The sequence below is a fragment of the Pseudomonas sp. 43mfcvi1.1 genome (assembly GCF_900115935.1).
Classification (GTDB): Bacteria; Pseudomonadota; Gammaproteobacteria; order Pseudomonadales; family Pseudomonadaceae; genus Aquipseudomonas; species Aquipseudomonas bijieensis.
Genome location: NZ_UETT01000002.1, coordinates 460,873 through 518,543, shown reverse-complemented (window position 1 = coordinate 518,543; position 57,671 = coordinate 460,873). Strand labels below are relative to the sequence as shown.

Sequence of the window (57,671 nt, the reverse complement as noted above, 5' to 3'; positions counted from 1 at the left end):
CCGTCGGCCCAGGCACCATCGGCGCCCTGCTGGTGATGGGCGTGAGCCAACCGCACTGGGACGACAAACTCATGGCCATCATCAGCATCGCCCTGGCCAGCTTCACCGTCGGCGTGGTGCTTTACCTGTCCAGCCGCATCGAGCGGATCCTGGGCGACCAGGGCTTGCAGATCGTCAGCCGCCTGATGGGGCTGTTTGTCTGTGCGCTGGCCGCGCAGATCATCTTTACCGGGGTCAAAGGCTATCTGGTGCCGTAATCAACCCACCTCATTGGTTTCCACCGCAGACGACACACTCAGCGCCTTGAGCGTGATACCGCTCTCGGCGTCCTGCAAGGCGTCCAATCGCTCTATCAGGGTCGAAACGGCATAATGTCGATTCCCGCCAAAACTGAGCAGGACTTCCCCACGCATGTTGATATCTGTCGCATACACCTCACGAACAATCACACTGTGCCCACTGTCCGGATCAATGATCACCAGGTGTTCCTGGACACGACTGAACAACAACTGATCAGGCTCATCCAGGCTCCAGAGCAATTTGCCGGGGATTGTCACCGCACGGCCCAGGGCATGCCGGCAGTCGAGGATGACCGACTTGACCCGCAACCAGGCCGCTTTTGACAGCCGGTAACTCACCGCACCTTGCCCCATGCGCAAAATCAGGGTCGTGACATCGTCGGGCATCAGCGCCAGCAGATCATCGATCTTCATGTCCTGGCCCTCGACGACCAGCACCTCGCCTTCGCGCTGGACATAACTGAGTGGCCCCACATGCCCCGCCTCCGGCAGGGTCAACAGCTTTCCATTCTCGCTTTCATGAAGTAATACCTGGGTCTGGCGCTGGGTTCCCAATAGCTCGAAAGACTGCGCAATCGCGGCCCTGGGAACTCGGATCATACGTCCGGTCTTGGCGACGAACCACGTCAGGCTACCGGGCTCCTCCACCGACAGCAGTGCGCCGTGAGACGACTGGGCCGCCAATTGCCTGAGCCCCTCTTGCTCCCGGCCATCTTGAGCGACCAGCCATTGATGAGTGACACCAGTAATCGAGGCCGGCTCCTGGTCTCGTAACGCGACCACCACCCCCTCGAATGTCACGCCACGCAACCCGGCCCCTTCAACCGCCAGCTCGACAAACTGCCAGGGCGCCCATTCACGCTGCGCGCTGGGTAGCGCATCGATCTGCAGCAAGCGTGAACCCTGACCAAAAGCCGCCTCCAGTTTCTGTGGGTCGATAAAGGCCTGGCGATAGACTTCACCCCTCGAAACATCGAATAACCACGCCGCCTCGCCATCCGGGGTAGCGCCGAGCAGGCGTACTTCCTTTGCAGGGCCCAGCTCAGCCAGTAACAGCCTGTTGCCGACGTACCAGGCACATAATTTGGCGTCGTCGTTGAAGTTGCTCAAACCGATAAGGGCAAATTGCTCGCTCGCCGATCTCCGGGCCAACGACTCCAATGCCAGCCACCAATGCCCCCGATCCTTGAACCATGTCTCGTTCACGCCGCCCAGCTTGAGGTCGCCCTGGCTCGTCAGGTTTAAGAACCGGCCATCGGATGTCAGCACCACGTAGCCACTCTCGGCAGCGATCACATTCTCCAGTTTGTCGGATTGCAACCACCGGTTGGACCACTGCCCTTTGCCCGCGACCAAAGTTCGCTGCCTGCGGCACAGCTCCTTTGCAAGCCGGTCATACACAACAAACCTATCGCTGTCGTCCGCCAGCGTGAGCAGCGTCAGGTCCGTCATGTTCTTGATCGAGTCGGCCCAGCCACGGGGACGGCCGCGTCTCGACGAAGGACGAATGATCAAGCCGTCCCTGTGGCGAACCCAGGCCATGTCCCGCAACTGCGGCTCGCTCTTCCAGCAGACCGAAACGAAGGGAGCCGGTTGCCAATTGACGGTGACAAAGGTGTCCTCGGTGCGAACAGACGGGACAAAGGGGTAATCGCTGCCCAGCACCTGGGACCAGTCGGCCAGTGTCTCGCTGGCGCTGAAAATGGATTCCAGCGCCGGGTCCAGATCGCGCGTGACCGAACTGAGCAGCAGTTGCCCTTCATGGATCACGTACACCAGCACATCGTCGGTCTGATCCTCGCGAGTGATGCGCTGCACGACATGAATCACCCCTTGCGCATCCGCCTCGACACGCTGGATGGTGGCGGTCGCATTCCTTGTGCTGCGCAACCAGTAACGATGGCTCAGCAACCCGGTGACCGCGTCGGCTTGCCAGATGATCAGGTCCTGTGGGTCATAGAAATAGCAGGCACCACCTGCCACCGCGCCCAGCACCGCGTCATCGACGCCTGGTAGTTCATTACGAATGAACAGGAAACGGTCATCCTTGGCGTCATACCAGGCCGTGATGTAGCGGGGCTCTTCCGGCTTCTCGAACGGCACCAGGTAACGATGAACCGGCGTATACGGCATCACCAGGCGGTGCTGCCTGGCAAGGCTCTTGAAGTGCTCCTGCAATGCCTGTCGATCCATGCCCGCAGGCACATCCTGCTCGACAACCACAAGCTTGCCCGCCTCCACCTTGAACACTTGATTCTGGCTGATCCGCAGCAGCACGTCGTGACGCCCCGATCCAGTGAGCGCCACCTGAACGTCGCCGATGAACAGTCTCGCGTAACGCTCGAGCCGGATATCACTCTCCTGGGCCCAAGGGGCGTCCAACACCCAACTCGAGTTCAACGGGCGCGCCGTATCCAGGGTCAGGCTCACGCCGGGGTGGAGCACCAATGCACAGCGCTTGCCGGCGCCCTGGATCTCATAGGTGATTTTTCCGTGCCAATCCGGTGGCAACACGGGCACCACCAGCGAGCGATCGATGCCATCGAGCAACACCTTGATCACCGTCGGCCGGTAATCCGGGACCAGGCGATAAAGGATGTAGTCACTGGGGAACGAGTAGAAAGAAAACAGAAACAGCCATCCTCCCTGCGCGGTCTTTTTCTCCAGGCGCCGTGCCGTGTCGAACCCGATGTCATGGCGCAGCCCGGCGAAGGGCAATGCCTTGTACTCGTAGCGGTAACAGGTTTGCGGCGTACAGGGCAGGACGATGGCTGCACCTGCCGGTGGCGTGAATCGGGCTCGACCCGGCAGATTCAGCTGGCGACGGATATCGATCGCCCGGTCGTAATCGTCATCAAAGGTAGGCACCCCGAAATGATCGCGCAGCGGATACAGCTTGGGGCTGTCCAGCATCAGCTCGGCGCGGGTCAGGTCCAGTGTATGAACGATCAGCGATGAACGCGGCAACCATGCGCCACCGCGGGCATCAGCCCGATAAGGCTGGAGATGGGCGGTTGCCACCTCATCGAAAAACAGCCCGACCTGCTTGGCTTCTTCGGCAATGGTGGCGAAGCCCTGGGCCAGCGCCGCCACCCCCACCGCCAACCCGCCCAGCATCACCGCAGCGCCGCCCAGCAATGCTCCAGCGGTGGTAGCGCCGGCAGCGTAGGCGCTCACCGACAACATCAGGCTGGCCGAGTCGAACGCCAGTTGGGTACCGAACTGAGCGCGTTCGACGTCGTTTTGTGCAGTCGACAACTGGTAGATGTCGAACCCGACATTCGCCAGTTGCAGCAATCCCCCGGTCGCTTCGCTCACGCTGCTTCCCACTGCGGTCTTGACCACGGGCGCGACGGTTTGGGCAATCAGTTTCTCCTGGGCCAATGCCTGTCGAACCAGGCCGACCAGGCCAGCGATATCGGCCACGTTGCCATGCACCAATTGCGCATAATTGACATAGGCATGCAACCGGACCGCCAGGCTAAGGGGCCGACCAGGCCCTTCTCGGCCCCGCAAGGCGTTCATCAGCGCTTGTATGGCGAAGCCGGCGTTCAGGGTGTGGACGCTGCCCACCTCGGTCGGATCGCTCGCTACGGAGGGTCTATTGGCCAAGGCTGAAAAACGTTCCGAGAGGTAGTTTTTTATCCGCAAGAGTCGAGGGTCGTCCGTGATGGCCCGTACCAACTGTTCCGGGTTCCCAGGATCGATCAGGCTTATCCGGTACGACCCGTTCGTCATGACCTCCAGGGTTTCGAACAAAGGCACAAGGTGAGGGGCCAGCTGATTTTTCTGCTGGAGGCCGCTGGTCACGTGCTCGATCTGCTGGCCCCACCAGTGACCATCCAGCGCCAGCAGGCAGTTGCCCAGCCGCGGATTGCTCTGCAGCGACTGCCCACGAGCGTTGATCAACCGCTGCCTGACAGGACGTTGCAATTGGCCGGGCAACGCTCCGGGTTGCAGCAGTTTCGCGACCTGGACGGCACCCGCCAATGTCACCTGTGACACCCGCGCGCCGTCCAGTTCGATCAGGTCGAACGTCGGGCGAACCGCATCGCCATACGCCGCGTAATGACTGGCCATCTTCTGCTGGAGGAAGAACTGCTCCAATGCCTGCCTGAACCGAGTCGAATCCTCGAATTCGAATACCCCAAAATTCGGATCGTAGAAGTGGTAAGTACCGCGCTCGCCCTCCCAGGTCTTGGCTACCAGCATGGCGTGATTATCGGAGTTGAGCATCAGTGTGCTGGTGGCTGTCCTGGCTTGCAGAATGTCCACGACTGCATTCAGGTCCGAGCGTGCCAGTGCACTGCCGACATCGCCGATCTGCACCTCGCGCAACGACTCCACGCACTGCAAGAAGGTCGCCGAATCGCTGGCCTCTGGCTCGATAACTCCCAAGTAAAAGCGCTCGCGCAGGGTATTGACCGCCGCCTTGCCCTCCGACAAGGCAGCCGCCATTGCCAGGGCCAGGGGATAACAACGTCCGCCGACCCTATCGCCCTCACCCTGGAGCAGTAAATCCTGGGGCACCAGCTTGATCGTGTCGGCTCCGAAATCGTCCAGGACGGTACCGAGGTGCTCCACGATCCGGACACGGTATTCCAATTTCGCCACCTGCCGGATGCGAGCCACCTGCCGACCCCATTGGCGCAGTGTCAAAGGCTGTTCCAGCGCGGCTTTCTTCAGCCCCAAGGCAGTTTCGTCATGCCCTGGCGGATCATCGGTAGCACTGGCGAGCCCGGCCAGGAAGGCTGGGGCCTTATGTTGATACAACGCCTGTTCGATCGTCGCGTAACGGCCAGCGGTGCCATGGGCGGCAAGGTTGTTGGCGAGGTTATCCAACTGCGGGCGAACCGCGTCGAAGCTGCGATTATCCAAGGTCTTCGCCCCCGTCAAGGCGCCCAGCAGCAAGCGTTGCAGGGGGCTCAATTGCGCGGCTTCGAAACGCCCTTCGGCGAGTTGCTTCAAGAGCTCGGCGATGGGCAACTGCCGCGTCTTCGCGTCACCCAACGAAGCAGGCGGCAACACGTCGACGCCTTGGGCGAGAATCACCTGACGCTCATCAAAGCCCAGCGGTATGGCCTTGTCGAAAGTCACCACGCCGTCATGGCTCCGACTCATGCTCTGCTTGAACGGCTCACCCAGCTCATCGGCCAGGTGCTGCAACAGGTCGGTGGACAGTACATACCGCCCCTCGATCACCGGCCAGCCGTCATCGAATTGGAGAGTGCGGTACTTGAGCAGCTCAGCCAGCTCACCCGCATAACGAACCTTGAACTGGCCCGTTTGCCAACGTTCAATCTCATCGCTGAGCCACTGCCGGGTGTCACTCTGATTCTCTTTCCAGGAGTGATCCAGTTCCTCCTCGGTGGCGCCATTGACGGTGCCGACGGCAGCAATGGCAGCCTCCTCCCGCCACTGCTCAGCGGTTTGAGGCGTAAAGTGCGTGTTCAGGTATTGCGCCATGCCCTCACGCATGGCGCCAGGCCCGGTCAGATAAATCGTCCCTTCGCTCTGGGGACGGATGCCGTCGCTGTAGTAAGTGGCGGCCGCCTCGACCAGAAAAGCCGCGCCCATTTCCGCTTCCGGCGGCAGCTCATGGAACGCACCGAAAACCTGCGTCGCAGCCTGCCGCGCCAGACCACTCATGGCCTCGACATCGGTGAGGGCCACGTTTTGTTCATCCGCCAGGCGAGCGGTGGCATCGACAATTGCATAATTGCGCCTGAAGCGCTCGAGCACGGCGTTGAGCATCGCCGCCCCTGGGTGGGCCATCAGGAAGGCGTTGCTCAACGAATTTCGTACGGTCACGGCTCGCAGCTCGTACGGACGAGCCAGGCGCTGCGCCGGCGGGCAGAAAACGCGGTTCAACTCGGGTCGGCTTTTGGCGAAACGCTCGAGTGCATCGCGATGCTCGGCCGGGATCGCACTGGAATAATCCGTGTACTGGCCGCGCAATGCCTGACGGCCCGGCATCCATTCGGGATTTCGATCGAGCAGCAACTGCAACACGCCCAGGCGTGCGTCGGTCTTGAACCCGCGAATGTCCACCTCGCCCAGCTTGTCCAACAACGGCGGCAGGTGATCGATATCGACGTAGCTGCCACCCTCGCTGAGCAAGGCTTCGACCCGCACGATATCGGAGCCGCCCGCCAACATGCCGCGCAGGCTGATCTCGCGTTCGTAGATATCCCGCAAATGCAAGGGTGCCTCACCAATGGCAACATCGCGCAGTATCAGGTCGCTGTCAGCCACGGCCATGAGACTGAGGCGGTTATCGTTCACCAAGGCCTTCAGCCGTGCCTTATCTTGCCCATAGGCCCGAACCAGCAAATCGATTCTCGCGTCGTCGGCGCTGCCGCCGCTTTCCACCACCTTCTTGATATGGGCGTACATCTGTTGTTTGAGAACAATGGCGCGCTCTTCATAACGGTCGCCCAACGCCAACGCATCGCTACTGGCCTGTGCGCCATTGAGCATGGCATCGGCCTTGGCGGCTTCGACAATGATTCGGTTGGTTTCATGGGCCAGCAGCGCGTCGCTGTCGTACCAGAGGCTGAGACGATAGCCCTCTGCGCCCATTACTTTTTTCCAGACATTGATGTAGTCACGCTGAATGGCCCCGACGCCGCCGCCGAGCCAGACAAAATGCAGGTTCTTCGGCACCTCGGTGGCGGGCAGTTTCAACTGTTCGAAACTGTAGTGCAGACGCGTTTCAAACCCTTCTATCTTGTTATACGTTTGCGCCAGGTCCGCAGCCCTGGCGTCCTCTGAGTTCAACGGCCCTGTCGCACGACGAGACCGGCTACTTCCCCGCAAAGCGCCTACCGCTTGTTTGAGCAACCCCAACGGTTCCAACATGCGCGGCGAATCCAGCAAGGTGATACAACCGAAGTAATACCGAAGCACCGCATCATATTGTTCGGAGCCCTTGTGGGAAATTAATGCCTGTTCGAGATCCTTGAGTTTTAACAACCCCACAAAATCGACGTAGTTATCCGCCGATGAAAACTTGGATTCACTCATAAACAACACTTCCATTTATTGTATAGAGATAAGAAAAACTTCACGCATCCATGCGCGAACAGGCCATTGGGAGCCTGCGGCCTAACCAAATGATGAGCATCAACTCAGGCAACAATTATTCCCAATGGGCTGGATAAAAACATAACGGTCATTGACGCGCGGCTCAACTAACAAGGAATTCAATAAGTTTCCAACCAGCAGGAGTTCAAACTTTTTTCTTCACCGCTTAATAAGCGCAGCGCTGAAAAGTTTTTATATAAGCAATCATTGAACAGACTTGCCCATGTAGAAGCCAGGGCATCACGAGCTCAGGTGAAGGTGGCCCGAACGGGCCACCGGGTTTGATCAAAGAGGTTTGTTGCCATACCAGCGCGGTGTGTACACCCAGTCGCCACCCTGGGCGCGTGGGAACACGCACGTGGTGGAGGAGCCGATCAGCACCATGGTGCGCATGTCCACTTGATCCGGGGTCAATGCCCCCAGCGTGGTGACACGCAACGTCTGCCCCGGACGACCGATATCGCGCCCCAGCACCACTGGCGTTTGCGCCGTGCGATGTTGCCCGACGATCTCCAGCGCCCGGCCCAACTGCCATGGCCGGGAGCGGGAGATCGGGTTGTAGAAGGCCAGGGCCAGGTCGGCCTCAGCCGCAAGAGCCAGGCGCTTTTCGATGATCGACCAGGGCTTGAGGTTGTCCGACAGCGACATCACACAGAAGTCATGCCCCAATGGCGCACCGGCCTGGGCAGCGGTCGCCAGGGACGCCGAGACACCCGGCAGGATCTGCAGGTCGACGTTGTGCCAATGGGCATCCGTCGACTCATGCAACGCTTCCAACACGGCGGCAGCCATGGCGAACACGCCCGGATCGCCAGACGACACCACCACCACGGAGCGGCCCTCGGCCGCCAGTTCGAAGGCATGTCGGGCCCGCTGCATCTCTTCGCGGTTGTCGGTGCAGTGTTGCACCTGATCGGCCCGAAAGGGCCCGGCCATGCGCACGTAGGTTTCATAACCGAGTACATCGGTGGCACGGTCGAGCTCGGCGCGCACCGCCGGCACCATCAACTCGGCGGCGCCCGGGCCAAGGCCGATCACCGCCAGGCGCCCGCGCGCACGACCAATCTGCTGCGGATCGAGGGGTTGCGCGGTCACGGCGATGGCATGGCTGCCCATGACCTGTAGCGACGCCGGTTGACCGAGGGCATCGCTCAACCACGTTTCGAGGTTGCCATTGGCCGCGGCAAAACGCAGCGGCACCCCCAACGCTGAAGCCGTTTCGTGCAGCTCGGCACGGGCCATGTCACTGTCCGCCGCCAACAGGCACGCCAGCGACTGCGGCGCGAGGCTGGCCTGCTCCAGTATCGCGCCGATGTCCGCCGACGCCCCTGCACTCAACGCCACCAGCACATTGCGCGGATAAATACGCAGTTCATCCGCCGTCGGTTTACCCGCAGCACTGTCGATACGAATCGCCAGCCGTGCCTGTTCATCCTCGGGCAACTGCGCCTGATCCAGCCATGGCGCGGCGCCTTCGATGCGCACCGATTCACCGGCCAGCAGATCGGAGACGAAACGCTTGCCTTGCTCCAGGTCGCCGAGGTTATAGCCACTCGGCGGATTGAGCAGGCAAGTGCCAAAACGCAGTTCACCGCTGGTGGTGATCGCCGGCGCGACTTGCAGCGCTGCGGCGATTTCCCGGGCCATGACATTGACCCCGCCCAGGCCGCCCAACAGCGGGACCACGGCGCTGCCATCCTCGGCCACGGCCAGCACCGGCGGCTCGACGCCTTTTTCCAGCAGCAGCGGCGCCAGGGTGCGGATGACGATACCCGCCGCGCACAGGGCGATGATCGGTGTGTCTTGCTGATAGAGCTCGCGCAACGTGGTGCCGAACTCGAGGTATTGACGATCCACCCCCTCGACCCGCCCAGCCAGGCCGTGGATCAACGCCTCGGGGTAGCGCTGTTGAATCCGTCGGGCGGTTGCCAGGCTGCCGGGGCCGAGGATGACGATGGCCGGCGTCTTGGCGGCCATCAACCCTGCCACCGTTCGCCCGGCACGATGATCAGCGAGAAGTACGGCGACGACATCGGCTCGACTTCATCCAACGGCACGATCTTCTGGTTGGCCATGGTCGCCCGTTCGACGTACAGCGCCCGCCCATCCAGGCCCAGCTCCTGAAGCACTTGGCGAACCTTGGGGAAATTGCGCCCCAGCTTCATGATCACCGCCGCGTCGGCATCGGCCAGGCGTCGCTTGAGCTCGTCATGGGGCAAGACGCCGGAGAGCACCGACAGGCTCTGGTTGCGATAGACCAGCGGCGCACCGAGCACCGAGGCCCCGCCGAGCATCGAGCACACGCCGGGAATGACCTGGGCCTCATAGCGCTCGGCCAGGCGATCGTGCAGGTACATGTAGGAGCCGTAGAAGAACGGATCGCCCTCGCAGATCACCGCTACGTCGCGCCCGGCATCCAGGTGCACGGCCAACTGCTCGGCGGCGGTGTCGTAGAAATCGGCGATCACCTGTTCATAGGACAGCGGCGCCGGCAGCGCTTCTGTGGTAACCGGGTAGACCAGCGGCAGCAACGTCTGCGCGTCCTGCAAATGCGCCTCGATGATGCCGAAGGCATTGCCCTTCTTGCCCTTGGCGACGAAGTACGCCACCACGGGCGATTCGCGCAGCAGGCGCAGGGCCTTGACGGTAATCAGTTCCGGGTCACCAGGGCCCACGCCGAGGCCGATCAGACGTCCAGGCTGCTGCATCATTCGATCTCCGTAGCGAGGGCGTTGACGGCGGCGGCGGCCATGGCACTGCCGCCGAGGCGGCCTTGCATGATCACGAACGGCACACCACGGCTGTTGGCCGCCAGCATCGCCTTGGACTCGGCGGCGCCGACGAAGCCCACCGGGAAACCGAGGATCAAGGCCGGTTTCGGTGCGCCGGCATCGAGCATTTCCAACAGGTAGAACAGCGCGGTCGGCGCGTTGCCGATGACCACGACGCTGCCCTCCAGGTGCGGACGCCACAACTCCAGCGCTGCCGCCGAACGGGTGTTGCCCAGTTCCACGGCCAACGCCGGCACGCGCTCGTCGCGCAAGGTGCAGATCACCGGGTTGTTGGCCGGCAGCCGAGCGCGGGTCACGCCTTCGGACACCATCCGTGCATCGCACAGGATCGGCGCACCGGCGGCCAACGCCTGGCGCCCGGCCGTGCCCGCGCCCTCGGAAAACTGCAGGCCGTCGATGGCCTCGACCATGCCGCAGGCGTGGATTACTCGCACCGCGAGTTTCTCCAGGTCGGCCGGAATGCGCGCCAGGTTGGCTTCGGCGCGGATGATCGCGAAGGAGTTGCGATAGATCTCCTGACCGTCGCGGATGTAATCAAGCATCAAGGGGGCTCCGGGGGCGAGCGTCGAGCCAGTGGCCGAGCGCTTCAATAGTCAGATTGTGTGCCTGCAACGCGCCGAAACCCGGCAGCGTGGCATCGCGAAAATACAGGTCGTAACGACCGGGAGCGACGGCCAGCAAGGTGGCCGGCGCGACATGGGCCGCCGCGCAGGAGCGCGGGCAGCCCGATAGATGAGCCTTCAAGGCATGACCCTGGCCTTGCAGCCGCTCGGCCAGTTGGCGGGCGTCGGCCTTGGTGTCGGCCAGGGCCTTGGCGCAGCCACTGGAACCGGTGCAGGCGATGAGTTGCGCCAGGGGCTGCTCGACCGAGCACAACAGGCCCAACCCCTCGAGCCCCGCCAGCACTTCGTCGGCATCCGCGCGGCGCACATTGGGCAGCAACAGGCTTTGCCAGGGGGTGAAGCGCAGGCTGCCGTCGCCCTTCTCCCGCGCCAACTGCGCCGCACCGCGCAGCATGGCGGTGTCGAGCCGACCAAGGGGCGCAGCGGCACCGACGTAGACGCGGTCATCGTGCTGGGGATGGATACCGATATGCAGTCCGTCGATGGACACGTCCCGCTGCCAATCGAGACAAGGTTGCAGGGGCACACGACGGGCCAACCGGGCCATGAACTCATCCATGGGGATTTCAGCCAGCAGGTGGCGCATGCGGATCTGGTCCGGGCGGGCCAGCTCGAGAAACAACTCCAGCACCGCCACCACCAGCGCATGCCCCTGGGCCAGGGGCACCCTGCCCGCCGGTTTATCCAACGGAACGCCGGCCAAGCCGAAGGCCAGCCAAGGCTCGCCATCGCGAACAAGGGCCGACAGCCATAGGTCGTGGTGATGTTCGAGCATCGCCAACGCTTCTCCACCGTCCAGTTGCACGGCGAACTTGGCCGACAACTCATGGAAGCGTTCCTGGGTTTGCAGGGTGACGAGAGTCTGCTCGGCCAACGGGCGGGTGTCGAACAGCATCTGTCGGTCGATCCCGGCCGAGGGGCTGAGCATCAGGTTGCGTACGTCATCGCCGGCCGGTTTGCGAGGGCCAAGCCCGGCGGCCAGCAATGGCTCGATCAGCGCACCGTGCTCAAGGCCGATCCCACGGATTTGCAGGTTGGCCCGGTTGGTCGCCTCGATCACGCCCCCGGCAAACCGCTCGGCCACCGACGCCACGGCTTCGGCCTGACTGGCCTGAATGGAACCGCCATCGAGCTTGATCCGGCAGATCCCGCCGTCCAGCGCCTGGACGACACGCAGCAACCCCGGGCAACCGGAAGGGCGTACGACGTTGGAGGATGGACATTCGTTCAAGGGCAGACCGAGATAAGGCACGCCATGACGGCGAAGGAGCGCCATTATGCCTGCTTTGCCGGGGGTCATGAAAAGCTTGCTGGTCGGATTGACGTGAGATTGCTCAAGAACACGGGCGGCCTGTTCCAATGAGGTTGTCTGTTGCTCGCGATAGCGGTCTGTCTGAAAAGCTGATGCTGAATGGACCGACGCCATCGCGAGCAGGCTCGCTCCCACAGTTTTGGTCTGGTGGTGCACAAACTCTGTGGTTCACCCAAAATCCCCTGTGGGAGCGAGCCTGCTCGCGATAGCGGTCTGCCTGAAAAGGTGATGTCGGATGGACCGCCGCCTTCGCGAGCAAGCCCGCTCCCACAGGTTTGGTCAGGTTGTGCGCAAATCCTGTGTTCACCACAAATCCACTGTGGGAGCGGGCTTGCTCGCGAAAGCGGTCTAGCAGCCACAATGATGTTGCGCCAGGCGCCTGATCCGCCGGGGCGCGGTATGATGGCGGCCCGGTTCGCGGCGGCAACGTCCTGTCGATCAACCCCATTCATTCGAGGAACAGAGATGACCCCCTGGCTGACCGTAGTGGGCATCGGTGAAGACGGCTTCAAGGGCCTGGGCCGAACGGCTCGCCATGCCTTGCTGCGGGCGTCGCACATTGTCGGTAGCGATCGGCAACTGGCGCTGCTGCCACTGTGTATCAGCGGCGAACGGGAGCTGTGGCCGAGCCCGTTTTCCCTGGAACCGCTGCTCGCTCGGAAGGGTGAGCCGGTGTGCGTGCTGGCCAGCGGCGATCCGATGTTCTACGGCGTGGGCGCCAGCCTGGCGAAACAGGTGCCGAGTGAGCAAATGCTGGTCATCCCCGCGCCCTCATCCTGCTCGCTGGCCGCGGCGCGCATGGGCTGGCCGTTGCAGGACGTGGTCACGCTGTCGTTGGTGGCGCGTCCCCTGGCGGCGCTCAATGGGTATTTATCCACAGGCCTCAGGCTGTTGCTGCTGAGCAATGACCGCCACAGCCCTACCGCCGTGGCGACGTTACTGCGGGAGCGGGGATTCGGTCCAAGTACCATGACCGTGCTGGAACATTTGGGCGGGGCGGCAGAACGACGGATCGACGGTCGCGCCGCGCAATGGTCCGACGACACCGTCGCCGACCTGAACCTGATCGCCATCGAATGCCGGGCCGAACCGTCGACACCGCGCCTGTCACGCCTGGCCGGTTTGCCAGACACCGCGTTCGAACATGACGGCCAGTTGACCAAACGCGACGTGCGCGCCATCACCCTGGCCCGCCTCGCCCCGACGCCCGGCGAACTGCTCTGGGATGTCGGCGCCGGCAGCGGCTCCATCGGCATCGAATGGATGCGCACCCACCCCAGTTGCCGAGCCCTGGCCATCGAGGCCGACGAAGGCCGCCAAGCCTTGATCGAACGCAACCGCGACAGCCTCGGCGTGCCCGGCCTGCAACTGATTCGCGGGAAAGCCCCGCAGGCTTTGGAAAGACTGGAGCGCCCGGACGCGGTATTCATCGGCGGCGGCGTCACCCGCGCGGGCGTGCTCGACGCTTGCTGGGCCCAACTCAAGCCCGGCGGTCGGCTTGTCGCCAACGCCGTGACATTGCAAAGCGAAACAACCCTCATGCACTGGCGCGAACGTCACGGCGGCGAACTGACCCGCATCCACATCGCCCAGGCCCAGCCATTGGGCGAATTCGACACCTGGCGCCAGGCCTTGCCGATCACCTTGCTCGACCTGGTCAAACCCCTCGATGCGTGACGAAACCGCCGAACAACCCGCCCCCCTGCGCAGCGGCCTGACCACCGGCAGTTGCGCCACGGCCACCAGCCTGGCGGCCGCTCGATTGCTGCTGCGCGGCACCGAAGCCGACGCCGTGGAAATCGTACTGCCCAAGGGCAAGCAAGTGCAGATGCGCCTGGAGTTCTGTCGACTGACCGAACAGGGTGCCGAGGCCGGGACGATCAAGGACGCGGGCGATGACCCGGACGTGACCCACGGCGCCCTGCTGTTTTCCCAGGTGCGCTTGATCGCCGAGCCCGGCGTGCGCTTCGTCGCCGGTCGCGGCGTGGGAACAGTGACGCGACCGGGGTTGGTGCTGGAAGTCGGTGAGCCGGCGATCAACCCAGTGCCGCGCAAAATGATCAACGACCACCTCGGCCGTCTGGCCGAGGAAAGCGGTTACGCCGGCGGCTTCGAAGTCACGGTCAATGTCGAGGGCGGCGAAGCCCTGGCGCTGAAAACCATGAACCCACGCCTGGGGATTCTCGGCGGCCTGTCGATCCTCGGCACCAGTGGCATCGTCCGGCCGTTCTCCTGCGCGGCCTACATTGCCTCGATCCACCAGGGCATCGACGTGGCGAAAACCAACGGCTACCTGCACATCGCTGCCTGCACCGGCAATGCCAGCGAAGACACCATGCGCCGGGTCTACAACCTGCCGGAAATCGCCCTGATCGAAATGGGCGACTTCGTCGGCGCCGTGCTCAAACATGTGCGCAAGGTACCCGTGGAAAAACTCAGCCTCTGCGGCGGCTTCGGCAAAATCAGCAAACTCGCCGCCGGCCACATGGACCTGCACAGCCGTCACTCCAGCATCGACCTGCCACAACTGGCCGAATGGGCCGCCGCCATCGGTGCCGATGAGGCGTTGCAGCAAGGCATTCGCCAGGCCAACACCAGCCAGCAAGCCCTGGCAATGGCCAGCGCCGCCGGCATCGCCCTCGGCGACGCGGTGTGTGAGCATGCGCTGGCCTTCGCCCGCAGTGTGGTGCCGACCCAGGTCCAGGTCGAAGTCTTCGCCATCGACCGCCAGGGCGGGATCGTCGGCCACGCCGGAGTCTTTAAATGAAACGTATCCTGCTGCTCGGTGGCGTCACCGAAGCCCTGGCCATCGCCCGCACGCTCGGACCCCAGCACATCTACAGCCTGGCCGGCATCGGTCGCATCCCCACCGACCTGACCTGCCAGGTACGCGTCGGCGGCTACGGCGGTGCCGAAGGACTGGCGCAATTCATCCGCGCCGAAGGCATCGACCTGCTGCTGGACGCGACCCACCCCTACGCCGCCCAGATCAGCCACAACGCCGCCCAGGCAGCCAGCGTCTGCGCCATCCCCTGCTGGGCCCTGCGCCGCCCGGCCTGGCAGCCCCAGGCCGGGGACGACTGGCGCGAAGTGGCCGATTGGGCCGACCTGATCCAGGCCCTGCAACCGTTCCACCGGCCCCTGTTCACCCTCGGTCGTGAGCCATTGCAACACCTGCACGAAATTCCGCCCGGGCAATTCTGGACCCTGCGCGCCTTGGATGTTTACCCGGGGAATGAGCGCTGTGAAGTCATCGGGGCGCGGGGGCCGTTTCACATCGAGGATGAGCGTGAGCTGTTTGCGCGGCGGCAGATCGATGTGCTGGTCAGTAAGAACAGCGGGAGTACGGCCACCGAACCAAAGCTTGAGGTGGCGCGGGAGCTGGGGGTGCCGGTGTTGGTGTTGAAGCGGCCGGTGTTGCCGGGGGTAGATCGGGAGTTTGGAGTGGTCGATAAGGTGCTGGACGCTTTATTCGTACCTGACGGGTTCTGAATTCAGCACGCCAACGCGACATTTCCGACGAACTTTCAAGACGGAGCCGGCTGTTTCGTCCAAGACGTTCAACTCTATAGTTCCAATCCTTAATACCCGCCGCAGCACTTGACTGCCATTAAGCATGAACGAGCCGTCTCGCGCCGAGGAAAGTGCTGCTTGCCAATGTGTATCCCAAGGAATACGATCCGAATGATCGAATTTGAACACTCCCGAGTATTTTCAAGCTGGCTTAGCGGGTTGAAGGACATCTCTGGGAAGGCTCGCATCATCGCCAGGCTTCGATCTGCAGAGCATGGAAATTTTGGTGATTGCGAACCGGTGGGCAGCGCAGTATATGAGATGCGTATTCACTCGGGTCCGGGCTACAGAGTGTACTTCTCCCGTCGAGGCCCCGTGTTTTATTTACTGCTTGTGGGAGGTGACAAATCGACTCAGAAACGGGATATCACACGCGCTATTCAAATGGCGCAAACCATGGGCAATGAGGAGTGAATCATGACCGAGGAATTCACACGTTTCGATGCAGCCACCTACCTCAAGACGCCTGAGGAAATGGCCGCATATCTGGATGCCTGTTTTGAAGAAGATGCGGGTGACGGCGTACTGGTTCGAGCAGCTCTTAACGATATCGCCAGGGCAAAAGGCATGACGCAAATTGCCCGTGATGCGGGCCTGGGGCGAGAGAGTCTTTACAAAGCACTGGGAAGTGCGGGTAATCCAGAGTTCACAACTATCATGAAAGTCATGAAAGTTTTGGGCTTGAGGTTACATGCTACAACCATTTAACAAAACGTTCTCCCTCGCCACGAGAGCACTTACTTGAAGATCTGTTGCTACTGTTAAACCCTAGCCCTGCGACCCTACACCGCACGTGGCCTTTTTACTTCTCAACCCCGATCAGGCTAAATACCGCCACCTGATCGCCCAACCGAGCGGATTGCCCCATGTCCCGACAACGGCTTGCATTTGCCTGGATCGCCTGCTTCGCAGTGCTGTTCAACATGCTTGCCATGCCCCTTTCCGGCAGCGGTGGCGCGATGGCGAGTGCACCGACCGAGCAAGTGTTGTGGGGCAGTTTCTGCTCCTCCAGCGGCATGAAAATGGTGGCGATTTCCCTGGGCAAATTCGAGCAGGGCACGCCGCAAAAGGACAATCATTCGACGATGCAGCATTGCTGGTGCTGCTCAGGTTCGGCGCCATCGGTGGCGCTTACCGGGCAGGTCCCCCAGTTGTATCTGGATGCACAGCTGGCGCATCGCAGAATCGCCCATTCGAAACTCGACAGTCCCACACCGCGCCAGCAATGGCCGAGCCTCAACCCCCGCGCCTCGCCTCTGGTCTGATTCCTTCCGCATAACCCTGCGCCTTGAATCGTTCTGGAGAATCACCCATGTTGAACAGACTCATCCTGTTGGCTGCCCTGCTGCTTCCCGTCGGCTTCGCCCAAGCTCACCAGTACAAGGTGGGCGAGCTTGAAATCGCCCATCCGTGGTCCCAGGAATTGCCGCCCAACGCGCCGACCGTGGCCGCGTATTTCGTGATTCACAACAAGGGCACCACCGCCGACAAACTGCTCAGCGTCGATTCGCCGATTGCCGGCAAGGCCGAGCTCCACGAACACGTGATGCAAAACGACCTGATGAAAATGCAACCGGTGCCCGTCGTGGATATCGCCCCCGGTGCCACCGTCACTTTCGCGCCGATGGCGTATCACGTGATGCTGCTGGACCTGAACGATCGCAGCCTGCTCAGCGATGGCAAACGCTTTGCCATGACCCTGCATTTCGAAAAAGCGGGGGATGTCACGGTCGACGTCGCGGTGCAGAAAAAAGCCCCCGGCGGCGAAAAAAACCAGATGCACATGCACTAAGCGCATTTGCCCGTGGCTCTTCCTCGCAACAGGTCCGCCATGCCCCGCCGTCAGCCCATGAGCCTGACACGCGGCAGCTGGCTCAGCCTGTTCGCCATGCTGATGATCTTTATCGGTCCACTGATTTCTCAGTCGATGCCGATGGATCAGCGCATGTCTTCGTCCATGCCTGTGTCTATAGGCATGAGCATGGAGATGGACATGTCGGCAGGAGCCCACGCCGAGCATGCCGCACCAGCGACCGAACACTGCCAGCCTAAGAGCGAGCATCACGCACTGTGGGAAAAGTGCGGCTATTGCAGCCTGCTGTTCAACTGTCCCGCATTGCCGGGTGGCCACACCTTCGCTGTCTTCGACACACCGTCGGCCAGCACCTACACCAGCCCTTTCCCACGCCTGGGCCATGCCCGGCAACCGTTCTTCCCGGGTGCCCGCACCCGCGCACCGCCCCTCGACGCGTAAGCCCGACACTTACCTCATCCCGGTCGCACAAGACAGCCCCAGGCTGCCCGACCGTGTCGTCTACGTCTGTTCGATGGAATTATCATGTCCAGGTTTTCTGCTGGCACCGCTTTGGGCACTGCCCAGGTTCGCTGCCCCCCGAACGAGCCACGGGTTCGTTTACGTCATTCGGTCGCCGCACTGTGCGGCCTGCTGCTCACGCCCTACGTACTTGCCGATGAGCACGAGCATCACGAGGCTCAGCTCGAAGAACTTAGCCCGACAGTCATCACCGCCATCGCCCCCAGTTCGCCCCTGACCGTCGTCACCAACCCCAAGGATCCGCGCCAACCGGTACCGGCCAGTGATGGCGGCGACTACCTCAAGACCATTCCCGGCTTCGCCCTGGTGCGCAACGGTGGCACCAATGGCGACCCGGTGCTGCGCGGCATGTTCGGCTCGCGGCTGAACATCCTCACCAATGGCAGCATGCTGTTGGGCGCCTGCCCAGGCCGGATGGACGCGCCGACCTCCTACATCTCGCCGGAAACCTACGACAAGCTCACCGTGATCAAGGGCCCGCAAACCGTGCTCTGGGGCCCCGGTTCATCGGCGGGGACCATCCTGTTCGACCGCGAGCCGGAACAGTTCGGCGAGCTCGGCACCCGGGTCAACGCCAGCGTGCTGGCCGGCTCCAACGGCCGTTTCGACAAAGTGGTGGATGCCGCCGCCGGTGGACCGCTGGGTTATATGCGGGTAATTGGCAACACCGCCCATTCGGACGACTACCGCGACGGCAACAACGACACCGTGCCGTCGCGCTATGACAAGTGGAACGGCGACGTCACCCTCGGCTGGACCCCGGATGCCGACACTCTGCTGGAGTTGACGGCCGGCAAGGGTGACGGCGAAGCGCGCTACGCCGGGCGTGGCATGGACGGCTCGCAGTTCAAGCGCGAAAGCCTCGGGCTGCGGTTCGAACGCTCGAACCTCGGTGACGTGCTGGATAAGGTCGAGGCGCAGGTCTACTACAACTACGCCGACCATGTGATGGACAACTACACGCTGCGCACACCCTCCGGCACCGGGATGATGGCCGGGCCCATGGCCTCCAACGTCGACCGCCGCACCCTCGGCGCACGTATCAAGGCCACCTGGCACTGGGCCGATGTGCAATTGATCAGCGGCCTGGACGCCCAGACCAACGAGCATCGCCAACGCAGCAGCATGGGCGTGGACACCTATAAGGACCAGCCCTACACCAAGGACGCCGACTTCCACAATTACGGCGTGTTCAGCGAGCTGACCTGGTACGCCGCCGACCGCGACAGAGTCATCACCGGCGCCCGCCTCGACCGGGCCTCGGCCAAGGATTACCGCCAGAGCATCGGTTCCGGCATGTCGGCCCGGCCCAACCCCACCGCCGACGAGACCCGTGCCGACACCCTGCCCAGCGGCTTCGTGCGCTACGAACACGATCTGGACGACAGCCCCACCACCCTCTACGCAGGCGTGGGTCACGCGCAACGCTTCCCCGACTACTGGGAGCTGTTCTCGGCGAACGCCGGCCCCAGCGGTTCGTTGAATGCCTTCGACGCGATCAAGCCGGAGAAAACCACCCAGCTCGACTTCGGCCTGCAATACAAGACCGAAACCCTCGAAGCCTGGGCATCGGGTTACGTCGGGCAGGTACGCGACTACATTCTGTTCGACTACACCCCAGGGATGATGGGCACCACTTCCCGGGCCGAGAACATCGATGCGCGGATCATGGGCGGTGAGCTGGGCGCAGCCTACAAGCTGACCGAGCGCTGGAAAGCCGACGCCACCCTGGCCTACGCCTGGGGCAAGAACAGCAGCGACGGCAGCGCCCTGGCGCAAATGCCGCCGCTGGACGCACGCCTGGGCCTGACCTACAGCGAAGACCGCTGGAGCGCCGGGGCCTTGTGGCGGGTGGTGGCGGCGCAGCACCGGGTCGATGAGAACAAGGGCAACGTGGTCGGCAAGGACTACGGCAAAAGCTCAGGCTTCGGCGTGTTCTCATTGAACGGCGCCTACCGCATCAATAAACACTGGAAGGTCAGCAGCGGCGTCGACAACCTGTTCGGCAAAGCCTACGCCGAGCACTTGAACCTGGCCGGTAACGCCGGGTTCGGCTACCCGGCGAGCGATCCCCAGGCCATCAACGAACCGGGGCGCACGCTCTGGACGAAGGTGGATATGAGTTTCTAAAAACTTGCCCGAAGCAAACATAAAACCTGTGGGAGCGAGCCTGCTCGCGATGCGATCTATCAGACACATTGGTGCTGAATGTACCGCCGTTATCGCGAGCAGGCTCGCTCCCACAAAGGGTTCCATCGTTCAACCCAATTTGCCCTGCGGAGCGCTTTCTAATGAGCCAACCGAAACCCAATTTCTACAACCTGGCCTGGCGCTGGCATTTCTATGCCGGGCTGTTCGTGGCACCGTTCATGGTGATGCTGGCCCTGACCGGGATCATTTACCTGTTCAAGCCGCAACTCGACCCACTGATGTACGGCAGCCTGCTGAATGTGCCCGCCGGCCATCACACCCTGGCGGCGGACGACTTGCTCAAGCAGGTCCGCCAGGCCTATCCCGAAGGCCAGATCAAACAGTACCTGCCGCCGATCAACGCCGAGCGCAGCGCGCAATTCGTGGTGATCGACAAGGGCCGGGAACTGAACGTGTTCATCGACCCGTACCACGGCGATGTCCTCGGCGAGCAGGATGCGAAGAACAACCTGCAAGCCATGGCCCGGGCCATCCACGGCGAGCTGCTGATCGGCACGGTCGGTGACCGCCTGGTGGAAATGGCCGCCGGTTGGGGCGTGGTGCTGGTGGTGTCGGGGCTGTACCTGTGGTGGCCGCGCGGGCAATCGTCGGCCGGGGTGCTGTGGCCACGCTGGAGCGCACGCGGTCGGCTGTTCTGGCGCGACTTGCATGTCGTCGTCGGCTTCTGGGGCGCGGCGTTGCTGTTGGTGATGCTGCTCAGCGGCATGACCTGGACCGGCTTCTGGGGCAAGCAATACGCCAACCTCTGGAACCGCTTTCCGGCGGTGATGTGGAACGACGTGCCCAAGTCCGACGTCGAGGCCGGCAGCCTCAACAACGCCCACCGCCAGACCGTGCCGTGGGCGGTGGAAAATACGCCGATGCCGATGTCCGGCGACCATGCCGAGCACATGGGCCACGGCGGCATGCACGAAGGCCCCGCCGCCCCGACCGTCAGCCTGCAAGCGGTGCAGAACATCGCCACCGAGCGCCAGGTCGAGCCCGGCTACAGCATCACCTTGCCGACCACCTCCACCGGCGTATTCACCATCGCCGTGTTCGCCGACGATCCGCGCAACGACGCCACCCTGCACGTGGACCAATACACCGGCAAGGTCCTGGCCGACGTGCGCTGGGCGCATTACAGCGTCGTCGCCCGCGCCACCGAAACCGGCGTGATGCTCCATGAAGGCAAGATGTTCGGCCCGCTGAACCAGATCATGGTGCTGCTGATTTGCCTGATGATCCTGCTCAGCGCCGTGAGTGGCGTGGTGATCTGGTGGAAGCGCCGGCCCCAGGGCAAGTTCGGCGTGCCGCCGCTGCGTCACGATCTGCCGACCTGGAAGACCGGGGTGTTCATCATGCTGGCCCTGGCGCTGGTGTTCCCGCTGGTGGGGGCTTCGCTGGTGGTGGTGTGGTTGCTGGACCGGCTCGTCAGCCGGCTCAATCGCCAGCCTGAGATCGCTTCATCTTCAAGCTGAAGACGGTGCATTAACGGAAGGCGGCGCGAAACCTCTACAATCGCGCCCGCTATCAAGCTGCAACCACAGTCCGAATGGTGGGAGCGAGCCTGCTCGCGATAGCGGTGGATCAGCCAACAGAGATGTGACTGACCTACCGCTATCGCGAGCAGGCTCGCTCCCACAAGAGGCTGTGTGTCGATCCAATAATTTGAGTAGATGCATGACCTCGCTAACCCTCTCCCACCTCGGCTGGACGCCCCTGGGCCACGGCCACTGCCATCACCAGTTCCAGCTGCGTGACGTGACGTTGCAGGTGGCGGCCGGGGAGTTCGTCGGATTGATCGGGCCCAACGGCAGCGGCAAGACCAGCCTGTTGCGCTGTGCCTACCGTTTCAGCCGGCCGGAACAGGGCGAGGTCAAGCTCGAGCATCACAACGTCTGGAAACAGTCTTCGCGCTGGTGCGCCCAACGCATCGCCGTGGTGCTGCAAGAGTTTCCCGATGCCTTCGGCCTGACGGTGGAGGAGGTGGTCGCCATGGGCCGCACACCCCACAAAGGCCTGTTCGACGGCGACAATCACGACGACCGCCGGCTGGTGCTCCAGGCATTGGAATCGGCCGGGCTTGCAGGTTTTGGCGAGCATGCATTCGCCACCCTCTCGGGCGGTGAAAAGCAACGGGTGATCCTCGCCCGCGCCCTGGCCCAGCAGCCGCAATTGTTGATCCTCGATGAACCGACCAATCACCTCGACCCCCACTATCAATTGCAATTGCTGCAACTGATCAAGGGCCTGGGCATCGGCACCCTCGCCAGCCTCCACGACCTGAATCTGGCCGCCGCCTTCTGCGACCGCCTGTACGTGATCGAACACGGACGCATCGTCGCCAGCGGCACGCCCAAGGATGTCCTCAGCGCCGAGCTGCTGCGTGAGGTGTTCGGCGTCGACGCCCTGGTGGATGAGCACCCGCTGTCCGGCTACCCACGAATCACCTGGATAACCCAACCATGACCTTGCGTTCCCTGCTGTCGCTCGCCCTGCTGCTGGGCAGTGCCCACGCCCTGGCCGAGGCCACCCGCTACCCGCTGACGATCCAGAGCTGCAACCGCCAGGTGGTGTTCAACGAAGCCCCCCGACATGCCGTCAGCCATGACATCAACATGACCCAGATGATGCTCGCCCTGGGCCTCAAGCCACGCATGGTCGGCTACAGCGGCATCAGTGGCTGGAAGTCGGTGACGCCCGAGATGGCGAAGATCCTCGATGGCCTGCCGGAACTGGCGGCCAAGTACCCGTCGGTGGAAACCCTACTCAGTGCCAACGTCGACTTCTTCTTCGCCGGGTGGGACTACGGCATGCGAGTGGGCGGCGACCTGACGCCGCAGACCCTGCAACCGCTGGGCATCAACGTCTACGAGCTGACCGAGTCCTGCGCGTTCGTGATGAAACACCCGGCAGCCTCGCTGGAAGACACCTACAACGATCTGCGCAACCTCGGAAAAATCTTCGACGTCCAGGATCGCGCCAACGAACTGATCGCCACGATGCAGGCTCAGGTGGCCGAAGTGCGCAAGCACCTGCCTACCGACCAGCCCCGGGTGTTCCTGTATGACAGCGGCGAAGACCGCGCCATGACCTCCGGCCGCCTGGGCATGCCCCAGGCCCTGATCGATGCCGCCGGTGGACGCAACATTCTCGATGACGTGGAAAGCAGTTGGACCCGGGTGAACTGGGAGAACGTGGTCGAGCGCAACCCACAGGTCATTGTGATCGTCGACTACGGCGAAGTCAGCGCCGAGCAGAAGCAGCAGTTCCTGCTGAACAACCCGGCCCTGCAATCGGTGGAGGCGATCAAGCAGCGGCGCTTCATCGTCATTCCTTACGTGCAGGCCACGCCGGGCATCGATAACGTGCTGGCGGTGCAAACCCTGGCGCGGGGGTTTCACCGCCAATGAACGGTCGTCGTTATGGCGCCCTGTTGGTGCTCCTCGGCGCGCTGATGCTGGTGTCGTGCGTGGTATCCCTGGGCTTCGGTCCGGCGCGGGTGCCGGTGGCGGTGGTCTGGGACATCTTGCTGAACAAGGCTTTCGGTTTGGGCGAGGTGCATTGGATGCCGGGGCAGGAACATATTGTCTGGCTGATCCGTGTGCCGCGCCTGCTGCTCGGTACCCTGGTGGGCGCTGGGTTGGCATTGATCGGCGCGGTGCTGCAAGCGGTCACACGCAACCCACTGGCCGATCCACACCTGCTGGGCGTGACGTCCGGTGCGACCTTGGGCGCGGTCATCGTGGTGCTGCATATCGGCGAAATCATCGGCCTGCTGACCCTGCCCCTCGCTGCGTTCATTGGCGCACTGCTGAGCATGCTGCTGGTGCTCGCCATCGCTGCCCGCCAGGGCCGCCTGGAGAGTGACCGGTTGTTGCTGTGCGGCGTGGCAGTGTCCTTCGTGATGATGGCGGCGGCCAATCTACTGCTGTTCCTGGGAGATCACCGCGCCAGCTCCGCGGTGATGTTCTGGATGCTCGGTGGCCTGGGCCTGGCACGCTGGGAGCTGCTAACAGTGCCGGCGGCCAGTGTATCGCTGGGGCTGGTGTTACTGCTGGGCATGGCCCGGCCGCTGAACGCGTTGATGGCTGGTGAACAGACCGCCGTGACTTTGGGTTTGAACGCGGCGCGGGTACGGCTGTGGATCTTCTTGATCGCGTCGCTGATGACCGGGGTGCTGGTGTCCATCAGCGGCTCGATTGGTTTTGTCGGGCTGATGGTGCCGCACATTGCCCGGCGTTTGGTCGGTGCCGAACATCGCCGGTTGCTGCCGGCCTGCGTGCTGTTAGGCAGCCTGTTCCTGGTGTGGGTGGACGTGGCGGCGCGGACGTTGATCGCCCCGGAAGACTTGCCGATTGGAGTCGCTACCGCAGCCATTGGCGGGCTATTCTTCATCGGCCTGATGCGCCGTCGCTGAAAAGATGCTTCTTTTTGTACACGCCGAATAGCTCGGTCCCAAGGCCTCCATTACGAAAATGCTCAAGCTCCGCTCGAACCATATCAATGACCAATTCCTGGTCTTCAGCGTCTTCAAGATGAAAATTTCCACTGTAGGCAAGATTAACCATTCGCCAGAGGAAGCAGTTGGTGCGGTAAACATCTACCGGTTGTAGCCAACGCTCAAGGAGCGCGGTAATTTCCTCGCTTCGAATCCCCTCAAAACACCCAATCGAATGGTCCTTGTCTGGAATGACAGCATCGACAACCTGAGTGTCGGCATTTAATCGGTAGCGCGCTGGCAAGGAAGAGAATGCTGCGTCAGCAGCCATTATTGCGTCGGGCCACAAACGATTGCCATTACGTCCCACGGCCTCCCCCACACTCCAGAACTCCCCATCATTTTTCAAACTACGGGAGATAAAGAGCATTACCTTTTCCAGCTCCACCAAATGATGCAATGCCGAAACACAAATAATGACATCCCACTGTTCACCGGTAGGCACCAGGTTATTCGCATCCGCCACGATCAAATCGAGGCTGATCCCTGGCGGAAACTGCTTTGCCGCGATTTGGAGCAGGTCCTCATTGATATCCAGCAGTGACCATTCGACGCCTTCGGGAATAGCCGCTGACAAACCCGCCTCTATCCGCGCGGCGCCACTGCAGATTGACAAGACCTTTATTGCCCCGTGGTCCGTGACTTTTTGGCGTAGCCTCGCTTGAAAATCAGGCGGAGTTTGCGGGACGTTCGCCCTCAGGAGACGAGTCGCATAAGAGTAGGCGGCCTCTCCTTCAAACGGCTCCGAAATGACAATGTCAGCCTGCGCACCAAACCCTTGCGCCTGAGCCAGTCCGTTTAATTGGCGAACGGTGCGAGCAACGCCCATTGCAGTTTCACTCTGTCGCTCCTGAACGTTTGAGTAAAACGCGTTCCGGTAGACGCTACTGAAGTGTGCTATCTCGTTTTTCATGCGCATCTGATGATGGGTTTTCGCCAGAAGCGCCTTCATCTGTCCCTCCCTGGCGACACACAAGTCAGCTATCGCCAGCCAGTCGGCCGTAGGATCGTTCTGCGCACCAGGCCCGCACTTTATCAAGAGACGGCCACGCATCCCTGCCAACCAAGCCAAGTCCAAATCCACCGTCCTCCATTCCGACGGTGTATATCCTGCGCAAAAATGAAAAGTTCCAAGTTGAAATTCGGCTTGAGCTTTATCATCGAAAAAAGCAACTGAGCATGTGAGCCCATCCAAACTGATGCTGGGTAGAGCAGCCGAAAAACGAATGTGTAACGTTGAATCAGGAAACACCTTCAGCTCACTACTTCGAAGGTGCTCTCCAGCGATGAGAATCAGCGAATATCTTGCTTCTCTCAAGTGCGCCACATGCATCCATGTCGGATGCTCGGCCAGTTTAACGTCAGGCAACACGTCAAAAACCGCCGTCTCATCGAGAAGAAAAAAGCTTGCAACGCCAGCGTCATTCAAACGGATTTCCCCTCTTCAGAATGGCAGAAGAGTCAGCATAGTCGGGCGGTCGAAAATCTCACGTTGAATTAACCCTTATCCACGCCCCAATGCAGAGCGCCACATTGCACCAGCGCCGGTGATACGGTCACTGATGGTGCATTGTCGTTTTCCTCTCCCGCCGCCAACCCCGCATTTCAAAGCCTTCCCCCGACCGGGCACACCCCTTGCAAAAGCACCTTCAGCGTTTGCATCTGCCCTCGAAAAAAAACTCATAAGTCCACGGAGATCGCACAATGAAGCGTCGTAGCTTGATCAAGGCTTTTACACTCTCGGCAAGCATTGCCGCGATGGGCATGGCCTGGACCGTCCAGGCCGCCGAGACCATCAAGGTTGGCATCTTGCATTCGCTGTCCGGCACCATGGCGATCTCCGAGACGTCCCTCAAGGACATGGCGCTGATGACCATCGACGAGATCAACGCCAAGGGTGGTGTGAACGGTAAGAAGCTCGAAGCGGTGGTCGTGGACCCGGCGTCGAACTGGCCGCTGTTCGCGGAAAAGGGCCGTCAGTTACTGACCCAGGACAAGGTCGCGGTGGTGTTCGGCTGCTGGACGTCGGTGTCGCGCAAGTCGGTGTTGCCGGTGTTCGAAGAGCTCAACGGCCTGCTGTTCTACCCGGTGCAATACGAAGGCGAAGAGATGTCGCCGAACGTGTTCTACACCGGTGCCGCGCCGAACCAGCAGGCGATTCCAGCGGTGGAATACCTGATGAGCGAAGAAGGCGGCAGTGCCAAACGCTACTTCCTGCTGGGCACCGACTACGTCTACCCGCGCACCACCAACAAGATCCTGCGCTCGTTCCTGCACTCCAAAGGTGTGGCGGACAAAGACATCGAAGAGGTCTACACCCCGTTCGGCCACAGCGACTACCAGACCATCGTGGCCAACATCAAGAAGTTCTCGGCCGGCGGCAAGACTGCGGTCATTTCCACGGTCAACGGCGACTCCAACGTGCCCTTCTATAAAGAACTGGCGAACCAAGGCCTGAAGGCCACCGACGTACCGGTCGTGGCCTTCTCGGTGGGCGAAGAGGAACTGCGCGGCATCGATACCAAACCGCTGGTGGGCAACCTGGCGGCATGGAACTACTTCGAGTCCGTGGATAACCCGGCAAACAAGAAATTCGTCGACTCCTGGAAAGCCTACGCCAAGGCCAAGAACCTCCCAGGCGCCGATAAAGCGGTGACCAACGACCCGATGGAAGCCACTTATGTCGGCATCCACATGTGGGCGCAAGCGGTGGAAAAAGCCAAGTCCACCGACGTCGACAAAGTCCGCGAAGCCCTGGCCGGCCAGACCTTCGCCGCACCGTCGGGCTACACCCTGACCATGGACAAGACCAACCACCACCTGCACAAACCGGTGATGATCGGCGAGATCCAGGCCGACGGTCAGTTCAACGTGGTCTGGCAGACCGAAGGCCCGATCCGCGCCCAACCGTGGAGCCCCTTCATCGCCGGCAACGACAAGAAGCCTGACTATGCAGTGAAGAGCAACTGAGCCCATGGGTGTCGGTCCCGGATCCCGGAACCGACACACAACCCTTGTGGGAGCGAGCCTGCTCGCGATAGCGGTGGGTCAGCCAGAAAAGATGTGATTGACACACCGCTATCGCGAGCAGGCTCGCTCCCACAGAAAGAAGTTCGCGCAAGGCCTAGCATATGCCCACCGCCCTTTACCGCCTCATCCTCGCCCTGGTGCTGCTGTTGCCACTGGGGGCCCACGCCGGCGACGCCGAAGACTTCGTCGCCGCCAACCCGACCCAGCAGGCCAAGCTCCTGGAAACCTGGGCCGCGCAGCCCGAGCCGGAGCGTGTCGAACTGATCAATGCCTTGCAGCAAGGCCAGTTGACCGTCGATGGCCAGCCCAAGACCCTGCGCCTGAACAACCGCTTGCGCGGGCTGATCGAAACCGCCCTGGCCAGCCATCAACTGCTCGCTGTCGATGCTCGCGTACGCCTGGGCGCCGCGCAGCAATTGCAAAAAAGCGCCCGTCCGGCGCAACTGGCCTTTCTCGATCGGCAACTGGCCGGCGAGCAGGACGAAGACGTACACGCCGCCCTGAGCCTGGCCCTGGCGAACCTGCAACTGGTGGATGCCAACCCGAGCGTGCGCCTGGCCGCCGTGCGGTTGCTGGGGGAAACCGGCGATCCGCTGGCCCGCACCCGCCTCGAAGGTTTGCTCGAACCCGGCGTCGAAACCGATGCCAGCGTACGCACCGCCGCGGAAACCAGCCTCAGCCAGGTCAAGCGCAAACTGCTGGTGGGCGAGTTGCTGGGCCAGGCCTTCAGCGGCATGTCCCTGGGTTCGATCCTGCTGCTCGCCGCCCTCGGCCTGGCAATCACCTTCGGCCTGCTGGGGGTGATCAACATGGCCCATGGCGAGATGCTCATGTTGGGGGCTTATTCCACCTACGTGGTGCAGATGCTGTTCCAGCGCTTCGCCCCGAACGCCATCGAGTTCTACCCGCTGATCGCCCTGCCGGTGGCGTTTTTCATCACCGCCGCCATCGGCATGGCCCTGGAGCGCACGGTAATTCGCCACCTCTACGGGCGCCCACTGGAAACCCTGCTCGCCACCTGGGGCATCAGCCTGATGCTGATCCAACTGGTGCGCCTGGTGTTCGGCGCGCAGAACGTCGAAGTCGCCAACCCGGCCTGGCTGTCGGGCGGGATCCAGGTGTTGCCCAACCTGGTGCTGCCATACAACCGCATCGTGATCATCGCCTTCGCCCTGTTCGTAGTGGCGCTGACCTGGCTGTTGCTGAACAAGACCCGCCTGGGCCTGAACGTCCGCGCCGTCACCCAGAACCGTAACATGGCTGCCTGCTGTGGCGTGCCCACCGGTCGCGTGGACATGCTCGCCTTCGGCCTCGGCTCGGGCATCGCCGGGCTCGGGGGCGTGGCCCTGAGCCAGATCGGCAACGTCGGCCCCGACCTGGGCCAGAGCTACATCATCGACTCGTTCCTGGTGGTGGTGCTCGGCGGCGTCGGCCAGTTGGCTGGTAGTGTGTTCGCCGCGTTCGGCCTGGGCATCGCCAACAAGATTCTCGAACCGCAGATCGGCGCCGTGCTCGGCAAGATCCTGATCCTCGCGCTGATCATTCTGTTCATCCAGAAGCGTCCGCAAGGCCTCTTCGCGCTCAAAGGACGGGTAATCGACTGATGAACCAGCCCCTGATGCTCACGGCCACGCAAAAGGCCGGCCCCAAAGTCACCCTCGCCGTCGGCGCGGTGATCCTGGCAGTGCTGCTGAGCCTGCCGTTGCTGTCGTTGCTGGCGGCGGACAATCCGTTGCACGTCTCGGCCTATACCCTGACCCTGGTGGGCAAGATTCTCTGCTACGCCATCGTCGCCCTCGCCCTGGACCTGGTCTGGGGCTACGCCGGCCTGCTCTCCCTCGGTCATGGCCTGTTCTTCGCCCTGGGCGGCTACGCCATGGGCATGTACCTGATGCGCCAGGCGGCCGGGGATGGCTTGCCGGCGTTCATGACCTTTTTGTCGTGGACCGAATTGCCCTGGTACTGGGCCGGCACCGACAGCTTCCTCTGGGCCATGTGCCTGGTGGTGCTGGCGCCGGGGTTGCTGGCGCTGGTGTTCGGTTTCTTCGCCTTCCGCTCGCGGATCAAGGGCGTGTATTTCTCGATCATGACCCAGGCCCTGACCTTCGCCGGAATGCTGCTGTTTTTTCGCAACGAAACCGGGTTTGGCGGCAACAACGGCTTCACCAACTTCCGCTCGATCCTGGGGTTTGGCATCACCGAACCGGGCACCCGGGCGGTGTTGTTCCTCGCCACGGTAGTGTTGCTGGTGGCGAGCCTGTTCATCGGCTGGCGCCTGGCCCGCAGTAAATTCGGTCGTGTGCTGACCGCCCTGCGCGACGCGGAAAACCGCCTGATGTTCTGCGGCTACGATCCCCGTGGCTTCAAGCTGTTCGTCTGGGTGTTGAGTGCGGTGTTGTGCGGCCTGGCAGGCGCGTTGTACGTGCCGCAGGTGGGCATCATCAACCCCAGCGAAATGTCGCCGACCAACTCCATCGAGGCGGCCGTGTGGGTCGCCCTGGGCGGGCGCGGCACGCTGATCGGACCGCTGCTGGGCGCCGGCGTGGTCAATGGCATGAAGAGCTGGTTCACCGTGGCCTTTCCTGAGTACTGGCTGTTTTTCCTCGGTGCGCTGTTCATCGTCGTGACGCTGTACTTGCCCAAGGGCGTGATCGGCCTGCTGAAGAAAAGAGGTGAACAATGAGAATTACAGCGAGTGCCGAATTCATGCTCGAACCCGCTTTTTTTCCGCCCGAACCCAACCAGGATGCCGGCAGCAGCCGCGACGCCATCGGCCTCGGCCAGGCGGCGGGCGTTGGCCTGAACACCCGTCACGGCACCATCCTGACCCTGGAAGACATCAGCGTCAGCTTCGATGGCTTCAAGGCCTTGAACGATCTGAACCTGTACATCGGCGTCGGCGAATTGCGCTGCATCATCGGCCCCAACGGTGCCGGCAAGACCACACTGATGGACGTGATCACCGGCAAGACCCGACCCAGCCATGGCAAGGCCTGGTTCGGCGAAACCCTGGACTTGACCAGCATGAGCGAGGTGCAGATCGCCCAGGCCGGTATCGGTCGCAAGTTTCAGAAGCCCACGGTGTTCGAAGCCTTGAGCGTGTTCGAAAACCTGGAGCTGGCGCTCAAGACCGACAAATCGGTGTGGGCCAGCCTGCGGGCCAAACTCACTGGCGAGCAACACACGCGCATCAGCGAAGTGCTGGAAACCATTCGCCTTACCACCTCGGTCAATCGTGCTGCCGGGTTGTTGTCCCACGGGCAGAAGCAGTTCCTGGAGATCGGCATGCTGCTGGTGCAGGACCCGCAACTGTTGCTGCTCGACGAACCGGTAGCGGGCATGACCGACGCCGAAACCGAGTTCACCGCCGAGCTGTTCAAGTCCTTGGCGGGCAAGCATTCGCTGATGGTGGTGGAACACGACATGGGCTTCGTCGGCGCGATTGCCGACCACGTCACCGTGTTGCACCAGGGCAGTGTGCTGGCTGAAGGCTCGCTGGAACAGGTGCAGGACAATGAGCGGGTGATCGAGGTGTACCTCGGTCGCTAGCCCTGCAAACACATTCCCCCTGTGGGAGCGGGCCTGTGGGAGCAAAGCTTGCTCGCGATGAACGATAACGCGGTCCTTCCGATGGACCGAGGTGCCGCTGTCGCGAGCAAGCTTTGCTCCCACAGAAAGCCATTGTTCCCACAAGGGACTTGAGGAGAATCTGGAACATGCTGCAAGTCGACAAGCTGCACCAATACTACGGCGGTAGCCACATCCTGCGCGGCCTGTCGTTTGACGTGAAGGTCGGCGAAGTTACGTGCCTGCTGGGGCGCAACGGCGTGGGCAAGACCACCCTGCTCAAATGCCTGATGGGCCTGCTGCCGGCCAAGGAAGGCGCGGTGAATTGGGAAGGCAAGGCCATCACCGCGTTCAAACCACACCAACGGGTGCACGCTGGCATCGCCTACGTGCCTCAAGGCCGGGAGATTTTCGGGCGGCTGACAGTGGAAGAAAACCTGCTGATGGGCCTGTCGCGCTTCCCCGGTTCCGAGGCCAAGGAAGTGCCGGCGTTCATCTACGAGCTGTTTCCGGTGCTGTTGCAGATGAAACAACGCCGTGGCGGTGACCTGTCCGGTGGCCAGCAACAGCAGCTCGCCATTGGCCGGGCCCTGGCGAGCCGTCCACGCCTGCTGATTCTCGACGAGCCCACCGAGGGCATCCAGCCCTCGGTGATCAAGGAGATCGGCGCGGTGATCAAGAAACTGGCGGCCCGGGGCGACATGGCGATTTTGCTGGTGGAGCAGTTCTACGACTTCGCCGCCGAACTGGCCGATCAGTACCTGGTGATGTCCCGGGGCGAGATCGTGCAGCAGGGGCGCGGAGAAAATATGGAAGCCGAGGGTGTGCGCGGGCTGGTTACGATCTAGTCTGTAGCGTCCTGACGATAATCAGAAATCATGAATCTACCTGTCTCATTACTGGCCCCTTCTGCGGTGTTCACCCCCAGTTGGCATGCCGAGCTGGATCTGGGTTACGCCCGCTTTGGCGATTGCACGCGCCCGGTCCAGCGGCGGCACAAAGGCCCGCTGCGGGTGCAGAAGCACCTGTACGCCGAAGGCCCCGAGGTGTGCCAGCACATCATCGTCCACCCGCCTGGCGGGATTGCCGGCGGTGACCGCCTGGACATCTCGGCCCACGTCGGCCCTGGCGCCTGGGCGCAACTGACCAGCCCCGGCGCGGCCAAGTGGTATCGCGCCGCCGGCCCGGCGTATCAACAACTGAGCCTCAGCGTCGCCCCCGGCGCAACCCTGGAATGGCTGCCCCAGGAAACCATCGTCTTCAGCGCGGCCCAGGCCGAACTGAGCACGAGCATCGACCTGCAGGGCGATGGGCGGCTGTTCTACTGGGACATGGTTGCCCTCGGCCGACCGGCCAGCGGCGAGCGGTTCGACCTGGGGCATTTCCAGTCGCGGCTGGACATTCGCCGCGACGGCCAGTTGCTGTGGCATGAGCGCCAGCGCATTGTGGGCGGTGATGGGTTGTTGGACTCGCCCATCGGCCTGGGCGGCGACCCGGTGTTCGCCACGTTGTTGGTGACCGGCGAAATCGACAGCGAGCGGCTGGAACAATGCCGATCCCTGGGCCATGACGTGCGTGGGGATTTGACGCAGTTGCCCGGGCTGGTCGTGGCCCGCTGCCTGGCGAGCGAGGCGCTGCTGGCGCGGGGATGGTTGATTGAATTGTGGAGGCTTCTGCGCCCGGCAATGCTCGGTCGAGAGGCGGTACCTCCCAGAATCTGGAGCACCTGAATCCGCTGGTCCTGTGGGAGCGAGCCTGCTCGCGATAGCAATGGAACATTCACCATAAATGTTGACTGACACACCGCTATCGCGAGCAGGCTCGCTCCCACAGGGGCAGTATTCAAGGATCTGTAATTTTTACCTGCCTTTATTGGATTGCACATGGACCTGACCCCACGCGAAAAAGACAAGCTGCTGATCTTCACCGCCGGCCTCGTCGCCGAACGGCGATTGGCTCGTGGCTTGAAGCTCAATTACCCTGAGGCCATGGCCTACATTTCCGCAGCCCTGCTCGAAGGCGCCCGTGACGGCCAGACCGTGGCCGAGCTGATGCATTACGGCACCACCCTGCTAAGCCGCGAACAGGTAATGGAAGGCATCCCGGAAATGATCCCGGAAATCCAGGTCGAGGCGACCTTTCCCGACGGAACCAAATTGGTCACCGTCCACAAGCCCATCGCCTGAGGCCGTGTCATGACCTATCACGTTCGTGACGCCCAGCCCGCCGACCTGCCGGCGATCCGTGACATCTACAACGACGCCGTCCTCAACACCACGGCGATCTGGAACGAACAGCCCGTGGACCTGGGCAACCGCCAGGCATGGTTCAGCGCCCGGCAAGCCCAGGGCTACCCGATACTGGTGGTCAGTGACCCCGAGGAGAACATGCTCGGCTACGCTTCATTCGGCGACTGGCGGCCGTTCGACGGCTTCCGCCACACCGTGGAGCATTCGGTGTACGTGCGTAGCGACCAGCGCGGCAATGGCCTTGGCCCTCTATTGATGAGCGCTTTGATCGAGCGTGCCAGGGCCTGCGATAAACATGTCATGGTCGCCGCCATCGAAAGCGGTAACGCGGCCTCGATTCGCCTGCACGAGCGGGCCGGTTTCGTGATCACCGGGCAAATGCCCGAAGTGGGAACCAAGTTCGGTCGCTGGCTGGACCTGACCTTCATGCAATTGAACCTCAATCCCGGGGCGCTACCGCCTGCCGTCGATAAGGAGTGAAAAGCCAATGAACCCCGCCCAGTTGCGTCGAGTCCACGCCGAGAGCTTTGCGCATTATCGCCAGGGCCTGATCGATCTGTTGCTCGACGCCGTCGGGTACGGCGCCAGCGTGGGGTTCATGGCCGATCTCGATGCCGTCCAGGCCCGCGCCTATTTCGACGAGGTCCAGGCCAGCCTCAACCAAGGCCACCTGTTGCTGTGGGTGGTGGTCAAGGATGAACAGGTACAAGCCAGTGTCCAACTCGCCTTGTGCCAGAAACCCAACGGCCTCAACCGCGCCGAGGTACAGAAGCTGCTCGTGCGCGGCGAGGCTCGCCGTCGGGGCCTGGGCCAGCAATTGATGAGCGCCCTGGAACTCGGCGCCCGCCAACACAAACGTGGCCTGTTGTACCTCGACACCGAGGCCGGTTCCGAGGCCGAGGCATTCTACCGCGCCATGGGCTATACCCGCGTCGGTGAACTGCCCGACTACTGCCAGAGCCCGGACGGGACTTACACCCCGACCGCCATCTACTACAAGCTTTTGGGGCAACCGCAATGATTCCAGGCCAATACCAGGTCCAACCCGGCGACATCGAACTCAACGTCGGCCGCCGCACGCTCACGCTGAACGTCGCCAACAGCGGTGACCGGCCCATCCAGGTCGGTTCGCACTATCACTTTTTCGAAACCAACGACGCCCTGACCTTCGACCGCGCCGCCAGCCGTGGCATGCGCCTGAACATCCCGGCCGGCACGGCGGTGCGCTTCGAACCGGGCCAGAGCCGCGAGGTGGAACTGGTGGACCTGGCCGGGCATCGGCGGGTGTTCGGGTTTGCCGGGCGCGTCATGGGCGACCTTTAAGTCATAGGGTGCCAGCACCGGCCCCATCGCGAGCAGGCTCGCTCCCACAGGGGAATGCGATCAACTGTGGGAGCGAGCCTGCTCGCGATGAGTGAGCGAAGCGAACGGTTTCCACATTCAATTGAATTCCAAGGCAAGCACATGAAGATTTCGAGACAAGCCTACGCCGACATGTTCGGCCCCACCGTCGGCGACAAGGTCCGCCTGGCCGACACCGAGTTGTGGATCGAAGTGGAAAAGGACTTCACCACCTACGGCGAAGAAGTGAAATTCGGCGGCGGCAAGGTGATTCGCGACGGCATGGGCCAGAGCCAGTTGCTGGCCGCCGAGGTCGTCGATACCTTGATCACCAACGCGCTGATCATCGACCACTGGGGCATCGTCAAGGCCGATGTCGGCCTCAAGGACGGGCGCATCGCGGCCATCGGCAAGGCCGGCAACCCGGACATCCAGCCCGACGTGACCATCGCCATCGGCGCCAGCACCGAGGTGATCGCCGGCGAAGGCATGATCCTCACGGCTGGCGGCATCGACACCCACATTCACTTCATCTGCCCGCAGCAGATCGAAGAGGCGCTGATGAGCGGCGTCACCACCATGATCGGCGGCGGCACCGGCCCGGCCACCGGGACCAACGCCACCACGTGCACCTCCGGGCCGTGGCACCTGGCGCGCATGCTCCAGGCCGCCGACGCCTTCCCGATGAACATCGGCTTCACCGGCAAGGGCAACGCCAGCCTGCCGGAGCCGTTGATCGAACAGGTCAAGGCCGGCGCCATCGGCCTGAAGCTGCACGAAGACTGGGGCACCACCCCGGCGGCTATCGATAACTGCCTGAGCGTGGCCGACCAGTACGACGTGCAGGTGGCGATCCACACCGACACCCTCAACGAATCCGGTTTCGTCGAAACCACCCTCGCCGCCTTCAAGGGCCGCACCATCCATACCTACCACACCGAAGGCGCCGGTGGCGGACATGCGCCGGACATCATCAAGGCCTGCGGTTTCCCCAACGTGTTGCCCAGCTCCACCAACCCGACCCGGCCGTTCACCCGCAACACCATCGACGAACACCTCGACATGCTGATGGTCTGCCATCACCTTGACCCGAGCATTGCCGAAGACGTGGCCTTCGCCGAGAGCCGCATCCGCCGCGAGACCATCGCCGCCGAAGACATTCTTCATGACCTGGGCGCGTTCTCGATGATCAGCTCCGACAGCCAGGCCATGGGCCGTGTCGGCGAAGTCATCACCCGCACCTGGCAGACCGCCGACAAGATGAAAAAGCAACGCGGCGCCTTGCCCGGTGACGGCGAAGGCAACGACAACTTCCGCATCAAACGCTACATCGCCAAGTACACCATCAACCCGGCGATCACCCACGGCATCAGCCATGAAGTGGGCTCCATCGAAGTGGGCAAGTGGGCCGACCTGGTGCTGTGGCGCCCGGCGTTCTTCGGCGTCAAACCGACGCTGATCCTCAAGGGCGGGGCCATTGCCGCCAGCCTGATGGGCGACGCCAACGCCTCGATCCCGACACCGCAGCCAGTGCACTACCGGCCGATGTTCGCCAGCTACGGCGGCTCACGACACGCCACCAGCCTCACCTTCATCAGCCAGGCCGCCGCCGAGGCCGGGTTGCCGGAACAGCTCGGGCTGAAGAAGAGAATCGCCGTGGTCAAGGGCTGCCGCGATGTGCAGAAGACCGACCTGATTCACAACGACTACTTGCCGAGCATCGATGTCGATCCGCAGACCTATCAGGTCAAGGCCGATGGGGTGTTGCTGTGGTGCGAACCAGCCGAAGTGCTGCCGATGGCGCAGCGCTACTTCCTGTTTTGAACCCGCGCAACCCTTGTGGCGAGAGAGCTTCTGTGGCGAGGGGATTTATCCCCTCGCCACAAATGAGTTCCCCACCACGGGGGTCATTCCGGCCTGAAATGATCGGGCCGGATTCGCTTACAGATCGGTGCTTTCCGGCAGCGCGGCCAACTCGGTTCGCGTCAACGACTGGATCAGCTCCGCTTCCTTGATCTTGTGTTGCAAGTCCAACGCCTCGGACTGGTTGACGTAGTCGGATTCCTCCAGGGTCCCGGCCGACTTTGCCTCATCCAGTTCAATCTGCCTGGCGATAAGGGTGTCATTCAGCGCCTGGAAAGAAGCCCCATGCTGCTGCTTCAAATAATCGATCCAGAAATCCCGGCCCACCAATGACTGAAACTGCTGGGGTGAGTCGTCCAGGGCCAGGACCTGACTGGCGGCGGCGTCGAGCATTGCGGGGGTGACATCCCCCAGCGTGAGAAAACTCCCGCCTGCGGGTTGCCCCGGCAGCCTCAGTCGATCCTTGAGCCCCACTCGGTAAGCCAGACGAACCTCGACTTCTTCTATCAGCGCCAGGTTTTCGCGCTTCTCCTCGTCGGTCAGGTCGAGGCGGGCATTGATCGCGTCACGGCGCCGCTGGATATCCTGCAGGGCAATACGCTCCACCTCATCGAGGCGAAACAGCCCCTTGGCCAACTGGATGAGCGCTGTCGCCTCATCCTTGCCAGCCGCCAAGGCCCTGGCGTTGTGGATCATCAATTTGATTTCCAGGTAACTGAACGACAGCGCCGCGCGATCTTCACACGCCGGCCGGCCAGCCAGGTCGAACAACTCATGACGCAGGTCGGTGGAGCTCCCCATCGCTTCGAGCATTTGCCAGACGCGGGCCTGAAGGTCCGGATAATCTCTCAGGCCCTGATAGGAGTCGGCCAACCGGTTCAACAACTCAAAAAACTCTCCCGATTGTGGCTCACCCGCCAGGCTCATCCACAAAGCCCTTTTGTCCGCCAGTTGCTCTCCGGACAGGTTGCGCAACCATCGCTGCATGTTCGACGGCCTGCCCGGCACCGCATGCCCAAACGCACCGGGCAGACGCAGGACCATCCATTCGGAACGCGTTTGCAAGACCGTATCCCAATAATCACGCATGCGCTGTTGGACTATCTCGCTCAGAGGGTTGCCCTGCAACAGCGTCACGCGGTTAAGACGTGCCGTGGCATGAGCACGCTCGGCGGGCGGATCGAGCAAATGATCCGGCACTTCGGTCAACCCGTTATTGCGCAAATCAATCAGCTCCAGCGGTTGGTCCCGCAGACCGGTGGGCCAGGTAGTGATCCCGGTATGCCTCAGATCCAATCGTTCCAGGTCAGGCAAAGCACTGAAATCCGGTAACCGCCCCAGCCCATTGTGATCCAGGTGGAGGTTTTTCAAGCGGGTAAGACCTTGCAGGACTTCCACGCCGCCAGGGCTCAGGCCAATCCGGTTCCTCTGCAGTTCAAGCGTGTCCAGATCCTTCATTGCCGCCACGGCCTGCGGAATATCACTCAACCTGTTCCCGGACATGTCCAACCGACGAAGGGAGGAGAACCCGCTGAGGAAGTCGTCGCAGTGGTTGAGTGACAACCCCATGTTACGAAGCTTGAGTACGCCCACATGACTGAAATCGGCCGTCAGCTCCGGCAATGTCCCGACATTGACGCCGTTGAGCTCAAGCTCATAGCCGATCCTGCGGCCGTCCACCCCCACAGCGACCGGGCTCTGGCGCCGCCAGCATCGCTCGATTTGGTCAGCCGCCACCTGCTTGAGCAACATCGGCACTCGCTGCTGGGAATTACCCACACTGCGCAATGCAGGGCTAGCGACCCAGCGGTCCAGATCCCGCCGCAGCATTTTCAACTCGACTTTACGTCGTTTGAGTTCCTTTACCGCGCCATCGCCCAATGATCGCAACAGGGCCTGGGTTTGTTCCGCCGAATAGCCCGGGTACAACTCCAGGACCCGGCTTTGCGGCGATCGGCCCAGGCCCAACCAATCCCGCAGCCCGCCCATGGGGTAGCCGACTTTGCCCGAAGCCAGGCGCATCGGCGACCGGAAGGAGGGTTTGAGCGCGGGCATCTTCAAAAGGCTCGCCAGCGCATCCCTGGGCAATGGCGCGGCACCAATGGCCTGTTTCAACAGGTCTGCCTGATGAATCGAAGGCCGGCCCATGGCCCTGCGTTCGGCATCCGGAAGGGCGTGCTGCAAGGCATCGAAAACGCTGCCCCAATGGCTCAGTTCATTGCCGCTGTCGTCAAAAGCCTGGTAGCGATCATCGTCCCTGACCACAACCTTGACCTGGCTGGCGTCTTGCGGCCCGATGCTGTCGATCAAAGCACCGGAAACAGCGGCCTCGCGCAGTTCAATGCGTACCGTATCGCTCCAGCCGGGCAAGGTTTTCAAGGTGGCCAACACCAGCCGGGGCGTGTCCGCCGTGGCCAGTGCCTCCTGATACAAACCCTCGTAGACTCGGTTCAAACGCACCGCACGCTGATAGTAACGCAGCTCTTCGGCGATACGCAGCGGGATGGGTTTGGTCTGGGTGGCATCGGCGAAGTCCCAGCGGAGCATTTCTTGCAATTCTTGCGGGCTGGCGAAGAGGCCTATCTGCTCGATCGCCGCGGTCGGTACCGAGGGAAAACGGGATTTGAGCAGCGCAGCAGACGGGTCACTCGGCGGTGTTCCCCTGGTGTAGAGATCATTGAGCAGTTGTACTTTGTCATTCTCCGCCAGCTCGGCCAGGGTCTTGCGCAATTGCCCGACTCGGGCGTCTATTTTCGTTTTTGCAATGGGTGGCCGGGTACCGGCCAACAGATCGATGCCCACGGCGTCCACCGCCTCGATCAGTTTTTTCAGCGCCAAAGAGCTGCGTACGTCCGCCTCGGGAACGATGACGTCACGAATCGGGGCGTCCCCTTCCGATGGCCGAAGGTATTCCCACAGGCTCCGGCGGGAACCGTCGACCACTTGCAGTCTCAGCCCTCTTGGCCACGGCCCGTATTGGGTGAGCAGATGCAACTGGAGCATCGGATCGGCCTGCTCACGGCGCAGCGAATCTTCGCTTTGCAACTGCCCGATGAAACGGTCGATCTGCCGGCAGAGGTCAAAGCGCTCGATCGTATCGGCGAGCAAGACCGGTAGCGGTTCGCCTTCGACATGCAGCCGTCGCAGCACGTCCTCGGTGGTACCGCTGGCGACGCGGATCTGCTCCAGCTCGGCGTCGCTGAAAGCCTTGACGCGATGACCCAGCCGCCTCATTAACGTCCCCCCTTGCCAGGTGCGCGGCCGTTCCAGCTCATGGTTCCAGGCACCGCTGCCGTTGCCCGTCAGCTCGGGTCGGTAAGCCTCCGGGCGGGCAGGGTGACGAATGCGATAGCGCAAGCTCTGCCGGTCCTGTTGCACTTCGTAGTATTGCTCACCCAGAGGCAGGATCCGGCGGTCGTCGAACCGGTACAGGCCCTGGGCATCCGGAATCGAGGTCGCGGGCGGTTCCAATTCACTGCGGTAGGGCGTCAGGTCGGGACGCCAGAGACGCGACTCGCCATTGGCCAATTGGACGGACTCCAACTGCTCCACCCTGCCCGACCATTGAATGTGCGGCAGCACCGCCGCGCCGGTGGCAACGAATGCCGTGTTGAGGGCCACGCTGGAGAAATGCGCCCACAACTCCCGGATATCCCCATGTTCGAACGCTTCGATGCCCTCGAACGCCTCGTTGAACATTTGCACGGCCCCTACCGTCAGCATCAACGGCCCCAATCCGGGCACCACGAACGCCGCCAGGTTGAACACATTGACCACCGCGTTCAGGTAGCTGTCCAGGCGCGCCAGACGCGCGCTCCTGTCTTCATCGCCGGTAGGCACCGCCACCGCCCGGGCGTCCGCCTGAATCTTCTGGAGCTGCCGCAGACGCAGCGCCTCCCACAGGTCGCCGGGAATCGGTGAGTTGTCCATGGGCAGGTTGCGCAATGACGACTTGAGCGGGTAATCGGCCTGATCACTCGCTTGCGAGGAGGGTCGATAAAAACGGTTGAACTGCTTGAAAAATGCCCCTTGCTGGCGCAGCGGTACAAAACGGCTGAAGAAGCGGCGATAGGCAATGCCATGCAGGCGTCGCCGCAGTTCGGCCATGAAGTCGGTACTGGAGGCATATTCCTTGAGGGGATGCTCGGGATCGCCAGGCAGGTAGGCCACGACGGGCACCACCCGACGACTGCTTTCAAGGTCGGGGCCGATCAACACGGGGCCGACCAGTTCGATGTCGAAGATTTTCAGGGACGTGAACGTCACCGCTTCACCATCGAGGCTGATGCCGCTTGCCCCGTGGATCACCTGCTGCAGCATTGAGTAGGCCGCCGGGCTGATGTCCGTCTTGGCCCGGGCGATCTCGATGCTCAGCGCCAAGCCCTGTTTGTGGTGCTCGCGCAACTGATGATCCAAGCGGTTGCGTGCGCCGCTGTCGTCGGGTCGCACGATAGCGTTGATGTGTGTCTGGTATTGGCGCCCCAAATCCAGCGTGCGACATAGTCTGGCGAAGGCTTCAGGGGCCATCGGCAGTGCCGACGCGCGAAAAGCCTCGATGGAAGGCATGACGTCGCTACCATAAAACGGGCGCTGCGTGGTAATGGCGCTGCAGTCTTCACAACCGGGCTTGCGCTCTTCGCCGGACTCGAAATTGGCCAGCGCGGCCTCCAGCAACGACGTGCCCCGGTATTCGTAGCGATCGTAGTGGCCACCTTCGTTGTCCAGGACCAGCGCGGCAAAAAAATCATCGCGGGTCTTGCGCCCGTACTTACGGACGAAATAAACCTCGTTGACGTTCAGCGAGAGTTTGAACTCATCCTGAATCGCCTGCTTGAGCAACGGTTCGGCAAAGGCCCGGATATCCTGGATATTGCCCAAGTAGTTGTCGACCTGGTTCAGGCGTTCACGGTATCGGGCGTGGCTGTCCTTGAGGTTGTTCCAGAGGTCGGGGGACGCTTTCGCGTACCAGTCCGGAAACTCCAGCGCATGGTCGCTCAACTCCTGCTGGCGTTGCACGATGGCCCCGCTGTACCAGCCGGGAATACGGGCTTTGAGCAGGTCGAAATGCTCGCCTTGGGGAATGGCAAGACGGGGGGTGAACTCTGACATATCGGGTCATCCTTGATAATGGAAAACCCGAGCCTAACCAGTGCGTCACCGCGGTGTGCGGTAACTATTTATTGCGTCTTCGAGCACTGTGGCCGGCGGGCCTGTCAGCCCACCCAGCGGCCCAGTTGCTGGCGCAACCGGCGGTTCTCGGCTCGCAGCAGCTGGACCTCTTCCAATAAATCCAGGGCCAGGGCGACGCCTTCCCATTCCAACTCCAAGTCGTGCCGCAACTTCGCGGCACGCTTGGCCAAGACCAGTTCGTAATCGGTAAAGCGCCAATCCGTCGGGGCCGCGCCGTGGGGTTCGAGGATGCCATGCTCGACGATCTCGATAACATGGACATCCGCCAACGCGGCGGCCTCGCAGAATTCCGTCAGAGTCAGTTCAATGATCGGGTTGTTCATGGTCTGCTTCTCCCAATGCTTTAACTGTCGAGTCTAGCCCCTCAAGACAATCAGAAGTTCTCCCGCGGATCGAACGCAGCCTTCTTCGCCAGCTCCGCCCACAGCGCCTTGACCGCCTCGTCGTTGGCCTTGGGCATCACGGCCTTGAGCTGCACGAACAGGTAGCCGCGCTCGCCGGCCTTGTTGCGCAGGCCGTGGCCTTTGGCGCGCATGCGCTGGCCGTTCTGGCTGCCGGCCGGGACCTTGAGGTTGATCTTGCCGGTCAGGGTCGGCACCGCCACTTCGGTGCCCAGTGCCAACTCCCACGGCGCCAGGGGCAAGGTGATGATCAGGTCCTGGCCTTCGACGTCGAACTTGGGGTGCGGCGCGAAACGAATGGTCAGGTACAGATCGCCATTGGCACCGCCGCCAATGCCGGGTGCACCCTGGCCTTTGAGGCGGATGCGTTCGCCGTCGGTCACGCCCAGCGGAATCTTCACGTTCAGGCTTTTGCTGGTGTTGCTCACATGCTGGCCGGCCGCGTTGTACTGCGGCACCTGGAAGCTGACTTTCTTCGACTCGCTCGAGAGGGTCTCTTCCAGGAAAATCGGTAGTTCCATTTCCACGTCTTGCCCTCGACGGCCGGCGCTGCGACCTGACTGTCCGCCACCGAAACCCGGCCCGCGATTGCCGAAGATCGAACTGAAGAAGTCCGAGAAATCCCCAGTGTCCTGCCCACCAAAACCGCCACGGCTCTGCCAGCCCGGCGGGCCCTGGAACGGCTGGCCGTGCTGGCCGTAGCGGCGCAGGTCATCGTATTCGGCGCGTTTGTCGGCGCTTTTCAGCGCTTCGTAGGCTTCGGAGACGTCCTTGAACTTGGTCTCGGCGTCCTTTTCCTTACTCACATCCGGGTGGTATTTGCGCGCCAGTTTGCGATAGGCGGCCTTGATCGTGGCGTCGTCAGCCGTCGGCTCCACACCCAGAATCTTGTAATAGTCTTTGAAGTCCATCGAAGGATCACCATCCGTTATCGATATCGCACCGCCACCCGCAGCATGCTCGTGATACAAGTCCTGAGGGTTTGACCGATCTCAAGGTTTGTGACCGGGCGGCGCTTCAGAAGTTTATCGGCAGCCGGTGGCGGTTCTTGCACCGCCCTGTGCTACCAGGCCCATGCCAGCAAGTTTGGGGGTATGAGGGCAGCTTTCAAGGCCAACGTTTACGAATTAGCGGATAACCGGCCTTCGAATCCGCGCCGCACTGACATACACTGCGCGGCCGTTTTTTCAACTGGAACCCGAAAGACATGAAAAACGCATCCCCGGCCCGTGCCTGCGGCATCGACTTTGGCACGTCCAACTCCACTGTCGGCTGGCTGCGCCCCGGCATGGAAACGTTGATCGCGCTGGAGGACGACAAGATCACCCTGCCCTCGGTGGTCTTTTTCAATCTCGAGGAGCGCCGTCCGGTGTATGGCCGCCTGGCCCTGCACGAATACCTGGAAGGCTACGAAGGCCGGCTGATGCGCTCGCTCAAGAGCCTGCTGGGCTCCAAGCTGATCAAGCACGACACCAGCGTGTTGGGCACGGCGATGCCGTTCAAGGATTTGCTGGGGTTGTTCATCGGCCAGTTGAAGAAACGCGCCGAAGCCACCGCCGGTCGGGAATTCGAAGAAGTGGTCCTGGGGCGCCCGGTGTTTTTCGTCGACGACGATGAACTGGCCGACCAGGAGGCGGAGAACACCCTGGTGGACGTCGCCCGGGCCATCGGTTTCAAGGAAGTCTCATTCCAGTACGAACCCATCGCGGCGGCCTTCGATTATGAATCGACCATCGAGAAGGAAGAGCTGGTGCTGATCGTCGACATCGGCGGTGGTACCTCGGACTTCTCCCTGGTGCGCCTGTCCCCCGAGCGTCGCACCCACGACAACCGTCACGCCGACATCCTCGCCACCGGTGGCGTGCATATCGGCGGCACGGACTTCGACAAACAACTGTCGCTGGCCGGCCTGATGCCGCTGTTCGGCTACGGCAGCCGCATGAAAAGCGGCGCCTACATGCCCACCAGCCACCACATGAACCTGGCGACCTGGCACACCATCAACGCGGTGTACTCGCAGAAATCTACCCTGGCCCTGGGCAGCATGCGCTACGACATCGAAGACACTGGCGGCATCGACCGGCTGTTCAAGTTGATCGAACAGCGCGCCGGGCACTGGCTGGCGATGGAAGTGGAAGAAACCAAGATCCAGCTGACTCACAGCGACCAGCGCCACGTGCCACTGGACCGGATCGAGCCGGGCCTGAGCGTGGACCTGAGCAGAGCCTTGTTCGAGTCGGCCATCGACGGCTTGCTGGAACGGGTGCGCGGCAGCGTCTCGCAGTTGCTCAACGATGCCAACGTGCGGGTCGATCAGGTGGACACGGTGTTCTTCACCGGCGGTTCCAGCGGCATCCCGGCGCTGCGCAACAGCGTCTCGGCGATGCTGCCCCAGGCGCGGCATGTGGAAGGCAATATCTTCGGCAGTATCGGCAGCGGGTTGGCGATCGAGGCGATGAAGCGCTACGGCACGCAGGCCTGATCCAAGACCGAGGCGCAGCTATCGCGAGCAGGCTCGCTCCCACACTTGACCGGGTTTCTTCAGAAGGAATGCCGTTGACTGTGGGAGCGAGCCTGCTCGCGATGGCGCCAGATCAGACGCCACACCCACCGGTTCAAACCATCCCCACCTGCTTCAACTCACTCTTCAAGTAAGCGTAGTAAATCGGCCCCGCCACCACCCCCGGCAGACCGAATGCCGCTTCGAACACCAGCATCGCCATGAGCAACTCCCAGGACTTGGCGCTGATCTGCCCGCCGACGATGCGGGCGTTGAGGAAGTATTCGAGCTTGTGGATCACGATCAGGTAACCCAGCGCCGCCACGGCGACCCAGATCGACAGCGACAGGCCGACAATGGTGATCAGCGTGTTGGACATCAGGTTGCCGATGACCGGCAGCAGTCCCAGCAGGAAAGTCATCACGATCAGGGTCTTGGTCAGCGGCAGTTTGATCCCGAATAGCGGCAGCACCACCGCCAGGAAGATCCCGGTGAAAAAGGTGTTGAGCAGGGAAATCTTGATTTGGGCGAAGACAATGTTGCGAAACGCCTTGACCAGCAGGTTCAGGCGATCGAACAGCGCCGCGGCCAGGGGTTTGCGCTTGGTCAGGTCGGGGATGCGCTGCAAGGCAACGATGGCCCCCAGGACCATGCCGATCAGCAGCGTCACGAACATGTGGGCCGCGTCCTTGCCCACCAGTTGCAGGTCGCTCAGGTGCTTGCTCACCCAGTCACCGATCGCCACGCGGAACTCGGCGGCGCTGGCTGGCAGGTAAGCGTCGATGAACGGCGGCAACTGTCCGCGGGCACGATCGACCACCGCCATGAACTTGTCCAGGGACGCGCCAGGGTTCTCCGCTTCATGCAGCAGGAAACTGAAGGCACCGGCGAAGATCAACGTCAGCACACTGACCACCAGCGTGCCCAGCAACGCCACCGCCAGCCAGCGAGCGCGGCGGCCTTCGATCAACCGTTGCAACTGCGGGGTGAGCATGTTGACCAGCTCGAACACCAGCAACCCGGCCAGCAGGCTCGGCAACAGGCGCAGCGGCAGCACCAGCAACAGCCCACCAAAAATGATCACCCAACTGATCACCAACAACACATGACGCTGAGAAAACGTTGGCATACAGCCTCAGGACAAAACGGCGTGAAAGGATCGGCAGTCTGCCAGCGATCCGCTGACAGCACTAGGGATTGTGTCGGCCGACCTTGGTCGCAGTTCAGGGGGTTTTTGTAACTTTTGCGCCGGCCATCGCGAGCAGGCTCGCTCCCACGATGGACCGAGCACGACAAATCCACTGTGGGAGCGGGCCTGCTCGCGATGAGGCCCCCCGCAGGCGCCACTTACTTGTTCTTCAGGCAATCACTCATGAACGCCTTGCGGGCATCGCCCTTCAGGGCCTGGGTGGTGGCCGTGGCGTTGCAGGTCTTCATGCGTTCCTGGGGCGTGCTCGGCGCAGCAGGAGTGGCCTTGAGGCAGTTACTCATGAAGGCCTTGCGCTCGTCGCCCTTGAGCGCCTTGGCGGTCGCGTCGGCGTTGCAGGTGGTCATCTTGGTCTGCTGCGCCGTCGCGGCGAAGCCCTGGGAACACAGCAGCAAACCAATCATCAACAAAGGCACACGAAGCATCTTCATGGTGTTTCTCCTGGCTGCCGCACGAGGGTACGGCGATGAAGTGCAGTGTAGACAAAGCCTGTTACACCTTCACCCGATTGATCCTCAGTGCCTGATATGCCGCTTTCGCGAGCAAGCCCGCTCCCACAGTTGACTGAGTTTCCTCAGGAAGAATGCGATCAACTGTGGGAGCGAGCCTGCTCGCGAAGAACGACAACGCGGTCCAACCAGCTACACCCCGGCAGCCTTCAACCGCTCGGCATGCTCGACAAACAACCGGATCGGCTCGGCCCCCTTGCCCACCAGCCCCAGCGACTGGTTGACGATATCGAAGTGGTCCAACGGATAGTCATCGCGGATGACCGTGCCCAAGTGCGAGCTGTAGCGTCCGACCATGCCGTCGCATTGCCCTACCTCCCTTACAAAGGTGCGGGCGAATAAACGGCAACTGCGGTTGGTGCCGTCGAACAGGTTGCGCCCCTTATCGGTCTTGCCCGGTTGCAAGGTGCCGGACCAGGAGTAATAGCGCACGCCGTTGACTTCTTCCGGGCCATGCCCGCCCCAGGTCACCGGCAGGCCCTGTGGATAACGCTGGTTGAACAGCGTTACCCCGGCGGTGGTCAGGGAGGCATGGGAAGCGTGGATATCCACCGGTAGCTTCGGCCCCCGATAACCAGTATCCAGCAGGCTCATCAGGGCGTTGATCAGTCGCAGCACGGCACTGAGCACGCGCCCCCCGGCACTGTCGGCCGGATAGTGGAGTTGCAGGTAATCAGCCAGCTCGGAACCGTGGTTGGTGCCGGCCACCGAAGTGACCGACGCCACCAGGTCCGGGCGCTTGGCAGCTGCATAGCGGGCGGTGAGGCTGCCCTGGCTGTGGCCGATCAAATTGACTTTCTGCGCACCGGTTTGCCGCAGGATCTCCTCGATCCGCGCCAGCAATTGCTCGCCGCGAACTTCGGACGAATGCAGCGGCGAAACCTTCACCGCCACCACCACCGCCCCGCCGCGACGCAACGCCGAGACGATCCCATACCAGTACGGGTACAGCACCAGGCGTATGAACCCGAGCATGCCCGGGACCAGCACCAGCGGGTAGCGAGTGGCGCAGCGTTGCGACATGGCGACATCCTTGTGATCAAGAGGTGGTCCAGCATCGGTACCGATGATGACCAGTCTATGACACCCGTGTCACTTGCGAGCCATGAAACTGTGAGCGCTTGCTCCCGTTGGGCTGTGCAGCAGGCTTTTCTCAAAAGGTCCGTGCCAACGCCAGCAAGCGCTCCTCGGCCTCGGCACAGGACAAGGCAAAACTGCGCTCGGCCGATTCTTCGCCTTCGGCCGCCACCACCGTCACATCGGTGATACCGATAAACCCCAGCACGGTACGCAACAGCGTATCAGCGTGGTTCATGCTCTCCAATTGGCCGCCGGGCCCGAAACCAAAATCGCCGCGACTGGTCACGATCAGCGCCTTCTTGCCCAACACCAACGGCTCGTAGTGCGACACGCCGTTATCCAGGCGGTGGTTGAACGTCAGCCCGATGCGCACGATCTGGTCGATCCAGGCCTTCACGCCACTGGGCACGCTGAAGTTGTGCATGGGCGCGGAGATCACCAGTCGATCATGGGCTTGCAACTCCTCGACCAAGGTATCGCTCAGGGCCAGGTCCGCTTGCATGATCAATGGTCGCTCCTGAGGCTCGGGGTAGAACGCCGCGGCGATGAAGGCTTCGTTGACCGGCGCGATCACCGTCCGTCCGACTTCGCGACGGGTCAATTGCGACTGTGGATGGGCAGCCTGCCACGCCGAGACAAACGCCTCGGCCAGGCGCCGGGAATGAGAGCGTTCACCACGAGGGCTGCCGTGCACTACAAGAATTTTGCTCATCTGAATCTCCTTTTATGCGGCTACAATCAATACTGTTCGTGCCTTGCAGCTTGATATCCGGCGCTGCTTTTAGACAAATGAGCGCTAGTTCATCTGGATGAATTAATTTCATCCATTGTGTTTTCAGGAGAGTTCAGATGTTCGCCAGCCTGCCGCTCAATGCCTTGCGCGCCTTCGAATCAGCCGCGCGACTGCTCAGTTTCAAGGCGGCTGCGGCGGAGTTGTCGGTGACGCCGACGGCGGTCTCCCATCAGATTCGAGCCTTGGAGAGCTGGCTGGGGCTGATGCTGTTCGAACGCCTGCCGCGCCAGGTACGCCTCACCGAAGGCGGGCAACGCTTGTTCCACAGCCTGCACGGGGCCTTGCTGGAGGTGGCGCAAAGTGTCGACACCCTGCGCCCGCAACGCAGCACCACCCACCTGACCCTGTCCACCACCGCCGCGTTTGCCGCCCTGTGGCTGGTGCCTCGCCTGGGCCGGTTTTATGCGCGGCACCCGAACATCAACGTGCGCCTGGACACCCATTGCGAAGTGATCGACCTGCATCAGGACGCCAGCGTCGACCTGGTGGTGCGCTACAGCCTGGAGGGCTACCCGAACCTGTACGGCATGTGCCTGTTCGATGAGAGCTTCGGGGTCTATGGCTCGCCTGAGCAGGTAGCCCTGGCGACCCGGCAGGCGCCGACGCTGATCAGCGTGCGCTGGCACAACTCCAAGCTGTACGCCCACGGTTGGGATGCCTGGTGCGCCCAGGCCGGGGAAACCTGGCTGACCCGACAGCCATGCATGCGCGAGTACGATGAGGAGCATTACGCCTTGCAAGCGGCGATTGCCGGGCAGGGCCTGGTGCTGGCGAGCAATATCCTGGCGTCCGAAAGCATCGCCAGCGGCTTGCTGGTGGGCTATCGCCCGGACGTCCAGGTCAATGGCGCCGGCTACAGTGCCCTGTGCGTCCCGGGTCGCGAACGCCATCCGCCGGTGCGGGCATTCTTCCAGTGGCTGGGAGAGGAAGCGCGGCTGTCCGGTCATGCGCTGAAAAACTCGGTAAAACTTTTTCAGGACCGCGTCACTCACATTTAGAGTGATCGCGCCAGCAGAGCGTGACGCCCAAACCGGATCAGCCTCCAGGAGAACGAGATGAGCGACATGCACTTATCCGATGTAACCACCCTGCGCGAACGTGCACGGCAGAACGTGCAGAATGGCGCAGTGACCGAAGGCTATGGCGCCGATCGACAGGAAGTCATCCGCCTGCTCAACGAAGCGCTGGCCACCGAACTGGTCTGCGTCCTGCGCTATAAGCGCCACTACTTCATGGCCGCCGGCCTCAAGGCCAGCGTGGCGGCCAACGAGTTCCTCGAACACGCGAACCAGGAAGCCGAGCACGCCGACAAACTCGCCGAGCGCATCGTGCAACTGGGCGGCGAGCCGGAGTTCAACCCCGACCTGTTGACCCGCAATTCCCACGCCCAGTACGTGGCGGGCAACACCCTCAAGGAAATGGTATACGAGGACCTGGTGGCCGAACGGATCGCTATCGACAGCTACCGGGAAATCATCCAGTACATCGGTGAAAAGGACCCGACCACCCGGCGCATCTTCGAAGACATCCTGGCCCAGGAAGAAGAGCATGCCGATGATATGGCCGACATTCTGGCCGACCTCTGATACCGCTATCGCGAGCAGGCTCGCTCCCACATTTGATCGGGTTTCTTCAGGAAGAATGCGATCCAGTGTGGGAGCGAGCCTGCTCGCGATAGGGCCAGTAGCCTCACTGCAAGACTTGGCTACCGAGTGGGCTTGACCGTCACCGGCGCCTTGCCCGCCTTCATCTGCTCCAGCAGCGGCGCGCACTGGTTCGGCTCACCGCCGCTGGGCGCCACCAGTGCCAGCAACCCGGCGGCCGGTGCGGCGATCACGCCCAATGCCACCATCCCGGCACCGCGCAGCATCAGCGGTACCGCCTTGACCCCGGCGGCGGGCTTGGCGAACGTGCCTCGTACGTACAATGGCGAGCGCAGGGAAATCAGGCGCCAGCCCTTGGACTCGGGGGTGATGGTCAGGTCCAGCTGTTCACTCGCCATGTTCGCCGTGCCGTCGATGTAGATGATCGCGTTCTCGGTGTCGAACACGAACAGGCGTGTGGTTGCCAGGCCCGTCTTGATGTCGAAGTCCGCCGCCGCACAATTGATCTTCACTTCCTTGTCGCCAAAGATTTTCCCCACCACGTAGTTGCCAACGTTCAGCCCCGCCAGCTCCATCAATTCCCGGCTGATGGCGCCATCGTTGATGAGCATTTTCAGTGTGCCGTTGGAAGTGCCCAGCAACGCCGCCACCGAATTGCCGCGTCCGGAGATATCGGCATCGCCGTTCAATTCACCGAAGCTGGTTTTCATCGGCTCAAAACCCGGAAACAGCTGCTTGAGCTTGAACCCACGCGCCGTCAACTTCGCCTGGCCTTCAAGGGGCTGGGTGTGCCCGTTCAGGCGGATCTGTGCATCGAGCCGGCCACCGGCCACGCCGAAGCGCAGGGGCTCAAGGCTCAACTGCCCATCGTTGAGCACCAGATGGGTGTAAAGGTCGGTGAACGGCAACTGTTCGCTATGGACAATGCGCTTGCCGGTGAACTCCACATCGGCGTCCATCACGCTCCAGCGCTCGGTGCGAAACTCTTCCACGGGCAAGACCTTGTCGGCCGGCTGCTTGCTGGCGCCGCCCCGGGCCTTTTGCTCGGTATTGGAGTCAGCACCGATCAGCGGCGCCAGGTCGCTGAACAGCAGTTGATTGGAGACCAGTGCGCCACTGAGTTTCGGCCTCGGCTGGCTGGCGACATAGGCCAAGTCACCGTGGATATCGCTGTCGCCGATCTTGCCGTTGAACGCCTCATAGCGAAACAGCGCCCCACCCGGCTCATGCAACTTGGCAATCAAGCGGCCATCGGTGGCATAAGGCGGCGAATCCGGCAGGGTCACGCCGGTCAGCGGGTAGAGATGAGCCAGGCTGTTGCCGGCCAGTTTCAGACGCAAATCCAGGGCCCCGAGGTTCATCGGGTCGGTCAGGGTGCCAGCCAGTTCGACGCGGGTATCGGCGATCTTCGCCTGGGCCTGGAGTGGAAAGGGTCGTGATGCATCCTGCAAGGCCAGCAAGCCGCCGACCTTGCCGGAGCCGCTCAGGCTTTGCCCATGATACTGCCCGGTGACCTTGAAGGCGAACGCGTAGTCCTGCGGTGTCGCACCTTGGTCCTGGGCTTTTTTCGCGGCCTTGTCACCGACGATATCGCTGAACGGGATGGGTTTGCCCAGCGGGTCGATCAATAGGTCGAGGCGGGTCTTGAGCGTCTGGTCATCAAGGATGACATGGCCTTTGTCGAAGCCGATGGCGCCAATGTCCACCGCCCAGCTGGACGGCTCGGCGTCCGGGTCTTTCGGGTCGAACTGGAAGATCCAGTTGGCGCGCCCGTCGGCCAGGCGTTGCAGGTTGGCGTCGGGTTCAGTCAGGTCAATGCGCGGGATCGCCACCCGTCGGGCCAGCAGCGCCAGGGGCGAAATACGCAATTCAACACGCTTGAGCGTGACCATTTGCGGGGTTTTCGACCAGTCCGGGTTACCCAGGCTCAAGTCCTCGGCCACCACATGGGGCCAGGGCAACCAGGCTCGCCAACCCCCTTCCTCTGGCTCACGCTGCCAAGCCACCGCCAGGTTGCCGTTGATGGCGAAGGGGCGATGCAGTTCCTCGGAAACCTTGGCATTGAGCGTGGGCTTTATGCGGTTCCAGTCGAAGAAAGCGATGACCAGGACCAGCACCGCCAGCAGGACAACAAGGCTGGCAAAGCTCCAGGCGAGGATTTTCGAGGTGCGCGTCATGCACAAGGCTCCTGATGAACAAATCAGCGTCTCGCAATCGCGACGCCTTGGAAACACGAACCTGCAGTCGGTTCGTTATAAAGGGTTGGACTGGTAGAACGGCCCACAGGTGCCGATGAACGGCGCAAAAAAAGCCAGGATCCTGACCAACCAGCCAACAAACTGTTACCGCACCCGCACATTTGCGAGGCGTCGATGGGTACAAAATACCCACGACAGTGCAAAACCGCACCTCGGAAAAGCCCGTTCTAGAGCCTTCCGCGCAAACAATCAATTCCGTTGATTATTACCATTGTCTTTATGAACTTTTATATCGACTTATCGAGAGTAGCATTGCCCTCGTACCCACTTTATCGCCCTCCCAAGGAGCAACGATCATGAAACGCCAATTACTGATGAGCCTGTCCCTTTCACTGCTGGCCTCTACTGCTTTCGCACTGCCAGCTTCCGAACAAGCCACGCCACAGGTCAAGGACAGCCACTCTGTCTACAGCCAGACGGTTGCTGAAGGTGGTCGTGATCGCCTGGAAGAAAAAGGCCTGGTTCAAGATGGTTCCGACCGTACGCCACAAGGCCAGACCCTGGCAGCCGATGGTTCCGACCGTACGCCACAAGGCCAGACCCTCGCAGCCGACGGTTCCGACCGCACCCCACAGGGCCAGACCCTCGCAGCCGACGGCTCCGACCGCACCCCACAAGGCCAGACCCTCGCAGCCGACGGTTCCGACCGTACCCCACAAGGCCAGACCCTGGCAGCTGACGGTTCCGATCGCACTCCACTGGGCGAAACCCTGGCCGAAGGTGGTTCTGACCGCACCCCACTGGGCGAAGCCTTGGCAGCAGACGGTGGTGACCGCGTGATCGAACGCAACAGTGCAGTGAGCTGAGCCCATGGTGGCCCGGAAAAAAGCCCGATTCCTCCAATCGGGCTTTTGACTTTTCAAGCCCTTCGTTTTCCCCAATCGATCCCTCTCTACCGTTCGACGTTGGCAAAGCCGATTTGCTAGAGTGCGTCGCTCCCATGAATCAGAAGTCAGCTTGCGATGCTGCCCCGCGCCGAACAGAAACAACAGACCCGAATTGCCCTGATGGATGCAGCCCGCCATTTGATGGAGTGTGGCCGGGGATTCGGTAGCCTGAGCCTGCGGGAAGTTGCCAGGACGGCAGGCATCGTGCCCACCGGATTCTACCGGCACTTCGACGACATGGACCAACTGGGCCTGGCACTGGTCTGCGAAGTCGGCCAGACCTTTCGCGAAACCATCCGCCTGGTACGCCACAACGAATTCGTCATGGGCGGCATTATCGATGCCTCAGTGCGGATCTTTCTCGATGTGGTGCAGGCCAACCGCTCACAGTTCCTGTTCCTGGCCCGCGAGCAATACGGCGGCTCCCTGCCGGTGCGCCAGGCCATCGCCCAACTGCGCGAAGACATCAGCTCGGACCTGGCTGCCGACCTGGCCTTGATGCCCAAGCTGCAACACCTGGACCTCGCAGCCCTGGGGGTGATGGCCGACCTCATCGTCAAGAGCGTGTTCGCCACCCTGCCGGACATCATCGACCCACCCGCCCACGCGCTCCCCGAACACCTCACGCCCCAGGCGAAGATTACCCAGCAACTGCGGTTCATCTTTATCGGCCTCAAGCATTGGCAAGGGCTGGGCAGTACCGAATGAACCCCGATGTACCCACTGTGGGAGCAAGCTCGCTCCCACAGGTTCTTTTTGTGTCAGTCGCAAAATGGTGCGCAATATCCGGACACGCACCAATATGGCACGCAATCCGCCCCATCCTGAAACGCCATCCCAGCTATTTCCTACACCTCCTTCGATTGGCAAGCCCCTTGCTCTAAACACAGCACTGTTCATTGCTGGAAGCACTCCGATGCTGGTGATTCACCGCAGAATCGACACTCAACCGCGCTGGGACGCCGAGTTGCACCTGACCTTCGACGCCCGCAGCAAAAGCCGCCTGCGCTGTTTCAGTGCCGAGGGTGAAGACGTGGGGTTGTTCCTTGAGCGAGGCCAGCCGCCGTTATACGACGGCGAATGCCTGCAAGCCGAAGACGGTCGCATCGTGCGCGTCTGTGCCCGCGCCGAACAATTGCTGCATGTCACCTGCGCCAACGCGTTCGAACTGACCCGCGCCGCCTATCACCTGGGCAATCGTCATGTCGCCCTGCAAGTGGGCGACGGCTGGTTGCGCCTGTTGGACGATTACGTACTCAAGGCGATGCTCGAACAACTGGGGGCCCGCGCCGAATCCATCGAAGCGCCGTTCCAACCGGAACACGGCGCCTATGGTGGCGGCCATCATCATTCCCGGCACGGCGACGAAGATTTCAACTACGCGCCACGCCTGCATCAATTCGGCGTGCGCACATGAACCCGGCCTGGGCGCTGCTGCGTCTGGCCAGCCCACAGTTGCCGATTGGCGGCTACAGCTATTCCCAAGGGCTGGAGATGGCGGTGGACAACGGCCAGGTAAAAAATCCCGACGACGCACGTCGCTGGATCAGCGATCAATTGCTGCTGAACCTGGCCCGCTTCGAAGCGCCCTTGTTGCTGGCTCACTGCACCGCAGCAGCCGCTGACGATTGGGACGCGCTGCTGCAACATTGTGAAGCGCACCGCGCCAGCCGGGAAACCCGTGAGCTGTATCAGGAAAGCCGGCAAATGGGCTACTCGTTGCAGCAACTGCTCGCCGGCCTGCCGGAGCTCGACGCCGCCGCACGGGGCTTTCTGGAACAACGCAGCGAGCCGCACCTGGCATTGTGCTGGGCCCTGGCCGCCCGCGCCTGGCATATCGCCCCCCAGGACGCCCTCGCCGCCTGGCTGTGGAGTTGGCTGGAAAACCAACTGGCAGTGCTGATGAAAACCCTGCCCCTGGGCCAGCAAGCCGCCCAGCGCCTGACCAGCGAACTGCTGCCGCTGTTGCAACAGGCCCAGCACAACGCCTCGAACCTCGATCCCGATCATTACGGCAGCGCCGCGTTTGGCCTGTCCCTGGCGTGCATGGCCCATGAGCGCCAGTACAGCCGTCTGTTCCGTTCCTAGGAGACACCCATGAATACACAACCTCTGCGCGTCGGTATCGGCGGCCCGGTGGGTTCCGGCAAGACCGCCCTGACCTTGGCCCTGTGCCTGGCCCTGCGTGAACGCTACAACCTGGCGGTGGTCACCAACGACATCTACACCCGCGAAGACGCCGATTTCCTGGTACGCAACGAGGCCCTGGCGCCGGAGCGGATCATCGGCGTGGAAACCGGCGGCTGCCCGCACACGGCGATTCGCGAAGATGCGTCGATCAACCTTGAGGCGGTGGATCAGTTGAATCGACGCTTCCCGGGCCTGGACCTGATCCTGGTGGAATCGGGCGGTGACAACCTATCAGCGACCTTCAGCCCCGAGCTGTCGGACCTGACGATCTATGTGATCGACGTCTCGGCCGGCGACAAGCTGCCGCGCAAGGGCGGACCGGGCATCTGCAAATCCGACCTGCTGGTGATCAACAAAATCGACCTGGCACCGCTGGTGGGCGCGTCCCTGGAAATGATGGACAGCGACACCCGGCGGATGCGCAACGGCAAGCCCTTCGTGTTCAGCAACCAGAAGACCGGCCAGGGCCTGGACGACATCATCGCCTTCATCGAGCGCCAGGGCCTGCTGACCGCCGCCTGATCTTTCCGACTGACCACAAGGAAGCCTATCCATGACCTTCAAACGTATCCTCGGCGCCCTCGCCCTGCTACTGACCCCAGCCCTGGCCTTCGCCCATCCCGGCCACGGCGACAACGGTCTGATCGCCGGCCTCGGCCACCCCATCGGCGGGCTCGACCATTTGCTGGCGATGCTCGCGGTCGGCTTATGGGCCGCACAACAACAGGGTGCCGCACGCTGGGCGCTGCCGTGCACCTTCGTCGGCACGATGCTGCTCGGCGGCCTGCTGGGCTTTGAAGGCCTGGCGCTGCCGGCGCTGGAAGGCGGGATCGCCGCCTCGGTGCTCGCCCTGGGCCTGGCGGTGGCACTGGCCGTGCGTCCGCCGTTGAGCCTGGCAATCGGCGCGACGGCACTGTTTGCGCTGTTCCATGGCGTGGCCCATGGCCTGGAACTGCCAGACATGTCGAGCCCCTGGGCCTATGCGGCAGGGTTCGTCGCGGCCACGGCGGCGCTGCACGGCGCAGGTTTTGCCCTGGTGCGGGTGATGCCACGAGCGGCGGCGCCATTGGTTCGGTTGGCTGGGGCGGCTTCTGCGGCGACCGGGGTTTGGTTGTTGGCCGGTTGATTTCAAGCGCCCGTTAAGGCCTCATCGCGAGCAGGCTCGCTCCCACATTAATCGGTGTACACCATACCCTGTGGGAGCGAGCCTGCTCGCGATGGCGGACTCGCAGGCCCCTCATCTCTCGGGCCTGCCACTCTGCTACCATGTCGCGCAATCGCCCCCAGCCGTGACGACGTCCGCCAATGCCTGATGCTTCCCGCCCCGCCCCCCCGCCTGAATTGACCGCCCTGTTCGCCACGGTGCGTGAGCATTTTCACGAGGTGATCGTGCCAATGTGGCAAGGCCCGGGCTGGAATGCCGAACTGGCGTTGCCCTACGAATCCCTGGATGCCAGGCATGCGCCGCTGCCGCCCCAGCGCTACCGCGCCATGGCCTGTGCACGGCAGTTGTATGTGTTCGCCAGCCTGATTGGCGAAGTGCCCCAGGCCGAGGAGCGGGCCAGCGCATTGTTCCGCTCGTTGCAACGGCACTTCCACGATGCCGAACATGGCGGCTGGTTCTACAGCATCGACCCGCAGGGCACACCGCTGGACACCAGCAAGGACCTTTACACCCACGCCTTTATCCTGTTCGCCTGCGCCCATTACTGGGGCAAGGTTCGCGAACCGCTGGTGGAATCGGTGCTCAACGCCAGCCTGGAGGTCATTGCCCAGCGCTTTGCCAGTACAGACGGCCTCTACGAAGCCAGCCTCAAGCGCGACTGGTCGACGAGCGGATCCGGCCCGTTGCAAAACCCGTTGATGCACTTGGCCGAAGCGTTCCTCGCCACCCTCGCGGTCCGCGAAGACGCCAACGTCCGCCAAGCGTTGCTGGGCCTGTGCGACGGGATGGCCAAGCATTTCATCGAACCGCAGCAACGGGTCATGATGGAAAAACCACTCAAGGCTGTGGATAACTGGTTCGAGCCAGGTCACCAGTTCGAATGGTATTACTTGCTGGCCTCATCGCCCCTGTTGCGCAACGGCAAGTTGCACACCGCCCTGGAACACAGCTTCGGCCATACCGAACAACGCGGCGTCGAGCCGGACTCCGGTGCGGTGTGCGCGATGCTGGACCTGGAGCCACAAGCAGGCCCACGCGATGCCACCCAACGAATCTGGGCTCAGGCGGAATACTTGCGGGCGCTGACATTGCGTTCGGGAAGCGAAGGGACTTTGTTGTCTCA

49 protein-coding genes (2 of these 49 only partly in view) are annotated in these 57,671 nt (G+C 62.2%); 35 read left to right on the top strand and 14 right to left on the bottom strand.

The features are described from left to right. On the top strand, positions 1-257 hold the final stretch of the coding sequence (locus tag DTP52_RS05705) for a MarC family protein (protein ID WP_109752236.1). It extends 340 nt beyond the left edge of the window; only the last 257 of its 597 coding nucleotides appear in the window; the start codon falls outside the window, past its left edge; its stop codon occupies positions 255-257. On the opposite strand, the gene DTP52_RS05700 is transcribed toward DTP52_RS05705, so the two are convergent. From DTP52_RS05700 to cobG, 5 genes are all read right to left on the bottom strand, one after another. Continuing rightward, positions 258-7,325, bottom strand: a complete 7,068-nt coding sequence (locus DTP52_RS05700; RefSeq protein WP_109752365.1) for a TcdA/TcdB pore-forming domain-containing protein — start codon at positions 7,323-7,325, stop codon at positions 258-260. 345 nt (positions 7,326-7,670) lie between these two features. Continuing rightward, the gene (gene cobJ, locus DTP52_RS05695; RefSeq protein WP_109752234.1) at positions 7,671-9,362 is read right to left on the bottom strand and encodes a precorrin-3B C(17)-methyltransferase; all 1,692 of its coding nucleotides are present in this window, start codon (positions 9,360-9,362) and stop codon (positions 7,671-7,673) included. Continuing rightward, positions 9,362-10,093 carry a precorrin-2 C(20)-methyltransferase gene (locus tag DTP52_RS05690; RefSeq protein ID WP_109752233.1) on the bottom strand — a complete coding sequence of 244 codons (732 nt, stop codon included), beginning with the start codon at positions 10,091-10,093 and terminating at the stop codon, positions 9,362-9,364. The genes cobJ and DTP52_RS05690 overlap by 1 nt, the downstream gene beginning before the upstream one ends. After that, positions 10,093-10,719, bottom strand: coding sequence for a precorrin-8X methylmutase (locus DTP52_RS05685; protein ID WP_109752230.1), 627 nt, complete (start codon positions 10,717-10,719; stop codon positions 10,093-10,095). Before DTP52_RS05685 ends, DTP52_RS05690 begins: the two co-directional genes overlap by 1 nt. Beyond that, on the bottom strand, positions 10,712-12,076 hold the full coding sequence (gene cobG, locus DTP52_RS05680; protein ID WP_109752229.1) for a precorrin-3B synthase: 1,365 nt from the start codon (positions 12,074-12,076) through the stop codon (positions 10,712-10,714). Before cobG ends, DTP52_RS05685 begins: the two co-directional genes overlap by 8 nt. 501 nt (positions 12,077-12,577) lie before the next feature. Here cobG and cbiE point away from each other — a divergent pair. From cbiE to DTP52_RS05615, 13 genes are all read left to right on the top strand, one after another. Beyond that, the gene (cbiE, locus tag DTP52_RS05675) at positions 12,578-13,789 is read left to right on the top strand and encodes a precorrin-6y C5,15-methyltransferase (decarboxylating) subunit CbiE (RefSeq protein WP_109752227.1); all 1,212 of its coding nucleotides are present in this window, start codon (positions 12,578-12,580) and stop codon (positions 13,787-13,789) included. Next, positions 13,782-14,879, top strand: coding sequence for a cobalt-precorrin-5B (C(1))-methyltransferase (locus DTP52_RS05670; RefSeq protein WP_109752226.1), 1,098 nt, complete (start codon positions 13,782-13,784; stop codon positions 14,877-14,879). Before cbiE ends, DTP52_RS05670 begins: the two co-directional genes overlap by 8 nt. Further along, on the top strand, positions 14,876-15,604 hold the full coding sequence (locus tag DTP52_RS05665) for a cobalt-precorrin-6A reductase (protein ID WP_109752225.1): 729 nt from the start codon (positions 14,876-14,878) through the stop codon (positions 15,602-15,604). The genes DTP52_RS05670 and DTP52_RS05665 overlap by 4 nt, the downstream gene beginning before the upstream one ends. A 192-nt stretch (positions 15,605-15,796) precedes the next feature. Further along, complete coding sequence (locus DTP52_RS05660) at positions 15,797-16,099, top strand: type II toxin-antitoxin system RelE/ParE family toxin (RefSeq protein WP_109752224.1); 303 nt, start codon at positions 15,797-15,799, stop codon at positions 16,097-16,099. Between the two features lie 3 nt (positions 16,100-16,102). Continuing rightward, on the top strand, positions 16,103-16,393 hold the full coding sequence (locus DTP52_RS05655) for an addiction module antidote protein (RefSeq protein ID WP_109752223.1): 291 nt from the start codon (positions 16,103-16,105) through the stop codon (positions 16,391-16,393). Between the two features lie 158 nt (positions 16,394-16,551). After that, positions 16,552-16,950 (top strand): DUF2946 domain-containing protein, encoded by a 399-nt coding sequence (locus DTP52_RS05650; protein WP_109752222.1) that lies wholly within the window; start codon positions 16,552-16,554, stop codon positions 16,948-16,950. A 47-nt stretch (positions 16,951-16,997) separates the two neighbouring features. Then, on the top strand, positions 16,998-17,477 hold the full coding sequence (locus DTP52_RS05645) for a copper chaperone PCu(A)C (RefSeq protein WP_109752221.1): 480 nt from the start codon (positions 16,998-17,000) through the stop codon (positions 17,475-17,477). Between the two features lie 57 nt (positions 17,478-17,534). Then, a complete protein-coding gene (locus tag DTP52_RS05640; RefSeq protein ID WP_109752220.1) occupies positions 17,535-17,939 on the top strand; it encodes a DUF2946 domain-containing protein in 405 nt (134 codons plus the stop codon). Positions 17,940-18,023: 84 nt separating this feature from the next. Continuing rightward, positions 18,024-20,150 carry a TonB-dependent copper receptor gene (locus DTP52_RS05635; RefSeq protein WP_109752219.1) on the top strand — a complete coding sequence of 709 codons (2,127 nt, stop codon included), beginning with the start codon at positions 18,024-18,026 and terminating at the stop codon, positions 20,148-20,150. Between the two features lie 161 nt (positions 20,151-20,311). Next, positions 20,312-21,691, top strand: a complete 1,380-nt coding sequence (locus DTP52_RS05630; protein WP_109752218.1) for a PepSY domain-containing protein — start codon at positions 20,312-20,314, stop codon at positions 21,689-21,691. A gap of 202 nt (positions 21,692-21,893) precedes the next feature. Then, a complete protein-coding gene (locus DTP52_RS05625; protein ID WP_109752217.1) occupies positions 21,894-22,682 on the top strand; it encodes an ABC transporter ATP-binding protein in 789 nt (262 codons plus the stop codon). Next, positions 22,679-23,626: an ABC transporter substrate-binding protein gene (locus DTP52_RS05620; RefSeq protein ID WP_109752216.1), complete on the top strand. Its 948-nt coding sequence runs from the start codon at positions 22,679-22,681 to the stop codon at positions 23,624-23,626. Before DTP52_RS05625 ends, DTP52_RS05620 begins: the two co-directional genes overlap by 4 nt. Next, complete coding sequence (locus tag DTP52_RS05615) at positions 23,623-24,633, top strand: iron ABC transporter permease (protein WP_109752215.1); 1,011 nt, start codon at positions 23,623-23,625, stop codon at positions 24,631-24,633. The genes DTP52_RS05620 and DTP52_RS05615 overlap by 4 nt, the downstream gene beginning before the upstream one ends. On the opposite strand, the gene DTP52_RS05610 is transcribed toward DTP52_RS05615, so the two are convergent. Continuing rightward, positions 24,608-26,143, bottom strand: coding sequence for a class I SAM-dependent methyltransferase (locus DTP52_RS05610; RefSeq protein WP_109752214.1), 1,536 nt, complete (start codon positions 26,141-26,143; stop codon positions 24,608-24,610). The genes DTP52_RS05615 and DTP52_RS05610 overlap by 26 nt on opposite strands. A gap of 275 nt (positions 26,144-26,418) precedes the next feature. On the opposite strand from DTP52_RS05610, the gene urtA reads away from it, so the two are divergent. From urtA to ureC, 11 genes are all read left to right on the top strand, one after another. Then, positions 26,419-27,684 (top strand): urea ABC transporter substrate-binding protein, encoded by a 1,266-nt coding sequence (gene urtA, locus DTP52_RS05605; protein WP_025211599.1) that lies wholly within the window; start codon positions 26,419-26,421, stop codon positions 27,682-27,684. Positions 27,685-27,845: 161 nt separating this feature from the next. Further along, a complete protein-coding gene (gene urtB / locus DTP52_RS05595) occupies positions 27,846-29,348 on the top strand; it encodes an urea ABC transporter permease subunit UrtB (RefSeq protein WP_109752213.1) in 1,503 nt (500 codons plus the stop codon). Further along, entirely contained in the window at positions 29,348-30,427 is a 1,080-nt protein-coding gene (gene urtC / locus DTP52_RS05590; protein WP_109752212.1) for an urea ABC transporter permease subunit UrtC, read from the top strand. The genes urtB and urtC overlap by 1 nt, the downstream gene beginning before the upstream one ends. Continuing rightward, positions 30,424-31,293, top strand: a complete 870-nt coding sequence (gene urtD / locus DTP52_RS05585; protein WP_109752211.1) for an urea ABC transporter ATP-binding protein UrtD — start codon at positions 30,424-30,426, stop codon at positions 31,291-31,293. The genes urtC and urtD overlap by 4 nt, the downstream gene beginning before the upstream one ends. Before the next feature lie 167 nt (positions 31,294-31,460). Continuing rightward, the gene (urtE, locus tag DTP52_RS05580; RefSeq protein ID WP_109752210.1) at positions 31,461-32,159 is read left to right on the top strand and encodes an urea ABC transporter ATP-binding subunit UrtE; all 699 of its coding nucleotides are present in this window, start codon (positions 31,461-31,463) and stop codon (positions 32,157-32,159) included. A gap of 30 nt (positions 32,160-32,189) precedes the next feature. After that, positions 32,190-33,041, top strand: coding sequence for an urease accessory protein UreD (locus DTP52_RS05575; protein WP_109752209.1), 852 nt, complete (start codon positions 32,190-32,192; stop codon positions 33,039-33,041). Positions 33,042-33,194: 153 nt separating this feature from the next. Next, positions 33,195-33,497, top strand: a complete 303-nt coding sequence (gene ureA / locus DTP52_RS05570; RefSeq protein WP_109752208.1) for an urease subunit gamma — start codon at positions 33,195-33,197, stop codon at positions 33,495-33,497. Positions 33,498-33,506: 9 nt separating this feature from the next. After that, positions 33,507-34,040 carry a GNAT family N-acetyltransferase gene (locus tag DTP52_RS05565; protein ID WP_109752207.1) on the top strand — a complete coding sequence of 178 codons (534 nt, stop codon included), beginning with the start codon at positions 33,507-33,509 and terminating at the stop codon, positions 34,038-34,040. A 7-nt stretch (positions 34,041-34,047) separates the two neighbouring features. Beyond that, positions 34,048-34,581: an N-acetyltransferase gene (locus DTP52_RS05560; RefSeq protein ID WP_109752206.1), complete on the top strand. Its 534-nt coding sequence runs from the start codon at positions 34,048-34,050 to the stop codon at positions 34,579-34,581. After that, positions 34,578-34,883: an urease subunit beta gene (locus DTP52_RS05555; RefSeq protein WP_014336352.1), complete on the top strand. Its 306-nt coding sequence runs from the start codon at positions 34,578-34,580 to the stop codon at positions 34,881-34,883. The genes DTP52_RS05560 and DTP52_RS05555 overlap by 4 nt, the downstream gene beginning before the upstream one ends. A 141-nt stretch (positions 34,884-35,024) precedes the next feature. Then, a complete protein-coding gene (ureC, locus tag DTP52_RS05550) occupies positions 35,025-36,725 on the top strand; it encodes an urease subunit alpha (protein WP_060743085.1) in 1,701 nt (566 codons plus the stop codon). A 117-nt stretch (positions 36,726-36,842) separates the two neighbouring features. On the opposite strand, the gene DTP52_RS05545 is transcribed toward ureC, so the two are convergent. From DTP52_RS05545 to DTP52_RS05535, 3 genes are all read right to left on the bottom strand, one after another. After that, complete coding sequence (locus DTP52_RS05545) at positions 36,843-41,873, bottom strand: NEL-type E3 ubiquitin ligase domain-containing protein (RefSeq protein WP_109752205.1); 5,031 nt, start codon at positions 41,871-41,873, stop codon at positions 36,843-36,845. 104 nt (positions 41,874-41,977) lie between these two features. Next, positions 41,978-42,277, bottom strand: a complete 300-nt coding sequence (locus DTP52_RS05540) for a chaperone modulator CbpM (protein WP_109752204.1) — start codon at positions 42,275-42,277, stop codon at positions 41,978-41,980. A 50-nt stretch (positions 42,278-42,327) separates the two neighbouring features. Further along, complete coding sequence (locus DTP52_RS05535; protein WP_109752203.1) at positions 42,328-43,266, bottom strand: DnaJ C-terminal domain-containing protein; 939 nt, start codon at positions 43,264-43,266, stop codon at positions 42,328-42,330. Between the two features lie 296 nt (positions 43,267-43,562). Here DTP52_RS05535 and DTP52_RS05530 point away from each other — a divergent pair, with 296 nt between their 5' ends. Beyond that, positions 43,563-44,837, top strand: coding sequence for an Hsp70 family protein (locus DTP52_RS05530; protein ID WP_109752202.1), 1,275 nt, complete (start codon positions 43,563-43,565; stop codon positions 44,835-44,837). Positions 44,838-44,970: 133 nt separating this feature from the next. On the opposite strand, the gene DTP52_RS05525 is transcribed toward DTP52_RS05530, so the two are convergent. The 4 genes from DTP52_RS05525 to DTP52_RS05510 all read right to left on the bottom strand — a co-directional run bounded on the left by DTP52_RS05525 (position 44,971) and on the right by DTP52_RS05510 (position 48,363). After that, the gene (locus DTP52_RS05525; RefSeq protein ID WP_109752201.1) at positions 44,971-45,984 is read right to left on the bottom strand and encodes an AI-2E family transporter; all 1,014 of its coding nucleotides are present in this window, start codon (positions 45,982-45,984) and stop codon (positions 44,971-44,973) included. Between the two features lie 218 nt (positions 45,985-46,202). Beyond that, positions 46,203-46,493 carry a PsiF family protein gene (locus tag DTP52_RS05520; protein WP_109752200.1) on the bottom strand — a complete coding sequence of 97 codons (291 nt, stop codon included), beginning with the start codon at positions 46,491-46,493 and terminating at the stop codon, positions 46,203-46,205. A gap of 210 nt (positions 46,494-46,703) precedes the next feature. Continuing rightward, on the bottom strand, positions 46,704-47,594 hold the full coding sequence (locus DTP52_RS05515; protein WP_109752199.1) for a triacylglycerol lipase: 891 nt from the start codon (positions 47,592-47,594) through the stop codon (positions 46,704-46,706). A gap of 130 nt (positions 47,595-47,724) precedes the next feature. Next, positions 47,725-48,363, bottom strand: a complete 639-nt coding sequence (locus DTP52_RS05510; RefSeq protein ID WP_109752198.1) for an FMN-dependent NADH-azoreductase — start codon at positions 48,361-48,363, stop codon at positions 47,725-47,727. 137 nt (positions 48,364-48,500) lie between these two features. Here DTP52_RS05510 and DTP52_RS05505 point away from each other — a divergent pair, with 137 nt between their 5' ends. Continuing rightward, positions 48,501-49,442: a LysR substrate-binding domain-containing protein gene (locus tag DTP52_RS05505; protein ID WP_109752197.1), complete on the top strand. Its 942-nt coding sequence runs from the start codon at positions 48,501-48,503 to the stop codon at positions 49,440-49,442. A gap of 57 nt (positions 49,443-49,499) precedes the next feature. After that, on the top strand, positions 49,500-50,030 hold the full coding sequence (locus tag DTP52_RS05500) for a bacterioferritin (protein ID WP_109752196.1): 531 nt from the start codon (positions 49,500-49,502) through the stop codon (positions 50,028-50,030). A gap of 119 nt (positions 50,031-50,149) precedes the next feature. Here DTP52_RS05500 and DTP52_RS05495 read toward each other — a convergent pair whose 3' ends face one another. Next, the gene (locus tag DTP52_RS05495; protein ID WP_109752195.1) at positions 50,150-52,225 is read right to left on the bottom strand and encodes an AsmA family protein; all 2,076 of its coding nucleotides are present in this window, start codon (positions 52,223-52,225) and stop codon (positions 50,150-50,152) included. A 377-nt stretch (positions 52,226-52,602) separates the two neighbouring features. Between DTP52_RS05495 and DTP52_RS05490 the strand changes: the two genes are divergently transcribed. From DTP52_RS05490 to DTP52_RS05460, 7 genes are all read left to right on the top strand, one after another. Continuing rightward, the gene (locus DTP52_RS05490; protein ID WP_109752194.1) at positions 52,603-53,112 is read left to right on the top strand and encodes a hypothetical protein; all 510 of its coding nucleotides are present in this window, start codon (positions 52,603-52,605) and stop codon (positions 53,110-53,112) included. A 156-nt stretch (positions 53,113-53,268) separates the two neighbouring features. Further along, a complete protein-coding gene (locus DTP52_RS05485; RefSeq protein WP_109752193.1) occupies positions 53,269-53,901 on the top strand; it encodes a TetR family transcriptional regulator in 633 nt (210 codons plus the stop codon). Positions 53,902-54,109: 208 nt separating this feature from the next. After that, the gene (ureE, locus tag DTP52_RS05480) at positions 54,110-54,610 is read left to right on the top strand and encodes an urease accessory protein UreE (protein ID WP_063323158.1); all 501 of its coding nucleotides are present in this window, start codon (positions 54,110-54,112) and stop codon (positions 54,608-54,610) included. Next, the gene (locus DTP52_RS05475) at positions 54,607-55,281 is read left to right on the top strand and encodes an urease accessory protein UreF (protein WP_109752192.1); all 675 of its coding nucleotides are present in this window, start codon (positions 54,607-54,609) and stop codon (positions 55,279-55,281) included. The genes ureE and DTP52_RS05475 overlap by 4 nt, the downstream gene beginning before the upstream one ends. A gap of 9 nt (positions 55,282-55,290) precedes the next feature. Beyond that, positions 55,291-55,905, top strand: a complete 615-nt coding sequence (gene ureG, locus DTP52_RS05470) for an urease accessory protein UreG (RefSeq protein ID WP_003197309.1) — start codon at positions 55,291-55,293, stop codon at positions 55,903-55,905. A 31-nt stretch (positions 55,906-55,936) separates the two neighbouring features. Next, entirely contained in the window at positions 55,937-56,509 is a 573-nt protein-coding gene (locus DTP52_RS05465; protein WP_109752191.1) for a HupE/UreJ family protein, read from the top strand. A gap of 179 nt (positions 56,510-56,688) precedes the next feature. Further along, a protein-coding gene (locus DTP52_RS05460) for an AGE family epimerase/isomerase (protein ID WP_109752190.1) crosses the window boundary here: on the top strand, positions 56,689-57,671 show its 5' portion. The gene runs 151 nt beyond the window's last position; the window shows 983 of its 1,134 coding nt (coding positions 1-983); it begins with the start codon at positions 56,689-56,691; its stop codon lies beyond the right edge, outside the window.

Coding starts and splice junctions, on each gene's coding strand:
- cobG (WP_109752229.1), bottom strand. CDS start 12,076: ATGGCGCTCCTTCGCCGTCATGGCGTGCCTTATCTCGGTCTGCCCTTG.
- ureE (WP_063323158.1), top strand. CDS start 54,110: ATGCTGGTGATTCACCGCAGAATCGACACTCAACCGCGCTGGGACGCC.
- urtC (WP_109752212.1), top strand. CDS start 29,348: ATGAACCAGCCCCTGATGCTCACGGCCACGCAAAAGGCCGGCCCCAAA.
- urtA (WP_025211599.1), top strand. CDS start 26,419: ATGAAGCGTCGTAGCTTGATCAAGGCTTTTACACTCTCGGCAAGCATT.
- urtD (WP_109752211.1), top strand. CDS start 30,424: ATGAGAATTACAGCGAGTGCCGAATTCATGCTCGAACCCGCTTTTTTT.
- DTP52_RS05685 (WP_109752230.1), bottom strand. CDS start 10,719: ATGCTTGATTACATCCGCGACGGTCAGGAGATCTATCGCAACTCCTTC.
- DTP52_RS05540 (WP_109752204.1), bottom strand. CDS start 42,277: ATGAACAACCCGATCATTGAACTGACTCTGACGGAATTCTGCGAGGCC.
- DTP52_RS05520 (WP_109752200.1), bottom strand. CDS start 46,493: ATGAAGATGCTTCGTGTGCCTTTGTTGATGATTGGTTTGCTGCTGTGT.
- DTP52_RS05510 (WP_109752198.1), bottom strand. CDS start 48,363: ATGAGCAAAATTCTTGTAGTGCACGGCAGCCCTCGTGGTGAACGCTCT.
- DTP52_RS05665 (WP_109752225.1), top strand. CDS start 14,876: ATGAAACGTATCCTGCTGCTCGGTGGCGTCACCGAAGCCCTGGCCATC.
- DTP52_RS05650 (WP_109752222.1), top strand. CDS start 16,552: ATGTCCCGACAACGGCTTGCATTTGCCTGGATCGCCTGCTTCGCAGTG.
- DTP52_RS05525 (WP_109752201.1), bottom strand. CDS start 45,984: ATGCCAACGTTTTCTCAGCGTCATGTGTTGTTGGTGATCAGTTGGGTG.
- DTP52_RS05505 (WP_109752197.1), top strand. CDS start 48,501: ATGTTCGCCAGCCTGCCGCTCAATGCCTTGCGCGCCTTCGAATCAGCC.
- DTP52_RS05560 (WP_109752206.1), top strand. CDS start 34,048: ATGAACCCCGCCCAGTTGCGTCGAGTCCACGCCGAGAGCTTTGCGCAT.
- cbiE (WP_109752227.1), top strand. CDS start 12,578: ATGACCCCCTGGCTGACCGTAGTGGGCATCGGTGAAGACGGCTTCAAG.
- DTP52_RS05640 (WP_109752220.1), top strand. CDS start 17,535: ATGAGCCTGACACGCGGCAGCTGGCTCAGCCTGTTCGCCATGCTGATG.
- DTP52_RS05645 (WP_109752221.1), top strand. CDS start 16,998: ATGTTGAACAGACTCATCCTGTTGGCTGCCCTGCTGCTTCCCGTCGGC.
- DTP52_RS05475 (WP_109752192.1), top strand. CDS start 54,607: ATGAACCCGGCCTGGGCGCTGCTGCGTCTGGCCAGCCCACAGTTGCCG.
- DTP52_RS05535 (WP_109752203.1), bottom strand. CDS start 43,266: ATGGACTTCAAAGACTATTACAAGATTCTGGGTGTGGAGCCGACGGCT.
- DTP52_RS05660 (WP_109752224.1), top strand. CDS start 15,797: ATGATCGAATTTGAACACTCCCGAGTATTTTCAAGCTGGCTTAGCGGG.
- DTP52_RS05495 (WP_109752195.1), bottom strand. CDS start 52,225: ATGACGCGCACCTCGAAAATCCTCGCCTGGAGCTTTGCCAGCCTTGTT.
- DTP52_RS05670 (WP_109752226.1), top strand. CDS start 13,782: ATGCGTGACGAAACCGCCGAACAACCCGCCCCCCTGCGCAGCGGCCTG.
- DTP52_RS05700 (WP_109752365.1), bottom strand. CDS start 7,325: ATGAGTGAATCCAAGTTTTCATCGGCGGATAACTACGTCGATTTTGTG.
- urtB (WP_109752213.1), top strand. CDS start 27,846: ATGCCCACCGCCCTTTACCGCCTCATCCTCGCCCTGGTGCTGCTGTTG.
- DTP52_RS05545 (WP_109752205.1), bottom strand. CDS start 41,873: ATGTCAGAGTTCACCCCCCGTCTTGCCATTCCCCAAGGCGAGCATTTC.
- DTP52_RS05620 (WP_109752216.1), top strand. CDS start 22,679: ATGACCTTGCGTTCCCTGCTGTCGCTCGCCCTGCTGCTGGGCAGTGCC.
- DTP52_RS05615 (WP_109752215.1), top strand. CDS start 23,623: ATGAACGGTCGTCGTTATGGCGCCCTGTTGGTGCTCCTCGGCGCGCTG.
- DTP52_RS05490 (WP_109752194.1), top strand. CDS start 52,603: ATGAAACGCCAATTACTGATGAGCCTGTCCCTTTCACTGCTGGCCTCT.
- DTP52_RS05635 (WP_109752219.1), top strand. CDS start 18,024: ATGTCCAGGTTTTCTGCTGGCACCGCTTTGGGCACTGCCCAGGTTCGC.
- cobJ (WP_109752234.1), bottom strand. CDS start 9,362: ATGGCCGCCAAGACGCCGGCCATCGTCATCCTCGGCCCCGGCAGCCTG.
- DTP52_RS05655 (WP_109752223.1), top strand. CDS start 16,103: ATGACCGAGGAATTCACACGTTTCGATGCAGCCACCTACCTCAAGACG.
- DTP52_RS05575 (WP_109752209.1), top strand. CDS start 32,190: ATGAATCTACCTGTCTCATTACTGGCCCCTTCTGCGGTGTTCACCCCC.
- DTP52_RS05515 (WP_109752199.1), bottom strand. CDS start 47,594: ATGTCGCAACGCTGCGCCACTCGCTACCCGCTGGTGCTGGTCCCGGGC.
- DTP52_RS05555 (WP_014336352.1), top strand. CDS start 34,578: ATGATTCCAGGCCAATACCAGGTCCAACCCGGCGACATCGAACTCAAC.
- DTP52_RS05485 (WP_109752193.1), top strand. CDS start 53,269: ATGCTGCCCCGCGCCGAACAGAAACAACAGACCCGAATTGCCCTGATG.
- DTP52_RS05630 (WP_109752218.1), top strand. CDS start 20,312: ATGAGCCAACCGAAACCCAATTTCTACAACCTGGCCTGGCGCTGGCAT.
- DTP52_RS05625 (WP_109752217.1), top strand. CDS start 21,894: ATGACCTCGCTAACCCTCTCCCACCTCGGCTGGACGCCCCTGGGCCAC.
- DTP52_RS05465 (WP_109752191.1), top strand. CDS start 55,937: ATGACCTTCAAACGTATCCTCGGCGCCCTCGCCCTGCTACTGACCCCA.
- DTP52_RS05690 (WP_109752233.1), bottom strand. CDS start 10,093: ATGCAGCAGCCTGGACGTCTGATCGGCCTCGGCGTGGGCCCTGGTGAC.
- DTP52_RS05565 (WP_109752207.1), top strand. CDS start 33,507: ATGACCTATCACGTTCGTGACGCCCAGCCCGCCGACCTGCCGGCGATC.
- urtE (WP_109752210.1), top strand. CDS start 31,461: ATGCTGCAAGTCGACAAGCTGCACCAATACTACGGCGGTAGCCACATC.
- ureA (WP_109752208.1), top strand. CDS start 33,195: ATGGACCTGACCCCACGCGAAAAAGACAAGCTGCTGATCTTCACCGCC.
- DTP52_RS05500 (WP_109752196.1), top strand. CDS start 49,500: ATGAGCGACATGCACTTATCCGATGTAACCACCCTGCGCGAACGTGCA.
- ureC (WP_060743085.1), top strand. CDS start 35,025: ATGAAGATTTCGAGACAAGCCTACGCCGACATGTTCGGCCCCACCGTC.
- DTP52_RS05530 (WP_109752202.1), top strand. CDS start 43,563: ATGAAAAACGCATCCCCGGCCCGTGCCTGCGGCATCGACTTTGGCACG.
- ureG (WP_003197309.1), top strand. CDS start 55,291: ATGAATACACAACCTCTGCGCGTCGGTATCGGCGGCCCGGTGGGTTCC.